The 57,209-nt window shown below is 72.1% G+C and carries 49 protein-coding genes; 19 read left to right on the forward strand and 30 right to left on the reverse strand.

Annotation, left to right across the window (positions count from 1 at the left end; all coding sequences use genetic code 11):
- Positions 1-21: 21 nt before the first annotated feature.
- Complete coding sequence (locus ACFV3E_RS37955; RefSeq protein ID WP_500539742.1) at positions 22-3,846, reverse strand: S8 family serine peptidase; 3,825 nt, start codon at positions 3,844-3,846, stop codon at positions 22-24.
- Between the two features lie 452 nt (positions 3,847-4,298).
- Between ACFV3E_RS37955 and ACFV3E_RS37960 the strand changes: the two genes are divergently transcribed.
- The 3 genes from ACFV3E_RS37960 (at position 4,299) to ACFV3E_RS37970 (ending at position 6,165) form a co-directional block, all read left to right on the forward strand.
- The gene (locus ACFV3E_RS37960; protein ID WP_500539744.1) at positions 4,299-4,847 is read left to right on the forward strand and encodes a GNAT family N-acetyltransferase; all 549 of its coding nucleotides are present in this window, start codon (positions 4,299-4,301) and stop codon (positions 4,845-4,847) included.
- A 267-nt stretch (positions 4,848-5,114) separates the two neighbouring features.
- Entirely contained in the window at positions 5,115-5,501 is a 387-nt protein-coding gene (locus tag ACFV3E_RS37965) for a nuclear transport factor 2 family protein (protein ID WP_500539746.1), read from the forward strand.
- 253 nt (positions 5,502-5,754) lie between these two features.
- Positions 5,755-6,165 carry a cupin domain-containing protein gene (locus tag ACFV3E_RS37970; RefSeq protein WP_500329215.1) on the forward strand — a complete coding sequence of 137 codons (411 nt, stop codon included), beginning with the start codon at positions 5,755-5,757 and terminating at the stop codon, positions 6,163-6,165.
- A 106-nt stretch (positions 6,166-6,271) separates the two neighbouring features.
- Here ACFV3E_RS37970 and ACFV3E_RS37975 read toward each other — a convergent pair whose 3' ends face one another.
- Entirely contained in the window at positions 6,272-6,778 is a 507-nt protein-coding gene (locus ACFV3E_RS37975; protein WP_500539748.1) for an MEKHLA domain-containing protein, read from the reverse strand.
- Entirely contained in the window at positions 6,771-7,769 is a 999-nt protein-coding gene (gene ilvC, locus ACFV3E_RS37980) for a ketol-acid reductoisomerase (protein WP_500539750.1), read from the reverse strand. The genes ACFV3E_RS37975 and ilvC overlap by 8 nt, the downstream gene beginning before the upstream one ends.
- A gap of 317 nt (positions 7,770-8,086) precedes the next feature.
- Here ilvC and ACFV3E_RS37985 point away from each other — a divergent pair, with 317 nt between their 5' ends.
- The gene (locus tag ACFV3E_RS37985; RefSeq protein WP_500539752.1) at positions 8,087-8,539 is read left to right on the forward strand and encodes a hypothetical protein; all 453 of its coding nucleotides are present in this window, start codon (positions 8,087-8,089) and stop codon (positions 8,537-8,539) included.
- 354 nt (positions 8,540-8,893) lie between these two features.
- Here ACFV3E_RS37985 and ACFV3E_RS37990 read toward each other — a convergent pair whose 3' ends face one another.
- From ACFV3E_RS37990 to ACFV3E_RS38020, 7 genes are all read right to left on the reverse strand, one after another.
- Positions 8,894-9,583, reverse strand: coding sequence for a type 1 glutamine amidotransferase domain-containing protein (locus tag ACFV3E_RS37990; protein WP_500539754.1), 690 nt, complete (start codon positions 9,581-9,583; stop codon positions 8,894-8,896).
- Between the two features lie 153 nt (positions 9,584-9,736).
- Positions 9,737-10,525, reverse strand: a complete 789-nt coding sequence (locus tag ACFV3E_RS37995) for an alpha/beta fold hydrolase (protein ID WP_500539756.1) — start codon at positions 10,523-10,525, stop codon at positions 9,737-9,739.
- Positions 10,526-10,605: 80 nt separating this feature from the next.
- Positions 10,606-12,882 carry an AAA family ATPase gene (locus ACFV3E_RS38000; protein WP_500539758.1) on the reverse strand — a complete coding sequence of 759 codons (2,277 nt, stop codon included), beginning with the start codon at positions 12,880-12,882 and terminating at the stop codon, positions 10,606-10,608.
- A gap of 92 nt (positions 12,883-12,974) precedes the next feature.
- Positions 12,975-14,876 carry an alkyl/aryl-sulfatase gene (locus tag ACFV3E_RS38005; RefSeq protein ID WP_500539760.1) on the reverse strand — a complete coding sequence of 634 codons (1,902 nt, stop codon included), beginning with the start codon at positions 14,874-14,876 and terminating at the stop codon, positions 12,975-12,977.
- Between the two features lie 118 nt (positions 14,877-14,994).
- Complete coding sequence (gene nhaA / locus ACFV3E_RS38010) at positions 14,995-16,311, reverse strand: Na+/H+ antiporter NhaA (protein WP_500539762.1); 1,317 nt, start codon at positions 16,309-16,311, stop codon at positions 14,995-14,997.
- A 176-nt stretch (positions 16,312-16,487) separates the two neighbouring features.
- Complete coding sequence (locus ACFV3E_RS38015) at positions 16,488-17,252, reverse strand: SDR family NAD(P)-dependent oxidoreductase (RefSeq protein WP_500539764.1); 765 nt, start codon at positions 17,250-17,252, stop codon at positions 16,488-16,490.
- A 201-nt stretch (positions 17,253-17,453) separates the two neighbouring features.
- Positions 17,454-18,752, reverse strand: coding sequence for an epoxide hydrolase family protein (locus ACFV3E_RS38020; RefSeq protein WP_500539766.1), 1,299 nt, complete (start codon positions 18,750-18,752; stop codon positions 17,454-17,456).
- A gap of 564 nt (positions 18,753-19,316) precedes the next feature.
- On the opposite strand from ACFV3E_RS38020, the gene ACFV3E_RS38025 reads away from it, so the two are divergent.
- Together ACFV3E_RS38025 and gnd are read left to right on the forward strand one after the other, a co-directional pair.
- Complete coding sequence (locus tag ACFV3E_RS38025) at positions 19,317-19,742, forward strand: hypothetical protein (RefSeq protein WP_500539768.1); 426 nt, start codon at positions 19,317-19,319, stop codon at positions 19,740-19,742.
- Between the two features lie 184 nt (positions 19,743-19,926).
- Positions 19,927-21,369 carry an NADP-dependent phosphogluconate dehydrogenase gene (gene gnd, locus ACFV3E_RS38030; RefSeq protein ID WP_500539770.1) on the forward strand — a complete coding sequence of 481 codons (1,443 nt, stop codon included), beginning with the start codon at positions 19,927-19,929 and terminating at the stop codon, positions 21,367-21,369.
- 38 nt (positions 21,370-21,407) lie between these two features.
- Here gnd and ACFV3E_RS38035 read toward each other — a convergent pair whose 3' ends face one another.
- From ACFV3E_RS38035 to ACFV3E_RS38050, 4 genes are read right to left on the reverse strand one after another with little or no spacing between them, the layout of a single operon-like run.
- Positions 21,408-22,862 (reverse strand): glycosyltransferase 87 family protein, encoded by a 1,455-nt coding sequence (locus ACFV3E_RS38035; RefSeq protein WP_500539772.1) that lies wholly within the window; start codon positions 22,860-22,862, stop codon positions 21,408-21,410.
- Entirely contained in the window at positions 22,859-23,710 is an 852-nt protein-coding gene (locus ACFV3E_RS38040; RefSeq protein ID WP_500539774.1) for a class I SAM-dependent DNA methyltransferase, read from the reverse strand. Before ACFV3E_RS38040 ends, ACFV3E_RS38035 begins: the two co-directional genes overlap by 4 nt.
- Positions 23,707-24,363 carry a TIGR04282 family arsenosugar biosynthesis glycosyltransferase gene (locus ACFV3E_RS38045; protein ID WP_500539776.1) on the reverse strand — a complete coding sequence of 219 codons (657 nt, stop codon included), beginning with the start codon at positions 24,361-24,363 and terminating at the stop codon, positions 23,707-23,709. The genes ACFV3E_RS38040 and ACFV3E_RS38045 overlap by 4 nt, the downstream gene beginning before the upstream one ends.
- Positions 24,360-25,088, reverse strand: a complete 729-nt coding sequence (locus ACFV3E_RS38050; protein ID WP_500539778.1) for a glycosyltransferase family 2 protein — start codon at positions 25,086-25,088, stop codon at positions 24,360-24,362. Before ACFV3E_RS38050 ends, ACFV3E_RS38045 begins: the two co-directional genes overlap by 4 nt.
- Positions 25,089-25,202: 114 nt before the next feature.
- On the opposite strand from ACFV3E_RS38050, the gene ACFV3E_RS38055 reads away from it, so the two are divergent.
- Together ACFV3E_RS38055 and ACFV3E_RS38060 are read left to right on the forward strand one after the other, a co-directional pair.
- A complete protein-coding gene (locus ACFV3E_RS38055; protein WP_500539780.1) occupies positions 25,203-25,922 on the forward strand; it encodes a response regulator transcription factor in 720 nt (239 codons plus the stop codon).
- Entirely contained in the window at positions 25,912-27,024 is a 1,113-nt protein-coding gene (locus ACFV3E_RS38060) for a sensor histidine kinase (RefSeq protein ID WP_500539782.1), read from the forward strand. Before ACFV3E_RS38055 ends, ACFV3E_RS38060 begins: the two co-directional genes overlap by 11 nt.
- Before the next feature lie 25 nt (positions 27,025-27,049).
- Here the strand turns inward: ACFV3E_RS38060 and ACFV3E_RS38065 are convergent, their stop codons facing one another.
- Genes ACFV3E_RS38065 through ACFV3E_RS38075 form a run of 3 tightly spaced genes read right to left on the reverse strand, consistent with a single transcriptional unit; the run spans position 27,050 to position 29,719 of the window.
- Positions 27,050-28,102: an NAD-dependent epimerase/dehydratase family protein gene (locus tag ACFV3E_RS38065; protein WP_500539784.1), complete on the reverse strand. Its 1,053-nt coding sequence runs from the start codon at positions 28,100-28,102 to the stop codon at positions 27,050-27,052.
- Between the two features lie 52 nt (positions 28,103-28,154).
- A complete protein-coding gene (locus ACFV3E_RS38070; protein WP_500539786.1) occupies positions 28,155-28,586 on the reverse strand; it encodes a hypothetical protein in 432 nt (143 codons plus the stop codon).
- Positions 28,583-29,719: a molybdopterin-dependent oxidoreductase gene (locus ACFV3E_RS38075; RefSeq protein WP_500539789.1), complete on the reverse strand. Its 1,137-nt coding sequence runs from the start codon at positions 29,717-29,719 to the stop codon at positions 28,583-28,585. Before ACFV3E_RS38075 ends, ACFV3E_RS38070 begins: the two co-directional genes overlap by 4 nt.
- Positions 29,720-29,979: 260 nt before the next feature.
- Here ACFV3E_RS38075 and ACFV3E_RS38080 point away from each other — a divergent pair, with 260 nt between their 5' ends.
- The 4 genes from ACFV3E_RS38080 to ACFV3E_RS38095 all read left to right on the forward strand — a co-directional run bounded on the left by ACFV3E_RS38080 (position 29,980) and on the right by ACFV3E_RS38095 (position 37,054).
- Positions 29,980-31,395, forward strand: coding sequence for a molybdopterin-dependent oxidoreductase (locus ACFV3E_RS38080; RefSeq protein WP_500539791.1), 1,416 nt, complete (start codon positions 29,980-29,982; stop codon positions 31,393-31,395).
- 2 nt (positions 31,396-31,397) lie between these two features.
- Positions 31,398-31,898 carry a hypothetical protein gene (locus ACFV3E_RS38085; RefSeq protein WP_500539841.1) on the forward strand — a complete coding sequence of 167 codons (501 nt, stop codon included), beginning with the start codon at positions 31,398-31,400 and terminating at the stop codon, positions 31,896-31,898.
- 464 nt (positions 31,899-32,362) lie between these two features.
- Positions 32,363-34,417: a SpoIIE family protein phosphatase gene (locus tag ACFV3E_RS38090; protein ID WP_500539793.1), complete on the forward strand. Its 2,055-nt coding sequence runs from the start codon at positions 32,363-32,365 to the stop codon at positions 34,415-34,417.
- 186 nt (positions 34,418-34,603) lie between these two features.
- Entirely contained in the window at positions 34,604-37,054 is a 2,451-nt protein-coding gene (locus tag ACFV3E_RS38095) for a SpoIIE family protein phosphatase (protein WP_500539795.1), read from the forward strand.
- Here ACFV3E_RS38095 and ACFV3E_RS38100 read toward each other — a convergent pair.
- The 9 genes from ACFV3E_RS38100 to ACFV3E_RS38140 form a co-directional block, all read right to left on the reverse strand.
- Positions 37,021-37,932 (reverse strand): endonuclease/exonuclease/phosphatase family protein, encoded by a 912-nt coding sequence (locus ACFV3E_RS38100; protein WP_500539797.1) that lies wholly within the window; start codon positions 37,930-37,932, stop codon positions 37,021-37,023. The genes ACFV3E_RS38095 and ACFV3E_RS38100 overlap by 34 nt on opposite strands.
- An 88-nt stretch (positions 37,933-38,020) precedes the next feature.
- Positions 38,021-39,094, reverse strand: a complete 1,074-nt coding sequence (locus ACFV3E_RS38105; RefSeq protein WP_500539799.1) for a D-alanyl-D-alanine carboxypeptidase family protein — start codon at positions 39,092-39,094, stop codon at positions 38,021-38,023.
- 148 nt (positions 39,095-39,242) lie between these two features.
- Complete coding sequence (locus ACFV3E_RS38110) at positions 39,243-40,505, reverse strand: ATP-binding protein (RefSeq protein ID WP_500539800.1); 1,263 nt, start codon at positions 40,503-40,505, stop codon at positions 39,243-39,245.
- 1 nt (position 40,506) lies between these two features.
- Entirely contained in the window at positions 40,507-41,292 is a 786-nt protein-coding gene (gene cseB / locus ACFV3E_RS38115; protein ID WP_500539843.1) for a two-component system response regulator CseB, read from the reverse strand.
- Between the two features lie 107 nt (positions 41,293-41,399).
- Positions 41,400-42,728 (reverse strand): ABC transporter permease, encoded by a 1,329-nt coding sequence (locus tag ACFV3E_RS38120; protein WP_500539802.1) that lies wholly within the window; start codon positions 42,726-42,728, stop codon positions 41,400-41,402.
- The gene (locus ACFV3E_RS38125) at positions 42,725-43,447 is read right to left on the reverse strand and encodes an ABC transporter ATP-binding protein (protein ID WP_500539804.1); all 723 of its coding nucleotides are present in this window, start codon (positions 43,445-43,447) and stop codon (positions 42,725-42,727) included. Before ACFV3E_RS38125 ends, ACFV3E_RS38120 begins: the two co-directional genes overlap by 4 nt.
- Entirely contained in the window at positions 43,444-44,805 is a 1,362-nt protein-coding gene (locus ACFV3E_RS38130) for a peptidoglycan-binding protein (protein WP_500539806.1), read from the reverse strand. Before ACFV3E_RS38130 ends, ACFV3E_RS38125 begins: the two co-directional genes overlap by 4 nt.
- A gap of 14 nt (positions 44,806-44,819) precedes the next feature.
- Entirely contained in the window at positions 44,820-45,767 is a 948-nt protein-coding gene (locus ACFV3E_RS38135; RefSeq protein ID WP_500539808.1) for a hypothetical protein, read from the reverse strand.
- 127 nt (positions 45,768-45,894) lie between these two features.
- Positions 45,895-46,740: a DUF3152 domain-containing protein gene (locus tag ACFV3E_RS38140; protein ID WP_500539810.1), complete on the reverse strand. Its 846-nt coding sequence runs from the start codon at positions 46,738-46,740 to the stop codon at positions 45,895-45,897.
- A 184-nt stretch (positions 46,741-46,924) separates the two neighbouring features.
- Between ACFV3E_RS38140 and ACFV3E_RS38145 the strand changes: the two genes are divergently transcribed.
- From ACFV3E_RS38145 to ACFV3E_RS38155, 3 genes are read left to right on the forward strand one after another with little or no spacing between them, the layout of a single operon-like run.
- Positions 46,925-47,614 (forward strand): MtrA family response regulator transcription factor, encoded by a 690-nt coding sequence (locus ACFV3E_RS38145; RefSeq protein WP_499509854.1) that lies wholly within the window; start codon positions 46,925-46,927, stop codon positions 47,612-47,614.
- Positions 47,611-49,218: a sensor histidine kinase gene (locus ACFV3E_RS38150; protein ID WP_500539811.1), complete on the forward strand. Its 1,608-nt coding sequence runs from the start codon at positions 47,611-47,613 to the stop codon at positions 49,216-49,218. The genes ACFV3E_RS38145 and ACFV3E_RS38150 overlap by 4 nt, the downstream gene beginning before the upstream one ends.
- Positions 49,215-49,805 carry a hypothetical protein gene (locus ACFV3E_RS38155; RefSeq protein ID WP_500539813.1) on the forward strand — a complete coding sequence of 197 codons (591 nt, stop codon included), beginning with the start codon at positions 49,215-49,217 and terminating at the stop codon, positions 49,803-49,805. Before ACFV3E_RS38150 ends, ACFV3E_RS38155 begins: the two co-directional genes overlap by 4 nt.
- Before the next feature lie 26 nt (positions 49,806-49,831).
- Here ACFV3E_RS38155 and ACFV3E_RS38160 read toward each other — a convergent pair whose 3' ends face one another.
- Positions 49,832-50,584: an SDR family NAD(P)-dependent oxidoreductase gene (locus ACFV3E_RS38160; protein WP_500539815.1), complete on the reverse strand. Its 753-nt coding sequence runs from the start codon at positions 50,582-50,584 to the stop codon at positions 49,832-49,834.
- A 52-nt stretch (positions 50,585-50,636) separates the two neighbouring features.
- Entirely contained in the window at positions 50,637-51,065 is a 429-nt protein-coding gene (locus ACFV3E_RS38165) for a TIGR03618 family F420-dependent PPOX class oxidoreductase (RefSeq protein ID WP_500539817.1), read from the reverse strand.
- A gap of 332 nt (positions 51,066-51,397) precedes the next feature.
- On the opposite strand from ACFV3E_RS38165, the gene ACFV3E_RS38170 reads away from it, so the two are divergent.
- The 4 genes from ACFV3E_RS38170 (at position 51,398) to ACFV3E_RS38185 (ending at position 55,523) form a co-directional block, all read left to right on the forward strand.
- Positions 51,398-52,720, forward strand: coding sequence for an epoxide hydrolase family protein (locus ACFV3E_RS38170; RefSeq protein WP_500539819.1), 1,323 nt, complete (start codon positions 51,398-51,400; stop codon positions 52,718-52,720).
- A gap of 424 nt (positions 52,721-53,144) precedes the next feature.
- A complete protein-coding gene (locus ACFV3E_RS38175) occupies positions 53,145-54,020 on the forward strand; it encodes a glycosyltransferase family 2 protein (RefSeq protein ID WP_500539821.1) in 876 nt (291 codons plus the stop codon).
- Positions 54,021-54,081: 61 nt separating this feature from the next.
- A complete protein-coding gene (locus ACFV3E_RS38180) occupies positions 54,082-54,903 on the forward strand; it encodes an MBL fold metallo-hydrolase (RefSeq protein WP_500539822.1) in 822 nt (273 codons plus the stop codon).
- A gap of 218 nt (positions 54,904-55,121) precedes the next feature.
- Positions 55,122-55,523 carry a YciI family protein gene (locus ACFV3E_RS38185; protein WP_500539824.1) on the forward strand — a complete coding sequence of 134 codons (402 nt, stop codon included), beginning with the start codon at positions 55,122-55,124 and terminating at the stop codon, positions 55,521-55,523.
- A gap of 55 nt (positions 55,524-55,578) precedes the next feature.
- Here the strand turns inward: ACFV3E_RS38185 and ACFV3E_RS38190 are convergent, their stop codons facing one another.
- Positions 55,579-55,923 (reverse strand): DUF6188 family protein, encoded by a 345-nt coding sequence (locus ACFV3E_RS38190; protein WP_500539826.1) that lies wholly within the window; start codon positions 55,921-55,923, stop codon positions 55,579-55,581.
- 256 nt (positions 55,924-56,179) lie between these two features.
- Positions 56,180-56,962: a DUF899 domain-containing protein gene (locus ACFV3E_RS38195; protein WP_500539828.1), complete on the reverse strand. Its 783-nt coding sequence runs from the start codon at positions 56,960-56,962 to the stop codon at positions 56,180-56,182.
- Between the last annotated feature and the right edge of the window lie 247 nt (positions 56,963-57,209).

Here is a 57,209-nt window from a genome sequence, read left to right on the forward strand (position 1 = left end):
CGTTGCCGCGGAGGCGCTTGCTCACGTACCGAGCAGGTAGGCCCGCTCCACGGTCTGCTGCACCGTGTTGCCCGCCTTGTCGGTGGCCGTGACCCGCAGGGTCACGTACGCACCCTTCCGCTGGTCGCCCGGCCGCTCGATGGTCGCGGTGAACCGGTTGCGGTCGCGGTCCTCGACGCGGACCCGCCCGTTCCAGCTCTTGCCCTCGTCGAAGGACGCCTCGACCTTGAGCTTGACCCCGGTGGGGGCGGCGAGGCCGTCCTGGTTGCGGACGGTCAGGGCGAGTTCGTGCCGCTTCCCGCCGTCGACGGTGTTCCGCACGTCGGCCGGGACGCCGTAGTCGACCTGGAGGAGGGGCAGCAGGGTCTCCTTGGCCGCGGTGTCCGAGCGGAAGCCCCAGGACGTGAAGGTCCTCGTACCGGTCCGCCAGTACTCGGTGTCCCGCCCGGTCGTCAGCTCCAGGCGGTAGCCGGCCTGACCCGCGGGGACGGAGAAGTTCCCCCAGGCGCCCGCGGACTCGCCCACCTTCTTGCCGTCGCGGTAGAGGACGGCCGTCACGCTGTCCCCCTGGGGGTAGGTCGGGTCGTCCAGCGTTCCGGGCGTGCCACCGACCCTCCCGATGCCTCCCCCGGTGGAGGGGTCCTGCTTGCGGGCCCAGTGGCCCGCCGCGTCGGTGTACTCCGGGATCGCCACGGTGAACAGGTCACCGGTGCGGACGGCCGGACGGCTCCAGCCGCGCGGGATGGACGGCCGCACCACGGCCTTGTACCACTCCTCCGAGGCCTTCTCACCGGTCCTGAAGGTGCGGGGGGTGTCCCGCAGGCCCGACTGCAGCGCACCGCTGTAGAACAGGTCGGGGCCGGCCATGAAGTCGACGTAGTGCATGAACTGCGTGTCCCCGGAGGTGACGTACTCGGTGCGGGTCTTGCCCGTCGGCGCCCAGCGCGAGGTCTCCCAGGCGACCTGCGCGTAGGAACGCCAGCTGAACCGCTGCTCGCTCGTCCAGTGCAATGTGCCGTTGTCCGCGTAGGAGGCCTTCACCTGCGCGGTGTTGCGGTCCGTGACGGTGTACGTCACGTTCTGCGGGATCTGCTGCTGCCAGTGCGCCGCGATGTCGTACAGGTACGGGCTCTCGACCGTCCCGGAGATGTCGACGACGGCCTTGTGCTTCTTGATGTACTGCAGCAGCTTGGCGCCGTCGTCCCCGGTCATCCGGATGAGGGGCACGGCGGAGCGCGTGTCCATCGGCTTCCAGGCGGTCCAGGCGAGGAATCCCTGGGGCAGGACGATCGCGACGCCCTTCGCGCCCGCCTTCGCGGCCGTCTCCGCCAGGTCGGACCCGTCCATCGCGTAGTCGTCGCGGATCACCGCGAGCTTGCCCCGCACGGTGGCGGGCCGCAGGTCCGGCTCGTCCCTCGTCCCGGCGTCCACCGCGACGAGCCGCTCACCGTCGGGGTCGAACGGCGTGGACTGCTTGGCGTAGAACGGCTCGAGGTCGAAGTCCGCGCCGCGGACCTCGGTGATGAGGTCGGGAGCCGTCATCTCCCAGCGGGAGTTGAACTCGAACTCGCCCTCGGTGACCTTGGACGTGGGGTTCACCCACAGGTCGACGTCACCGCCGCCGTCCTCGTAGTAGATGCCCATGGTCTGCTCGACGCCGTCGATCTTCCGGTACATCTGGTAGGTCAGGTTGTTGCGCCGCTCGGCGGGCTTGGGGGTGCGCACCTGCACCGGCTTGGCCTTGCGCGCGTCCAGGGTGACGGTGGTGTCCTTGGTGACCTTCACCTCGGGATCGATGACCTGGATCACCCGGACGCCGTCGCCGCCGTCCTCCACCAGCGTGCCGCCGATCAGGTAGGTGCCCTCCTCGACCTGGGCGACCCCCGAGTCGGTGAACTGGACCTCCGTGTCCCCTCCGAAGACGTCCAGCAGGGCCCACGCGGTGGGCTCTCCCTCCAGTCCGAGGGAGTCGATGGTCAGCTTGTGCATCGGAGCGCGCACCCACAGGCTGAGCGTGGTGTGCACCGAGACGCCACTGGTGGACGTGGCGGTGACGTAGCCGTAGTAGGAGCCGCGGCCCGCCTTCGCCGGGTCGACGCCGACCGGCACCTCGACGGTCGCGCCGGGAGCGATGCGGACGGTGTCCGAACCCAGCGTCAGCGCCTGCGCGGGGAGTTCCTTGCCGCCCTTGGCCGTCAGTGCCGCACGCAGGCTCAGCGAGACCTCGTCGCCGGAGTTGTTGGTGTAGCGGAGCACCCCGGCCCGCTGCACGGGCGATGCGTCCCGGTCGAACGGACCCAGGATGATCGTGCCGGTGGCGGTGACGGGGGAGGTGAACGCCGCCTTGACGTCGACGCGGCCGCCGCCCTGCTCGGTCGGCACCTGGCCGGACACCGTGTGGGAGGTGCTGATCAGCGCGTCCTTGAGCTGCTCACCCGTCCAGTCGGGGTGCTGCCCGGCGATCAGGGCCGCCGCACCGGCCACGTGGGGCGTGGCCATGGACGTACCGCTTGCCGCGACGTACCGGTCGTCGACCGGGTCGCCCATGGTCGTACCGGCGGCGCGGGCGGCGACGATCCCGACGCCCGGAGCGGTGATGTCCGGCTTGGCCGCCTTGTCGCCAACGCGCGGGCCACGGCTGGAGAAGGAGGCCAGCGAGTCGTCGCGGTCGACGGCGCCGACGGTGAGGGCGGCGTCGGCCGCGCCGGGCGAGCCCACCGTCATCTCACCGAGCTCGCCGGTGTTGCCCGCGGCGACGACGAAGAGCGCGCCGCTGCTGCGGGAGATCTCGTTCACCGCCTGGCTCATGGGGTCGGTGCCGTCGGTCTGCATGTCCGCGCCGAGGCTCATGTTGACGACCCTGGCGCCCTGCGCCGCGGCCCACTCCATGCCCGCGATGACCTGGGACTCGCTGCCGGAGCCGTTGTCCCCGAGCACCTTGCCGATCAGCAGGTCGGCGCTGGGCGCGACGCCCTTGCGCAGGCCCGCGGAGGCGGCGCCGCTGCCGGCGGCGGTGGCGGCGACGTGCGTACCGTGGCCGAAGTGGTCCTGGGTCGAACCGCTGTCGCTGAAGTCCTTCGCCTCGCTGACGCGGCCCGCGAGGTCCGGGTGCGTCTGGTCGGCGCCGGTGTCGAGGACCGCGACCTTGACGCCCTCGCCGTGGAGGCCGGCCGCCCATGCGGCGGGCGCGTTGATCTGCGCGGTGCTGCGGTCCAGCGTGGGACGCACCTTGTGGTCCAGCCAGACCTTCGGGGTCGCCGCGGCGACGCTCGCCACGGACGCGCCGGCCGCGGGGGCGAGTTGCTTCCAGAACGCGGCCAGGTCCTCGTCGGGCACGCGCAGCGTCTGGGCGTCGATGCTCGGCAGTCGCCGCGGCTCGGCCGAGTCGTCCTGGAACTTCGCGAGGGCGTCCACCCGCTTGGCCGCCGCACGCGCCGAGCCCTTGGGCGCGGACACGATCAGGGGCAGGGCGTCGGCGTGCGCCTCGTCGTACCCCTGGGCCACCAGGCCCGCGACGTCGAACAGCCCCTCGTCCAGCTGCCCCGTGCGGACCAGCATCGCCGCGTCGGAGGGCAGCACCGTCAGGGCGCCCCCCTTCTCGGTCATCTGGAAGAAGACGTTCCCCCGGCCCGGCGCGCGCTGCACCGACGCCGTCTTCTTGCCGTTCGGCGCGTCGCTGAGGGTGACCCGGTCGCCGGTGATCAGGCGGACGGTGGTCGTGCGGTCGTGGGTCGCCGGCGTACCTGCACCGGTCTCCGACGAGGACTGGGCTGCAACGGGCGCGATCGCACCCGTCGCCACCGTCGCCGACATCGCCATCACCGCCCAGAGGCGGATGCGTCTCATTGGTGTCTACGGCCTTTCTGTCATCCCGGCATCCGGGTGGGGCGCCTGAGAGTGCGCGTCGTGACGCGTCGTGGTGAACCCGGCCGTGTTCGACGGCGTCGCAGGTTCGGGCCGGGATCGCCGTCGCTGGGCACACTCCCGTCGGGAGCAAACCCCCTGTACAACTGCGGTTCACCGGACCTTCGGAATCATGCGTCGCACTCACCGGGCCTGTCACCGATCCCGCCTGGCACAACTGGGCCATGTCCCAACGGCGACACGGAGCCTTCTCCGACATGTCCCGGAAACGGCGGAGGTTCCCCTCGGGGCGCCACCCCGCCTCAGATGCGAGCGGACCGCCCCGGCGTGGTTCCAGGCCGTCCGACCCGACAACGTACCCGGGGAACCAGGGAGTGCGTCGGAAAAGGATCACTCTCGTGACCTTCCGTTCCGAAGAGGCCTAGCATTGCCGCATGCCCCACATGCCGTCACGAGTCGAACTGCGCCCGCTCACCCTCGCCGACCAGGATGAGTTCTGCTCGCTCGTGAGGGCGAGCACCGAGCTCTACGGGCCGTGGATGCAACTGCCCGCGTCCGCGGAGGCGTTCCAGGACTGGATGCACCGCTTCGACGACGGCACCAACCGGGGCTTCATGATCCGCGTTCTGGAGACCGGCGCGACCGCCGGCACGGTCAACATCAACTCGATCATCCGGGGCCGCTACCAGGGCGCGTCCCTCGGCTATGCGGCTTTCGCCCCGTCTGCGGGTCGGGGTTACATGACCGAAGGGGTCGCCGCAGCGATGCGGTACGCCTTCGAGGACCTGCGCCTCCACCGGCTGGAGGCCAGCATCCAGCCGGCGAACAAGGCGTCTTTGGCCTTGGTCCAGCGCCTGGGCTTTCGCTACGAGGGTCTGTCCCCCGACTACCTCTACATCAACGGGGCCTGGCGCGACCACGAACGGTGGTCCGTCACCGCACCGTCCCCGTGGACGCCCGATCCTTCGCTTCCCGAGGTCTAGGCACCATCGGACCGGGACCGTCCACGAACACGCCGACGGCGGCCCCGCCGTCGGGGCCCGGAGCGGGCACTCGAAGCGAAGCCGCCGTGGGCCACCCGGACAAAGGGGGTCAGTCGCCGATGCGGGGCGGGGTGCCGGTGCTGTGCACGCGCTCGGCGGCGTCAGCGCGTCCCCTCCTGAAACGGCTTCTTCGGCACGTGCCCGGGTGCCGGCACGGCGGTAGGTGTCAGTGCCGGTCTCCATGATGGTTCCGTTGAGGATGGCTGCATGAAAAGAGAGACGGACGAGGTAAGTGAAGCGATCGCGGGCGAACTGCGGCTGATGGACCCCAGCGTGCGCGTCTCCCGGGCGCTGACCCGACAACTCCTTGATCCGGAGTTCGTGGAGGTCGGCGCCTCGGGCCGACGCTGGACGTACGAAGAGATGCTCGCCGAGCTGCCCGAGATGGACGGTGGGGCAGCAGACGGTCCACGTTATGAGCCCTCGGAGCTGAACGCGGTCATGTTGGGCCCTGGGCTGGTGCACCTCACCTACGTGACCACGATCGGTGGGGTTCAGGCGCGGCGTAGTTCACTCTGGCGCAGGCAGAGCACGAGTACGAGGTGGCAGATGTACTACCACCAGGCCACGCCCATGCCGCCCGAGGGTCCGTGAACGCAGCCTCCCCGCCTGATGGCTGTCGGAGAGCCTTCACAGGGTTGCTCCGTACCGCCGGTGCGGCCGCGGGGTAGGGCCAGCGGAAGCACGATGACCTGGCAGCAGCTTCCGCCGGTGCGAGACGCCTTATGGCAGACAGTGCACACCGCCCTCCGCCGCGACGTCACCGTCGATCGAAGCCGGGCCTCTGTCACAGCCGGGGACGCCGTCTTGTCCTCACTGCGGACAGTCCACGTTGCTGGAGGAACACATGAGCGCAGACCACGCACACCTGCCGCCGGGCGTCGAGGTGATCGCGACCCTGCCGGATGCGCAGCCCCGGATCCCGCAGGGCTCCGAGGCCAGGACCATCCGGGTCACCCTGCAGCCCGGCGACGCCGGGGCCCCGCCGCACCGGCACCCCGGGCCGCTCTTCGGCTACGTCACCCAGGGCGAGATCCTCTTCGAGCTCGAAGGCCAGCCGCCCCGGGTGCTCAAGGCCGGGGACGCCCTGTTCGAGCCTGGCGGCGACGTCATCCACTACCAAGGCGCCAACAACCTCCAGGACGCACAGTCCCAGCTGGTGGTGACCATGTTCGCGCCTCCCGGCACGCCCGTACTGACCGTGGTCGGCGCGGACGAGCTGGCCGAGCGGCGGCACCTGCGGTACAGCCCGTCCTGACGTCCGGGAGGGCGACGACCTCGCCACTCCGTGCACGTACGTGAGCGCAGCGGACTGTGCCCATCGGGACGTCCCGATGGGCACAGTTGCCGCCGTCACACGTGAGCTAGTCCGCGGACGGTCCAGGCCCGGCCGGCGGGCGGAACACGGCGGCCTGTCCGTGGTGGGTTCCGTCGGAGTCCTCGAGGTTCCACATGCAGACGTCCTCGATCCGGAATGTCCGGCCGTCCTTGTGCTGCCGCAGACCCTGGTATCCGTCGGCGTAGCCGCGTTCGTTCACCGATGCGAGCAGCGCGTCGCGGTCCTGCTGTGCGTCCGGCGCGGCCGACCGGCGCGACGGGAGGCCGATGAACTCCTCCCAGGTGTAGCCGAAGGACCGCTGCGCGGTGCGGTTGGCGTAGACGAACAGCGGGTCGGCCGACACGTCATGCGCCAGCAGCCCGAAGGGCGCCTCCTCGTACAGCCATTGGGCCGCCTCGGCGTCCGACGCCCACACCGGCGGGCACAGGTGGACACCCACCAGGCGGCGGTAGCTGTCGAGGAGGAGCGTGGCGAAGCGCGGATCCCCGCGCCGGTCTGACGGCGCGGGGATCCGCGGGGACGGGTCAGTCACCGTTCTCGACCCAGCTCATGAGCTTGCGGAGCTTCTTGCCGGTGGTCTCCAGCAGGTGGTTCTCGTCGGCCTTCTTGTACTCGTTGTACCGGGGCAGGCCCGCGTTGTACTCGGCGATCCAGTCGTCGGCGAAGGAGCCGTCCTGGATCTCACCGAGGATCTTCTTCATCTCCGCCTTGGTGGCGTCGGTGATGATGCGCGGACCGGTGACGTAGTCACCCCACTCGGCGGTCTCCGAGATCGACCAGCGCATCTTCTCCAGGCCGCCCTCGTACATCAGGTCCACGATGAGCTTCAGCTCGTGCAGGCACTCGAAGTACGCGATCTCCGGCTGGTAACCCGCCTCGGTCAGCGTCTCGAAACCGGCCTTGACCAGCGCCGCCGTACCACCGCACAGCACCGCCTGCTCACCGAACAGGTCGGTCTCGGTCTCCTCGGTGAACGTCGTCTTGATGACGCCCGCACGGGTGCCGCCGATCGCCTTGGCGTAGGACAGCGCCAGCGCGAAGCCGTTCCCGGTCGCGTCCTGCTCGACGGCCGCGATGCACGGCACGCCGCGGCCCTCCTCGTACTGACGGCGCACCAGGTGACCCGGGCCCTTGGGCGCGACCATGCACACGTCGACACCGGCCGGGGGCTTGATGAAGCCGTAACGGATGTTCAGGCCGTGACCGAAGAACAGCGCGTCGCCGTCCTTCAGGTTGTCCTTCACGGACTCCTCGTAGACCCGCGCCTGGATCGGGTCCGGGACCAGGATCATGATGACGTCGGCCTCGGCCGCGGCCTCGGCGGGGGTCACCACGCGCAGGCCCTGCTCCTCGGCCTTCGCCTTGGACTTGGAGCCCTCGTGCAGGCCGACCCGCACGTCCACACCCGAGTCGCGCAGCGACAGCGCGTGCGCGTGCCCCTGGCTCCCGTAGCCGATGACCGCGACCTTGCGGCCCTGGATGACGGACAGGTCCGCATCGTCGTCGTAGAACAGCTCAGCCACAGGTGAAGCCTTTCCATGCCGCAAGCCTCCTCGTCGCGTCGAGGAGACTCGCTCAAAGGGTGTTGATGCCGTCCGCTCGCGGCGGGCTCGCATGTCGAATCTACGGGGAGAGCCTGCCGCCCTCGGTGACGGGGCGGCGGCCACAGGATGGCGGCAGCGCGACGAAGGTGTGTCCGCCGGCCGCCCTGCTCCCCGGCGACCCGGCTCGCGGAGAGCTGCGTCGTCTGGTCAGTCCGATCGGGACTCCAGACGACCGGTCGCCTTCAATGCATGGAGTATACATATTCATCGAGCACGCGGGCTGCCATCATGCTCAGATGGCCCACGACATAGCGTTCTTCCTCGCCCCGGACGACGAGACCGCCGCTGCGACGCGCCTGCGCGGACCTGGTGTGGCCTTTGAGTCTGTGACCTGCCATTTCATTGAGCCGGACAGCGCCATCGCCGAGTGGGACATGTACTTCGAGGAGCCTTCGGCCGAGGTCCCTCCGGTTGAGCGGCTCCTCGGGTGGGCATGGCCGGAGTGGGTCACCGCCCCCATGAACGATGGCATTGAGGTGTTCGCTCTGCCGAAGCGGCTGACCCGGGCGCTGGCCGGCGCGAGCCCCGCCGAACTCGAAGAGCTCGCAGGTCGCTGGACCGCGCGGCTCCGGTCTGAGGACAGGGACGACATGACCGACGATGACCTGCTGGCGGTCCTGCAGGGAGTTGCCCGGCTCGCGGCGTCCGCGGTGAACACGGGTGGCAGCCTCTACAGCTGGAGCTACTGACCGTCCTCCTGCGAAGAAGGACCGTCTCAGCCTTGTCGCAGCGACGCCGGCGACCATCCAGCGGGGCACCTCGTTGTCCCAGACCACCACCTTGCCGCCGGCGGCGATGGCGTCGCGTGCTGCCTTTCGGGCGCAGGTCTGGCCGTGAGCATCGCGGAGATGTCGGGCCGCCTTGGGTTGCCGTCCTCGGCGGCCATGCGGTGACCGTAGGGAGCGAACGCGGGCGTTGCCACAGGATTCGGCGTGGCCTGCGCGGGGCGCTGGGCCCACACCCGGACCGGCAGCGACCGCCGGTCCGGGCCCCGTTGGGCTCCGCGTCCGAATGGCCCGGCTGAGGGCCCTCGCATGCACCCGCTAGAGGACCTTGAGCAGGCGTTCCGCCAGGGCGGCCGCGGAGGCGGGGTTCTGGCCGGTGAACAGGTTCCGGTCCACCACCGTGTAGGGCTTCCACATCTCGCCCTTGGTGAAGTCGACGCCCATGTCGATGAGTTCGGACTCCACCAGCCACCGCGCGCGCTTGGCGAGGCCGACCGCGTCCTCCTCCTCATTGGTGAACGCCGTGACCCGGTAGCCCGCGAACGGGGACTGACCGTGGATCCTGGTCGCCAGCATCGCCGCGGGGGCGTGGCAGACGACCGCGAGGGGCTTGCCGGAGGCGAGCGCCGCGGTCAGCAGCCGGCCGGCGTCGGGGTCGACGCACAGGTCCTCCATGGGCCCGTGGCCGCCGGGGAAGTAGATGGCGTCGTAGTCCTCCACGCGGGCGTTCGCCAGGTGGATGGGCCGCCGCATCACCTCCGCGGAGCGGATGATCTCCTCCAGGTCGAGGGCGATCTGCGCGCTGCCGGCCATGTCGGGACGCAGGCTCATCATGTCCACGGTCGGGACCACCGCGTGGGGAGTGGCGACCGTGATCTCGTGGCCGGCCTCGCTGAGCGCCTTGTACGGGGCCGCGAACTCCTCGGCCCAATAACCCGTCGCGTGCCTGGTGCCGTCCTTGAGCGTCCAGTAGGTCGCCCCGGTCAGAACGAAGAGCAGCTTCGCCATCGGACCATCGCCTCCCTGTCGGTATCCGACACGGTTAGGGGCCATGTGTTACTTAAAGCATGATGCGCCCCGAGGAGGTCCGCCAGGTATGGCCCGCGCGCGGCGCCGGGTGTCCGGCTGACCTGCGCCTTCGGTGGGCTCCGCGCTCCACCCTCACGTCAGGAGCCGGGCGACCTCCGCAGGGTGGGCGAGGTGCGGGAAATGACCGCTGCCGGGGAGGACGGTGACCGTGACGCCGGGAAGGGCCTTGCGGAGCCAGGTGAGGTAGTCCGGGTCGGGTTCGGCGCCGGTGATGTAGTGGTACGGCGTGTCCTGGGACGCGATGCGCTCCAGGCGGGCGGCGTTCCGCTCCTCCAGCAGCGCGGGCGCGGTGGTCAGCAACTCGTCCCAGTAGGCCAGCAGTAGGTCACGCGCGGGCGTCGCGTCGGGCCGGGCGAGGGCGCGGGCCTCCGGCGGCAGGCCGTCGATGCCCATGCGGCCGAGCAGGCCGTTCCAGATCGTGCCGTGGTCCGGGCCGCGCAGCACGTCCGCGTTGCGCTGCAGCAGGTCGGCGAAGCCGCCCACGCGCAGCGGCTGGTCGATGTTGACCACGCCCCGCACCGGGTGGGCCGCGGCGTAGGCGGTCGCGATGGCGCCACCGATGGAGTGCCCCACCACGACCGGCCGGGTCAGGCCCGCCTCGGTGACCGCCTGGTGCACCACGGCGGCGACGTCGTCCAGCCCGTGGCGGTCCAGCGGCGGCGACTGCCCGTGTCCCGGCAGGTCCACGGCGAGGACGCTCCGCCCCGGGTCGGCGGTCTCCAGCTCCCGCAGGAGCGGGCCCCACCGGTGACGGTCGTAGCTCAGGCCGTGCAGCAGGACGAGCGGCGGTCGGCCGTCCGGCTCGCCGCGGCGCTCCGCCCGCAGACCCGCGTACGTCAAGGGGGCTTCGCCCGTACTCATGTGGTGTGTCCTTCCTGTGGTGCGTGCCGTGCACAACAGGAGGCGTAACCCCGCGGGGAACGATCCGTTCGTGACCGGCGTCACACCTCCCAGCGTCCGGGGCCGCCGAGGGCCGGCTGGTACCGCATGAGGCGGCCCGTGCGCAGGGACGCCCGCAAATGGGCGCCGGCGAGCGGCGCGGCGGCCTCGATGCGCCGGACGGTCCCCCACAGCGCCCGCGTGGCACCGACCCGGGCCCGTTCCGCCGCGTCGCCGTGGGCGCGGGGGCGGCCGCCGAGGCCGGTCGCGCGCCGGAGTTCCGCCAGGAGCGCTGCGCGCTCGGCCTGCACGGCCGCGGCGGCGTCCACGTCACCGGCCCGGTCGGCGGCGTCGAGCCGGTCGTCGAGCACGGCGAGCCGTCGGCGGTAGGAGGCGCGTGCCGTGTCGTCCAGCAGGGGATCGGCCGCCGGGGCCGCGAGCCCGGCGCCGCCGGCCACGAGATCGAGCGCGGGGATCTCCTGGCCGGGCGCCGCCAGCAGCGTGCGCAGGTAACGGGGTCCGCGCCCGTCGGGCACCCGGGCCGTCTCGCCACCGGCCTCCAGCCGCCAGTCGCGCCCGTCGAGCACCCAGCGCCACCGGCCGTCCGGCGGACCGGCCGCGGGAAGGGTGGACAGGCGGCCGTCCATGCCGAGCCGCTCCGCGATCGACCGGGCCTGCGCCACGTCCTCCGCCGCCCTTTCCCGGTCCCCTGGGCCGTCCCGCCGGGTGCGGACCTCCGCGCGTGCCGCCAGGGCGCGCGCGAGCCAGGGGAGGGCGCCGGTAGCGCGGGACAGCTCGGCTGCCGCGTCCAGGTGGCCGAGGGCGGCGTCCGGCCGGTCCAGGCGCGCCGCCAGGCGGCCCAGGTAGTCGTCGACGGGTCCCGTGACGGTGTTGGCGCCGCCCCACACCACCAGCCGTCCCTCGTAGGGCACCAGCGCGTCGTACAGTCCGGCGGCCGCCGCCGGGCTACCGGTCCGCGAGGCGACGACCGCGAGGTCGGCCAGGGCGCCGATCCACCGCGGGCCGGTGCCCGCGAGCACCGAGGGCAGCAGCCGTTCCAGTTCCAGACCGGCCTCGACCTCGCGTCCCGACTCCAGCATCGCCCGGGCCGCCGTGGCCTCGAAGAAGTGCCCGGGCAGTCGGCGCGCCATCCGCTGCCAGGGCTCGACCGGGGTCTCGGTGCCGCCCCGCACGACGGCCAGCTGGTGGCGCACCGAACCGGCCAGCCGCTCGGTGTCGCTCACCCCCGCCTTGTGCCCCGCGACGAGGATCCGGTCCGCGAGTTCCCCGGCCTCCTCGAACCGGCCCCGGACCGTGGCGAGCATCGCCCGCCGGGCGAGCGCCACCACGTGGGCGTCGGTGTGACCGGCCTGTTCCGCGGCGCCGACGTACACGGCGAGCGCGCCCTCGGCGGCCGTCAGGTCCCCGGTCTCGGTGTACGCCATGAAGCGCCAGAACAGGCCGCGGCACTCGGCCGCCGCGTCTCCCGCCCGGCGGGCCTGCGCGACGATCTCCCCGGCTGTGGCCAGGCGTTCGGCGGTGGCGGCCGGGTCCCACAGCGCGTGCAGCCGGTTGTCGAGGACCTCGGCGACCGTGCCCGGGTCGCCGGATGCGCGGGCCAGGCCGAGCGCCGTGTCCGCCAGGCCGCGGCGGCGCGCCAGGGCTGTGGTGTCGGCCAGCAGCTCGCGCGCGAGCCGGGCCAGCACCCGGGCGCGGACCGCAGGGGCGACCGGTCGCTCGGCGGCCGCCTCAAGCAACCGGACGAGCCCGAGGTCGAGTTCGAGGAACTGGGCCCGCGACGGGGCGACCAGCGCGAGGTGCACGGCCGGGTCGGCGTCCCCGGGCAGGCCCTTCAGCCGTTCGGCCAGGGAGAGCGCGGGACCGGGCAGCCCGCCGGAGACCAGCCACAGGGCGTGGACGGCGTCGGGCGGCAGCCCGGGCACCAGCGCGGCGAACCGCGCGCCCGACAGTCCGCCCAGCCGCATCTCGGTCCCGTCCCCGGTGTACTCCCGGGCGGCGGCCAGCAGTGCCCGCGGACCCGGGGGCGCGCCGGATCCGGGCAGGTCCTCGGCCGTGCCCTCGTCGGCCAGCAGCAGAAGGGGCTCCCCCGGTGGCCCCGGTGGGTGCGGCGGAACGGCGGGCGCGGGCAGGGCGCGGTCCCCGGTGTGCTCGACCCGGATGCCGCGCTCGGCGGCCAGCTCCGCCGCGGCGGCCAGCAGCGCGGTCTTGCCCGCCCCCGGCGGCCCGGTGACGACCAGGCGTTCGCCGACGCCGGCACGCAGTCGGTCGAGGAGGGCCCCGATCGCGGAAAGCTCCTGGTCACGGCCGATGAGGGACACGCCCCAGCCTAACCGGCACCCGACCTGTGCCTCTTCCTCCTGGACGCGCTCAGCGGGTAGGACCCGGCCGGTCCCGTGCAGCCTGGGGGCGTCTACGGAGTGACGATCGCGAAGTTCGGGTCGGGTTCGACGAGGTGCGCGAGGAGTTCGGCGAGCTTGCCGGGGTCGCCCGACACCTGGATGCCCGCTCGGGCCGCCAGGTCTGCTGCCGGCAGGGTTCCCAGGAGGACGGCCCGCAGATCGGCTTCGGGGAGGGTGACCGCCAGGTCGGGTTCGGTGGCGGCGGGGCCCTCGCCCGGCACGTGGGTGAGCACGCCGTTGTGCAGGCGCCAGGTGATGGGCTCCGAACCGTGGACGTTCCAGCGGATCGTGATGTCCGCGTCCCAGCCGGCGGGGCCGTCGACGCGGATGGCGAGGGAGTCGAAGAGCTGGTCGAGGGAGAGCGCGGAGATCACGTCGGGCGACGCGGTGACGGTGGGCGTGCCGACCGTGCCGTGGCGCAGTTCGAGGGCGCCGGTGAGGAAGAAGTTGCGCCATGTGCCGTTCTCGCTGCCGTAGCCGAGCTGGGTGAGGGCGTCCGCCTGCAGCTCTCGTGCCTCGGTGTTGCCGGGGTCGGCGAACAGCACGTGGTTGACGACCTGGGCCACCCAGCGGAAGTCGCCGTCCGCGTAGGACCGGCGGGCGCGCCGCAGGACCTCGTCGGCGCCTCCCATGAAGTCCACGTAGCGGGTGCCGGCTTCGGTGGGCGGGTGTTCCCACAGGTGGGCGGGGTTGCCGTCGAACCAGCCCAGGTACCGCTGGTAGATCGCCTTGACGTTGTGGCTGACGGAGCCGTAGTAGCCGTGGGTGTGCCAGACGTGTTCCAGGGCCGGCGGCAGGTGCATCCGTTCGGCGATCTCCAGGGCCGTGAGCCCCTGGTTGATCAGGCGCAGGGTCTGGTCGTGCAGGTACGCGTACAGGTCGCGCTGGTCGGACAGGAAGGTCAGCACCCGTTCGCGGCCCCAGGTCGGCCAGTGGTGCGAGGCGAACGCGACGTCGGAGGAGGCGCCGAAGAGCTGGATGGTCTGGGTGAGGTACTGCGCCCAGACGCGTGGGTCCCGGACCTCGGCGCCGCGCAGGGTGAGCAGGTTGTGGAGGTTGTGGGTGGCGTTCTCGGCCATGCAGAGCGCCGCGCGGCCGGGGAAGTGGATGTTCAGCTCGGCCGGCGCCTCGGTCTCGGGGGTGAGCTGGAAGACCATGCGGATGCCGTCGACGGTGTGCGTCTGGCCGGTGCGCATGATCTCGACGCTGGGCGCGATGAGGCTGACCGTGCCCGTGGAGGTCGTCTGCCCCAGACCTGCCCCGATCTGGCCGTGCGTTCCCTTGGGCAGTGCGGCGCCGTACATGTAGGCGGCGCGGCGTGCCATCGCCGTGCCCGCGTACACGTTCTCGCTGACGGCGTGGGCCAGGAAACCCTGGGGGGCGATGACGGGCAGTCCGGCTCCGGCCTCTTCGGCGGTCACGACGCCCTTGACGCCGCCGAAGTGGTCGACGTGGCTGTGGGTGTAGAGCACGCCGCTGACGGGGCGGTCCCCGCGGTGGTGCCGGTACAGGGCCAGGGCGGCCGCGGCGGTCTCGACGGACAGGAGGGGGTCGATGACCAGGATGCCCCGCTCGCCCTCGACGACCGTCATGTTGGACAGGTCGAAGCCACGTACCTGGTAGATGCCTTCGGCCACCTCGAACAGCCCGTGCCGGGCGACGAGAGCGCTCTGCCGCCACAGGCTCGGGTGCGCGGTGTTCGGGCAGTCGGCGTCGAGGAAGCCGTACGCGTCCAGGGACCACACCACGCGACCGTCGCGGTCCGTGATCTCCCGCTGGGCGACGGTGCCGAGGAAACCACGGCCGGCGTCGTCCAGGTCGCGGCTGTCCTCGAACGGCAGAAGGCTTCGTGCGGCCTGGTTGGCGGCGACGATCGCCGGTTCGGGGCCCTTCAGCGCGGAATCGGCGGACATCGTGTTCTCCTTCGAGACCGGTACCGGCATCACGCCCACACGGGATGAACCCTCTGCCAGCCTCGTCAGGACGGCGTCCGCATGCCAGCGGGAGTACGCCGCCCGGACGAATCCGCGATCAGTCCGCCTGTTCGGCCGTCGCCGGGCTCGCGCCGCCGCGCCGGTAGATGTCGGGGATGCCGTCCCCGTCGGCGTCGGCGTCCTCCTCGGCGCACAGCCGCCGGTACAGCCGGTTGCGGCGGTGCAGGAGCAGCGAGGCAAGGCAGGCCGAGATCACCGAGGCCACCAGGACCGCGGCTTTGACGTGCTCACCTTGCGCGGTCGCGGGGAAGGCGAGTTCGCCGATCAGCAGGGCGACGGTGAAGCCGATGCCACCCAGGGTGGCGAGGCCGAACACGTCGGCCCAGGCGAGGTCCGGATTCAACCGGGCCCGCGTGAAACGGGCGGCGAGGTAGGTTCCGGCGAAGATGCCGGCGATCTTGCCGAGCACCAGGCCCACGACGACGCCGAGCGGTTCGGGGCTGGTGAACACCTCCCCCAGGGCGCCCGCGGAGACGCCGACCCCGGCCGCGAACAGGGCGAACAGCGGGACGACGACACCGGCGGACAAGGGGTGCAGCAGGTAGCCGGTGCGCTCGGCGGGCGAGGTCACCTCGTCGTCATCGCGATTGGTCCGCAGGATCAGGCCCATGGCCACCCCGGCCACGGTGGCGTGCACGCCGCCGTTGTACATCAGCGCCCAGATCACCAGGCCGAGCGGCACGTACCACCACCAGCCGGTGATCCGCAGCCGCTGCAGTGTGTGGAACACCGCGAGCCCGGCCGCCGCGCCGAGCAGCGCCCAAAGGTTGAGGTCGGAGGTGAAGAACACCGCGATGACCAGGATCGCGCCCAGGTCGTCGACCACCGCGAGGGTGAGGAGGAACGCCCTCAGCGCAGCGGGGAGGTGGGTGGAGACGACGGCCAGGACCGCCAGCGCGAAGGCGATGTCGGTGGCCATGGGCACCGCCCAGCCGCTGGGGCTGCCGCCCCCGAGCGCCGCGACCACGGCGTACATCCCGGCGGGCACGACCATGCCGCACACGGCCGCGATGACCGGCAGCGCGGCGGTCGCCGGGGTGCGCAGTTCACCGACGACGAGTTCGCGTTTCAGCTCGATCCCGGCGACCAGGAAGAACACCGCCAGAAGTCCGTCCGCCGTCCAGTGCCCCACCGACAGGTCCAGCCCCAGGGCGGGGATGCCGCAGCGGAAGTCGCGTATCGCCTCGTACGCGCCGCTGAACGGACTGTTCGCCCACACCAGGGCCACCACCGCCGCGGCCAGCAGGACCAGGCCGCCGACCGTCTCCGTCCGCAGGGCGTGGGCGACGGCCCGCCGCTCAGGCCACGGGAGCACGCCGAGGAACGGGGGGCGGGAACGGGGGGCGGTGGCCATGGGTGGGAAACCTCCGGGGCGTCGACGAGAGCGGGCACGCAGCCCCTCACAACGCCGACCAGACTTCCCGGCACACCGGGCGCCTCTTCTTGACGCCTTACTGACACCCTAACGGCGGCACATCGGTGGCCCAACCGTTCCTGGTACCTCCCGCACCCGGTGCCCGCGTCGTGACGTCAGATGAGTTCCAGGCCGCCGTCGACGGTGATGACCTGCCCGGTGGCCTGGCGTCCGGCCGGCTCGGCCATGCGCAGGATCCAGTGGGCGATGTCCTCGACGTCCCCGATGCGGTGCGTGGGGATGCGGTCGCGCTCGTAGGCGTACATGTCGTTGATCGCCTCGGGGGTCAGGCCCGCGGCGACCATGACGTCGGTCCGGGTGGGGCCGGGAGCGACGGAGTTGACGCGGATGCCCTCCGCCGCGAGTTCGAGGGCCCAGCTGCGGGTCATCTGCTCCATCGCGGCCTTGGTGGCCGCGTAGTGGGATCCGCCGGACATGGGGCGGTGTCCGTAGGTGCTCGACACGTTGACGATGCTGCCGGAGGACTTGCGCAGATGGGGCAGGGCTTCGTGCGCCAGCATGCTCGGGGCCACCACGTTGAGGGCGAACAGGTCGACGATGACCTGCTTGTCCGCCTCGGCCAGGGGCATGACGGCCGTGGCACCGGCGTTGTTCACCAGCAGGTCGAGCCGTCCCCAGCGCGCCACGGCGGTGTTGACGACCTGAGCGGGCGCGCCGTCGTCGACGAGGTTCACGGACAGGGCCTCGATGTTCGGGTGGGCCTTGGCTGTTTCCTCGAGGGCGTCCATGCGGCGGCCGACACCGAGCACGTTCGCCCCGGCCTGCGCCAAAGCGTGTGCCGTCGCGCGGCCGATGCCGGACCCCGCGCCGGTGACGATGGCGACGTGACCGGAGAAGGGCAGGTGGGATGTGGTGATCACGGAATCTCCTTTGTTCGATGTTCGGCGAACTACGAACAAGGTACACACGTGTGAAACGCTTTGGTGGGAAAGGTGAGGCATGACACGCGCCGCAGGTCGCTCCCGCCGACCGCTACACGACGCCGCGCCCGTGCCCGTGCCGGAAAAGCGCAAGCGGCCCACCGCGTTCGACAGTGGGCCGCCTCTGGGCGCAGCAGGATGTCAGCGGAACAGCCGACCGAAATTGCGCACCTCCTCCGCGAAGATCTTCGGCTGCTCGAACGCCGCGAAGTGGCCGCCCCTGCTTGCCCGATTCCAGTAGACGAGGTTCGAGAACGCCTTCTCGGCCCATGCACGAGGCGGCGTGTAGAACTCCTTGGGGAACAGTGTCACACCCATCGGCACGTCGATCTTGACTGCATTCATGGTGATGTCCGAGTTCTCCCAGTAGAAGCGTGCGGCGGACTCCGCCGTATTCGTCAGCCAGTACAGAGTGATGTCGTCCAGCATCTCGTCCAGGGTGAGGACCGACTCGGGGTTCTTGTCACTGTCGGTCCAGACACCGAATTTCTCGTAGATCCAGGCGGCCTGCCCGACCGGGGAGTCCGCCAGGGAGTAGGACACGGTCTGGGGCCTGGTCATCATCTGGAGCTGATAGCCGATCTCGTTCTGCTGTTGTGCGTTCAGTTGATTCATCGCGACCCGCTCCTCCGGAGTGAGGCGCTTGGGGTCGAGATCAGGGGGAACGATCTGAGGGAAATTCAGGTGGATGCCCAGCAACCCCTTGGGACGCAGGACACCCAGCTGGACATTGACGGCAGCGCCCCAGTCCCCTCCCTGGGAGAGGTAGTGGTCGTAGCCAAGGCGAGGCATGATCTTCGCCCAGGCCTTCGCCGTCCTCACGCGCCCCCATCCCACAGCGTCCGGCTGATCGGAGAAGCCGAATCCCGGGAGGGACGGGGTGACCACATGGAATGCGTCACGCGCGGATCCACCGAACTCGGTCGGGTGGGTCAGGCGCCGGATCACCTTGCGGAATTCCAGGATCGAGCCCGGCCAGCCGTGCGTGAGCATGATGGGCATGGCGTCGCGGTGCGGTGACCTGGCATGCAGGAAGTGGATGCTCACACCGTCGATCACGGTGCGGTACTGCCCGAATCCGTTGAGCAGCGCCTCCACCCTCCGCCAGTCGTAGTGTCGCTGCCAGTGGTCCACGAGTCGCTTGACCCGCCACAGCGGAGCCCCCTGGGACCAGTCGTCCACGAGCTCTTCGGTCGGCCATCGAGTCATGGCCAGGCGCCGCCGCAGATCGTCCAGCATGCGCTCCGGCACGTGCAGCCTCATGGGCACGACCGCGCCGTCGCCTGGAGGCGGCGTGAACAAGCCCGCAGTCGTGGCGCCCGTTCCCGTGACGGCCTCGGCGACCCCGGACGTCATCGCCGCCGCGGCGGTTCCCGCGCCCAGCGCCCCCATGGCGTACAGCAACCGTCGACGGCTGAGATTGCTCGCTCGACTCGTCATGCGTTACTCACTCCAGTCAGTCTTCTCGATACCGCAGGACATGCCCGGCGCGGACCCAAGGGGAGTGCGGCGGCCCATTTCGCGCAGGAAAACGGCCACCCCTGCAAGGCGGTAGCCATGTTGCGTTGATTTCGTGCGGGCACAGTGTCACGCCGCTCAATGGCGGGTGAGGGCCCATTCGCGCACGACAACAAGCGGGACACAAAGCATGTTCGCCAGTCGTCGAACTTCGCTTGCGACCGTACACCGGCCTTTCGCCGGCCGGGGATGTCGTGAAGGTGGCATAGGTCACGGACTTTGTTCCAACGCATGGGCGACACGGTGTGCTCCGGCAATGAGAGCGCCGTCACGCCGATCACAACGTTCTGGGCGAAGCCGGTCATGTTAGGTTGTTCGGCATACGTCGAACGATCATTTCCCGGCGTACACGCAGGGCCGGATGCAGGTGTCGGCCAGAGTCCGAGTGAATCCTTGCCCTGCCATTTCGCGATGCCGCCGCAGGCCGGCCGTTGACCGGACTGACCGCCGGCGTACCTCAACACCCCCAGCAGAAGGAGAAAGACCATGAGCGCCATCACCACCGAGATGCAGGAGTTCATCTCCCGCGTCGTGCACGACGGCAGCAACTACCGCATGGACGCGATGGAGAAGCTCTACACCGACGACATGGCGATCCTCTTCCCGACCCGGGAGGGAGCTATCGCGGCAGCTCCCCGCAAGGAGGTCTTCGCGGAGTTCGCCGCCCGGGGACAGGCGGGTGAGACGCCCCTGTCCACCGAGTACAAGGTCCTGCACGCCGAGGACCAGGGCGAATACGCGACCGCGCTTCTCTACCGTCGCATGAGCGACACCGCCGCCCCCTTCCTCTACGAGCTGCGCCTGAAGCGGGGCGGTGCCTACGGCTGGCTCGTCGCCGGGGAGACGGTCACGCCGTGGCCCGACCCGGAGACCGCCGGCGCCTTCCTCCCGCCGCGACAGGCCGCCGCCTGACGTCACCGAAACGATAGGCCCCGGATTCGGTACCCGCGCCGTTGGGCGGGAGTGCGCGTGCACCAAAGGGTCCGCGTCATGGCCACCGCCGGCAGCCGGCCCGAGCCGGCGGTGGCCTGCCCGCCCAGAGACGACTTCGCGCGTCGCACCGCAGACAGCCCGTCAGAAACTCGAAGGACGACTCATGTTCCCCACCGCACAGATCGGCGTCACCGGCCTCGCAGTGATGGGCCGCAACCTCGCCCGCAATCTGGCCCGTCACGGCTACACCGTGGCCGTACACAACCGCACCTCAGCCCGGACCCGGGCCCTGGTCGACGGCTTCGGTCACGAGGGCACCTTCATCGCGGCGGACTCCGCCGAGGAGATGGTCGCCGCACTGCAACGCCCCCGGCGGCTGATCATCATGGTGCAGGCCGGCAAGCCCACCGACGACGTCATCGCCGAATACGCACCGCTGCTCGAGCCCGGTGACGTCATCGTCGACGGCGGCAACGCCCACTTCGCCGACACCCGCCGCCGCGAAGCCACCCTGCAAGAGCGCGGCATCCACTTCCTGGGCACCGGCATCTCCGGCGGCGAGGAAGGCGCCCTGAACGGCCCCAGCATCATGCCCGGCGGCTCACCGCAGGCCTACCGGCTCCTGGCCCCCGTCCTGACCGACATCGCAGCCACCACCCCCGACGGCACCCCAGCCGTTGCCCACCTCGGCCCCGACGGCGCCGGCCACTTCGTCAAAATGGTCCACAACGGCATCGAGTACGCCGACATGCAACTCATCGCCGAGGCCTACCACCTGCTGCGCCACACCACCGGATGGGAACCCGCTCGGATCGCCGACGTCTTCCGCCAGTGGAACACCGGCCGCCTGAACTCCTACCTCATCGAGATCACCGCCGACATCCTCGCCCACCACGACACCGACACCGGCCTCCCCTTCATCGACGTCATCGCCGACGCCGCCGAGCAGAAGGGGACCGGACGCTGGACCGTGCAGAGCGCCCTCGACCTCGGCATCCCCGTCTCCGGCATCGCCCAGGCCGTCTTCGCCCGCTCCCTGTCCGGCCACACCGCCCTACGCGCCACCGGCCCCACCCTGCCCGGCCCCACCCCCACCGTCCTCGGCGCACGCGACGCCGCCCGCTTCACCGACCAGGTCGAACAGGCCCTGTACGCCTCCAAGGTCATCTCCTACGCCCAGGGCCTCCACCAGATCCAGGCCGCGAGCCGCGCCTACGGCTGGAACACCGACCTCGCCACCGTCGCCTCAGTGTGGCGCGCCGGGTGCATCATCCGCGCCGCCTTCCTCGACCGCGTCCGCGACGCCTACACCACCGACCCCGCCCTGCCCAGCCTCCTCGCCGACCCCGGCTTCGCCAGGGAGGTCGGCGACGCCCAACTCCCCTGGCGCCTGGCCGTCGCCCACGCCACCCGCGACGGCCTCCCCGCCCCCGCCTTCGCCGCCGCCCTCGCCCACTACGACACCCTGCGCACCCCCCGCCTGCCCGCCGCCCTCACCCAGGCACAACGCGACTACTTCGGCGCCCACACCTACCACCGCACCGACCGCCCCGGCAGCCACCACACCCGCTGGGACACCGACCGCACCGAAGAAGCGGTCAGCTGACCGAGCGGGCAGTCGCACGCGCCCCGGGGCGAGGCACATCAGGTGCTCGGCCGACGCCTGTCCAGGAGTCGCTCTGCCGGGGCCGCGCGCAGGCAGGCCCCGCACGCGACGCACACGGCGGCCGTGCCGTAGGCCCACGCCTGGAGAGGGACGCCCGGCAGCAACCGGCCCCCGAGGTAGAGGACGGTGCCGGCGAGGGTGACGGCCAGCCACTCCCAGCGGCCGTCGAGCGCGACGAGGCCGACGACGAGCAGCGCGTACCAGGGGTAGTTGGGCGAGACCAGCAGCAGCGCCGTACCGGTCAGCAGCAGCGCCCCGCGCCAGGGGCGGGTCGGGTCGCCGCGCCACCATACGTACAGGGCCAGCAGTGCGAGCAGCACGAGGACGACCACTCCTGCGGCGGCGTCCGGGAGCAGCAGACGCAGCAGGGCGAAGCGGTGCACGTCACCGGGTTCGTATCCCTCCTCCTGCAGGTAGCCGGGCAGGTAGCCCAGGACGCCCGTGCCTGACGCGGCGACGTACGGCAGGTAGGCGAGCGCGACCACGGCGACCGCCGCCGACACCGTGCGCAGGATGCGGGCCGGACTGCGCTCCCCGGACAGTGCGCCGGGCAGCGTCAGGAGCGGCAGCAGTTTCACGGCGACGGCGGCGCCGAGCAGTCCTCCTCGGCGGGCGCCCGCGCCGGCGGTACCGAGGGCGAGCACGGTCAGCAGGACACCGAGGGTGTCGACGTGGGCGTTGTCGACCGCCTCGAAGGGGACGGCCGGGCACCACGCCCACAGAGCGGTGCGGGCCGGGGCCCCGTGCGGGTCGCCGCGCCGGCGCAGCACCGCGAGCAGTGCCACGGTGGTGGCGAACGCCACGACGGCGCCGCCTACTTGGAGCGGCTTGTGGCGGGTGCCGGGCGGAGACAGGACGTGGACGGTGACGAACCAGCCTTCGGCGACGGGCGGGTAGATGGTCGGGACGGTCGGGCGGTTGATGCGGGCGCACAGACCACTGCCCGTTCGGGTCAGTCCCCAGCCCCGGCAGGAACCCCTGGCGGGGAAAAGCCAGTCGTCGCGCAGCTTGGCGAGTTCCGCTGCGGCGGGGGGATGGGCGTAGGGGGAGATCCCCGCTGCCTGGACGCGGCCGTCCCAGGCGTAGCGGTACATGTCGGTGCTGGTGCGGGGTGGTGCGGCGAGTCCGGCCAGCGCCACGGCGGCCGCCCCGGCCAGGACCAGTGCGGTGGCGGCGCGTGCCGGCACCTTGCGAACGGCCCATGCCGAGGCGGCGAACAGCGTCCATGCGGCGGCGTATCCGGCCAACAGGCGGCCCGGTTCGTTCTGGCTGTCGCCCGCGCGGAGGGTGCCGATGACGACGACGGTCAGTGCGGCGAGGAGAACCGCGACGGCGACGGTGCGGGCACGGGCCGGTGCGCGGTTGACGGGCGCCTCGGTCGGACGGGACGGCGGCTGCGGCGACTGGTCCTGTGCGGCGGTCGTGTCGCTCATGGTCGTCCGGGCCCTCCGGTGGCCGTGGGGGGCTCGGCGCGATGGCCGGACCGCGGGCGGTGGAGTTCCACGAACGCGCGGCCTTCGGCGGTCCACCGGCCGGCCGGGATCCAGCCCGCGGCCTCGGCGGTGCGCAGCAGGACGGTGGTGCCGAGGCGGGCCCAGGGGAACGGGCGGCCGTACCGGCCGTGGCCGTCCTCGACCCGAACGGTCAGGCGCTCGTCCTCGTCGTGCGGCGCGGCCTCCGCCAGGAGGCGTCCACCCGGCGCAACCAGGGCGCGCAGGCGGGTGAGGAGGGCGAACGGGTCGCCGCCGATGCCGACGTTGCCGTCCATCAGCAGGACGCTGCCCCAACGCCCCTCCCCCGGCAGGCGGTCGAAGACGGACCGGCGCACGGCGGAACCCCCGTGTTGCCGGGTCCGGGCCACCGCGGCCGGGCTCACGTCCACGCCGAGTGCCCGCACGCCCCGGACGGCGAGGGCGGCGACCAGACGTCCCGGTCCGCAACCCACGTCGAGGACGGGGCCGGTGCAGCGGTTCAGGACGGCGGCGTCGGCGGCGTCGGGAGCGGCGCACCAGCGTTCGACGTCCAGCGGCAGCAGGTCTCCTTCCCCTCCGGCGCCGTCCGGTGGCGCCGGAGGGGCCGGTGGCGACAGGCGGCGCAGGAAGAGCGGGCCTCGACCCGTGCGCAGGGCGTGGGCGTAGGGGTCGTCCGTCCACGGTTCGCCTGGCTGCGCCTGTGCGGGGAGACCGGCGGGCCGGGCCACCGTCCGGGTGTTCCAGCCGGCCGCGGTCCGCGGCGTCCGCTCGGCGAGCGCGGGATCCGAACCGGCTGCCGTGCCGCTCACCGGCCCGTCTCCGCGAGCGAGTTCAGCGTGGTGGCGAAGCGTGAGCCGGGCGGGCAGCACGCGGCGACCGCGGCGGCGTCGGCGGCGGTGTCCACATCGCGCAGCACCGGCAGGTCGCCCACGCTGAGCCCCGCCTCGACGAGCCGGCGCCGCTGCGTCGCACCGGTGTGCTCGGTGGACATCGGAACGCCCCGTACGAGGGCTGCGGCGCGCCTCGGCTCGGCGAGTCCCAGCGCCCAGAAGCCGCCGTCCTCGGCCGGGCCGAACCAGGCGTCGTGGCCGTCGCGTCCGGCCTCCGTGAGGTGTTCCACGGTCAGTTGCGGGGTGTCCATGCCGACCAGGAGAGCCGGTCCGCGATCGCAGCGGGCGAAGGCTGCCGCGATCCGCTCGTCCAGGCCGCCGGTCTCCTGGCGCACGACGTCGAAGCCGGGCGGCAGCCAGGGCCCGGGAGCGCCGTCGAGAACGAGGACGCGACGCCGAGCGGGAGCCTTGAGCACCGTGTGCAGCGTGTCGGCGAGGGCGGCCTCCGCGAGGGTGGCCGCCTCCAGGGGCGTGTAGGGCGGGGTGAGCCGTGTCTTGACCCGCCCCGGCACGGGTTCCTTGGCGATGACCAGCAGCGTGGCCGGGCTCCCGGCCGGGTGGCGGGGGCTCATCGTCCGGTTCCCCGGGCGGTCGCCGCGGGCGCCGGGTCGGCGGCGGGGGGTTCGGCGAGGACCGAACGCATGTCCCGTACCGCGTGCCAGGTACCGCGCCAGGTGCCGGTGACCTTGGAGCGGCCCGTGCGCAGGTGGTACGGCACATCCGTCTCCTCCACCCGCCAGCCCGCGTCGGCGGCGCGGACCACCATCTGCAACGGGTAGCCGGACCGACGGTCGGTCAGGCCCAGGGCGAGCAGGGGCTCGCGGCGGGCGGCGCGCATCGGTCCGAGGTCGTGGAGGCGCAGGCCGGTGCGCCGGCGGACCAGTCGGGCCAGCTCCAGGTTGGCCAGCCGGGCGTGCAGGGGCCAGGCGCCGCGCGTGACGGGCCTGCGCCGGCCGAGGGCGAGGTCGGCCACGCCGTCCAGGACGGGTCCGGCGAGGGCGGGCAGCAGCGCGGGGTCGAGGGAGGCGTCGCAGTCGCAGAAGCAGACGACGTCGGCCGTCGCGGCGGTGAGCCCCGCGTGGCAGGCGGCACCGAAACCACGCCGCGGTTCATGGACCACGTGCGCCCCGAGGGCGCGGGCGATGTCCGCCGAGCCGTCGGTGGACCCGTTGTCGACGACGATCGCGCGCCAGCCGGAAGGGACGCGTTCCAGCACCCACGGCAGGGCCTCGGCCTCGTCGAGGCAGGGCAGCACCACGTCCACCGGGGCGGAAGGAGAAGGGGTTGTCTCGATCACCCCACTCACCCTACGGAGACAAAAGGCCCAAAAGGGATATGGCCACCTTACAGATCCCTGACGTCCGCCCCCGCTCCCACCGTCGGCCGAAGGCCGGGTGCCACACTCGGTGACGTGAAACACGTACTCGTCGTGGACGACGACGCCACCGTCTCCGAAGTCGTCGTCGGCTACCTGAACCGGGCCGGCTTCGACGTCGACGTGGCCGTCGACGGACCCGCCGCCGTGGCCCTGGCCGCCGTCCGGGCCCCTGACCTGGTCGTCCTGGACCTGATGCTTCCCGGAATGGACGGTCTCGAGGTCTGCCGCCGCATCCGCGACAACGGGCCGATCCCCGTGATCATGCTGACGGCGCGCGGCGACGAGGAGGACCGCATCCTCGGCCTGGAGGTCGGGGCGGACGACTACGTCACCAAGCCCTTCAGCCCCCGCGAACTCGTGCTCAGGGTGGAGTCGGTGCTGCGCCGTACGGGAGACCAGGCCACCCGGGCAGCCCCGGCCGGATCCGGGCTGCGGGCCGGCGCCCTCGCCCTGGACCCCGGCGCTCGCCGTGTCACGCGGCACGGCTCCGAACTCGCCCTGACGATCCGCGAGTTCGATCTGCTGGAGTTCTTCCTGCGCAATCCCGGGCGGGCCGCCGGCCGGGAGGAGTTGATGCGCCGGGTGTGGGGCTGGGAGTTCGGCGACCTGTCGACGGTCACCGTCCACGTCCGGCGGCTGCGCGAGAAGGTCGAGGACGACCCGGCACACCCTCGCCTGATCAGCACCGTGTGGGGCGTGGGTTACCGGTTCGACCCTCCGACCCCGGACGAGGGAGCCCCCGATGGTGCATGACACCCTCCTCATCGTGGCCTACGCGGCCATCGGTGCGGCCTGTGCCGGCCTGCTCGGCACGGGTGTTCTGCGGCTGCTGCGCAACCGCTCGGTCGCGGTGTCCCTGGCGGTGGTCGCCGCCGTCACGGTCGCGGCGATGCTCGGCGGAACCATGCTGGTGTCCTGGGCCATGTTCCTGTCCGACCACGACCTGTGGGTCGTGACCATGGTCTGCTCCATCGCCGCGGTCGTCTCACTCGCGGTGGCGCTCGCGCTCGGCCGCGGCGTGGTCCGCGGCAGCCGGGCCCTCGCCGAGGCCACCCGCGCCCTCGGCGACGGTGGCGGTTTCACTGCGCCCGCCGCCGCACCCACCGCCGAACTCGCCGAACTAGGTCGTGAACTGGCCGCCACCAGCGCCAAGCTCGCCGCGTCCAGGGAGCGGGAGAGGGCCCTGGAGGAATCCCGCCGCGAACTGGTCGCATGGATCTCCCACGACCTGCGCACCCCGCTCGCCGGACTGCAGGCCATGACCGAGGCCCTGGAGGACGGCATGGTCGACGACCCGAGCCTGTACCACGCCCGCATCCGCGCGGAGGTCGAGCGCATGAGCGGTATGGTCGGCGACCTCTTCGAGCTCTCCCGAATCCAGGCCGGCGTCCTCGCCCTGAACACCACCCGCATGTCGGTCTACGACCTCGTCGGCGACGCGCTCGCGGGCACGGCCACCCTCGCGAAGCAGCACGGTGTGCGGATCGTCGGGGACGGGGTCGAGCGGGTCCCGGTCGAGGTCGATGGACGCGAGATGTCCCGTGTACTGGCCAACCTGCTCGTCAACGCCATCCACCGGACTCCGGCCGACGGCACGATCGCGGTCTCCGCCCGCCGGGAGGCGAACAGCGTCGTCGTGTCGGTGACGGACGGCTGCGGCGGCATCCCCGCGGAGGACCTGCCCCGTGTCTTCGACACCGGCTGGCGCGGCACCGACGCACGGACCCCGCCCGCCGGAGCGGGTCTGGGCCTGGCGATCGTCCGGGGGATCGTGGAGGCCCACAAGGGCCGGGCGGCGGTGCGCAACGTCCCCGGCGGTTGCCGCTTCGAGGTCCGGCTGCCCGCCGCGGCCTGAGGCGACCGGCGGCCGGGCTGACAGGTCAGCCGCTTCGCAGCGGGGCCGTCGCGAACTCCGCCATCCCATCCGCGAAGGCCACCCGGGGCTTCCAGCCCAGTTCTTCACGCAGCCTGCGCGAGGAGGCGGTGATGTGGCGGACGTCGCCGAGCCGGTACTCGCCCGTGACCACCGGCACCCGCGTACCGTGCGCCCCGGCCAGGGCAGCGGCCATCTCCCCCACCGTGTGGGGCTCACCGCTACCGACGTTGTACGGCCTCGCGGTCCCCTCCGGCAGACCGGGCAGTCCGTCCAGGGCCGCGAGGTTGGCCCCGGCCACGTCCCGTACGTGGACGAAGTCACGACGCTGGCCACCGTCCTCGAACACACGTGGCGCCTCACCGCGCTCCAGCGCGGACCGGAACAGCGACGCGACCCCGGCGTACGGGGTGTCCCGCGGCATCCCCGGCCCGTACACGTTGTGGTACCGCAACGCGATCACCCGTCCGCCCACCGCGCGCGCCCAGGCGGAGGCGAGGTGCTCCTGCGTCAGCTTCGTGGCGGCGTACACGTTGCGCGGGTCGAGCGGGGCGTCCTCGTCCACCAGCCCGGACGCCAGCGGTTCGCCGCACTTCGGACAGGGTGGTTCGAAGCGTCCCGCCCGCAAGTCGGCCACCTCGCGCGGTCCCGGACCCACGACACCGTGCGACGGGCACTCGTACCGTCCCTCGCCGTAGACCACCATCGAACTCGCGAGCAGCAAAGACCTCACTCCCGCCCCGGCCATGCCGGCCAGGAGCACCGCGGTGCCCAGATCGTTGCAGCCCACGTAGGCGGGTGCGTCGGCGAAGTCCTTGCCGAGGCCGACCATCGCCGCCTGATGGCAGACGGCATCGACACCCCGCAGGGCCTCCGACACCGCCGCCGCGTCACGGACGTCCGCGTGCCTCCAGTCCACCCCGTCGGGGACCGGCGGGGGCGTACGGTGCGCGGCGGGCAGCAGGGCGTCGAGCACGCGCACCTCGTGCCCGGAGCCGGTGAAGACGCTGACGACGTGCGAGCCGATGAAGCCCGCACCTCCGGTGACCAGGATCAACATGTGCCGACCGTACGGCCACCGACCCCGTCGGGGACCGTACGGCGCCGACACGTCAGCGGTTCGTAAGCCTTCCCACCGCGCGCCGTGGCCGACGGCCACGGGAGACACCCCGCGCAACCAGCACGAGGGCCGTGACCACCGTCACCGCCGCCAGCGTGAGCAGCCAGTTGCGCGGGTAGTCCAGCGGCAGGACCGAGGAGTTGGCCGGCTTCCCCGGGCGCAGCGCCACCGGCAGGGCGACCGCCGTCACAGCGCCCGCGACGAGCAGTGCCCCGCGGAGGGGGCCGCGCCCGCCCCCACGGACCAGCACCGAGCCGATGAGCAGCACCAGTGGCGCGATGAGCACGTCGTGCAGCACCACCGCGCCGCCGAGCCAGATCAGAACGCCCGTCAGGTCGCCCATACCCAGCAGCTGGTAGGCGCCCACTCCCGCCAGCACCAGACCGGCCGCGCCCGTGAGCCGCCGCGTCACGCCCACCTTCATGACACCACCTCCAGTCGGCCGACCCATTTGGTCTGCAGCACACCGGGCCGGTTCGGGGCGATGAGACGCGCCGGGTAGCCGTGGTCGGGGCTGAGTTCCTCGCCGTTGAGGCGCAGGGCGAGCAGGGTCAGCGGGTCGCGGGCGTACTCGTGCCCCATCTCGGAGACCCGGTAGCCGCCCCGCGTCTGCAGGGACACCACCCGCACCCGGGCGTGGGGTGGAGCCTCCACGAGGTCCAGGAGGTCCATGACCCGCACCCCCGTCCAGTGCGCCGTCTTGCTCCAGCCCTCCACACAGGCGATCGGCAACTCCGCCTCGTACTGCGGGAGGTCCCTCAGCTCATCCAGTGTCAGCGTGCGCGGCCGCGGCCCGGCAACCATCAGCCGATAGCGGCCGGCCACGATCAGCCCGACTCCGGCCGCGGCAGCGGTGCGGTTGACCGGCAGGCCGTTCGGCCCGTGGTCCGGATGGCGCGGAGCCAGCAGGATGAGGCCCTTGAGCGGGGTGAAGGACTGTCCCACCGTGGTCACGGTGACCACGCCGACCGCCGCCGCCACGGCAGTGAGCAGCGAGCGCCGGTCGGCCCCGTCCTCCTGGGGCAGCGCCAGGGTTCCCCGCGACCGCCACGTCCAGTGGGCGCGGATCTCCGGGGCCTTGACCGCGACGTGCAGCACGAGCGATCCGGTGAGCAGCCAGGCCACGGCGTAGTGCACCGGCACGAACGAGAACGGCCACGGATACCACTGCGCGGTGTTCAGCAGGCCGGTGGCGACTTCGAACACGGCCGCCGCCACCAGCGCCGCCACCGACAGCCGCTCCAGCGCGTGCCGCACCGACCGCACCGGCGGCCAGGAGAACAGCCGCGGGTAGACCGTCCACAACTTCGCCAGCAACAGCGGAACCGCCGCGACACCCGAGGCGACGTGCAGCCCCTGCGTCAGCCGGTACCCCCACACCGGGCGGGTCGGCAGACCACCGGCCGACCACGTGGGCGGATGCTGCAGCACGTGGCTGATCAGGCCGGTGACGAAGCACACCGTGAAGGCGAGTCCGAGCCACCGTCCGATCGAGGTCGCCGTGCGGGGATCATGGAGCCTGCCGGTGAACACCGGCGGAAACAAGCGCGATCTCATGCCTCCCATCACAGCCGCCGCAAGGCCGCCGCGGAACGCCCCGACCCCTTACGGAACAGGGACATCCACTCCCGGTTGCCGGGCCCCGCCGACGCGAGGCGCCCCGACGCTCACCTGCGCCGTGGGCACGCCTCTTCGGCTGGTATTTCACGGTCCCCGGTGGTGGCGGGACGACAGACGGCCGAGGTCAGGCTATGTGTGGGTGCGAGATCACGGCCGTTGCCCCCCCGGCACGCGCCCTGGCAGCGGAGGGTCAGTCGATGCGCGACCACGATCAGCCGTCACCGTCCGGCTCGGGCGCACCTCAAGGTCGTCCCAAGGAGCGCCAGGCACCTCCACGACGGCCGCTGAGGGAGTTCACCGCATCGGCGGTCGAACGCGCGAGGGACGTCGCACGGCGCGTGGCGGCGGCCGCCGGACCTCCGGGTCCCTTCCGTCCGGAATTCTGGCGCAGCCCGATCCGGGGGCCGTGGCTGACCTCGGTCTTCGGTCTGGTGCTGCTGTTCGGCATCCCGGTGGTGTTCGTGACCGGCGCGCTCTCCTACGCCGCGTACAACCCGGATCTGGGCCCGCTCAACGACCAGACCCCGGACAAGGGACTGCTGGGCTTCTACCTCTTCGACTGGCCCACCCACCCCTACTGGCTCTACCGGCTGACCCAGGGCGTTCACGTGACGCTCGGCGTCGCTCTCGTGCCGGTCGTGCTGGCCAAGTTGTGGTCGGTCATCCCCAAGCTCTTCGCATGGCCGCCGCTGCGATCGGTCGCCCAGGCGCTCGAACGGCTGTCGCTGCTCCTCTTGGTGGGCGGCGTCATCTTCGAGTTCGTGACCGGGATCTTCAACGTCCAGTTGTTCTACGTCTTCCCCGGCTCCTTCTACACCCTGCACTTCTACGGCGCCTGGGTGTTCATCGCCGCGTTCGCCGTCCACGTGAGCCTGAGGCTCCGCCGGATGACGCGCGCCCTGCGCAGTCGCGATCCCCTCCGGGAACTGCGCATCGGCGTCGCCGGCACCCGGCCCGAACCTCCCGATGCCGACGGCCTGGTGCCGGTCGCACCGGTCGCCGCCACCATGAGCCGGCGGGGCGCCGTGGGAATGGTCGGCGCCGGATCGCTCCTGCTGCTGGCGGTCACGGCAGGGCAGAGCACCGGCGGCCGGCTGCGCGGCACGGCGCTGCTCGCCCCGCACGATCGGGACCCGGGCAGCGGACCCAACGCCTTCCAGATCAACAAGACGGCCGCGTCCGTCGGCGTGACCCCGGAGCTCGTCGGCCCCTCCTGGCGGCTCGAGGTGCACGGCGTCGGACGGCCCCTGGTCCTCTCCCGCGAGCAGTTGGGCGCGATGCCACGGCACAGCGCGGCCCTGCCGATCGCCTGCGTGGAGGGCTGGTCCACCACCGACCAGCGCTGGGAGGGCCTGCGGCTCGCCGACCTCGCGGCGTTGAGCGGTCTGCCCGGCGCCGGGAGCGTGCTGGTCGAGTCCGTCCAGCCCTCGGGACCGTACCGCTCGGTGATGCTCCGCGGGAACCAGATCCACGACCCGAGGGCCCTGCTCGCCCTGCGGGTCAACGGAGCGGACCTGTCCATGGACCACGGCTACCCGGCGCGCGTCATCGTGCCGGCCAACCCCGGGGTCAACAACACCAAGTGGGTGCACCGACTCACCTTCCGGACCTGACCATGGCCCGCTGCCTGCGCTGGTACGGCGCCACCCCCCTGCACCTGCTCGTCCTGCTCTGCTCCCTGGCCGTCACCGGCTACGCCTGCCTACGCCTGTTCACCGGCCGGCCCGTCGAGGTCGCGATCTGGCTGGTGGGTGCGGCGGTCCTGCACGACCTGATCCTGCTGCCGCTGTACTCCCTCGCCGACCTCTCGGCCCGCTCGGTACTGCGGCACCGTGCCCGGGTCATGCCGGCACGGGCGTGGATCAACCACCTCCGCGTGCCCGCCTTCCTGTCCGGCGTACTCCTCCTGGTCTGGTTCCCCCTGATCCTCCGCCTGCCCGCCCCCTACCCGGGCGCCACAGGACTCACCGACGCCGTCTACCTCGGCCGGTGGCTGGCCGTCACCGCCGTCCTGTTCGGCGTTTCGGCCCTGCTCCTCGCCCTCCGGCTGCGCAGGATGCGGCGATCACGGGGCAAGCAGCGACGGCGCCCACGGAGGGACGCGCCGGACCCGTGACCCCTCTGGGCTTGGGGGCTCAGAAGCCATTGCGCCGCCAACCGGGTTCGTCCCCACCGCCGGCGGCGAGAGCCGCGCCCACGCGGGTGCCGTCTACGCCACTCGGACCCAGACCGGCGCCCCGCCGTGCAGGCGGAAGGGACACAATTGCATGCCTTTGCACCAAATGGGTATCCGAGGCGAGAACGGGCCGGTACATCAGAGGTGCCGAAGAGAGTCCGGGCGTCCGTTCATCAGGCCGGCACGGACCCGGCAGATGAGGGGCCGACCCGGCGCGGCACATGCCGGCGCTCGTCCAGCCGGACACAGTCGGGTGAGGGCCCGGGCGAGGGAGAAGCGCCTCGTGCTCGCCCCGAACACGGCCGGCCCACTCGTGGGACCACCGGAGGGAAGTGAGTGCCGTGCGGATGCCTGCTTCTTTCGCCGCCCAATGCTGGGAAGACCTGAAAGGGTCCTTCGGCCGCATGGTGCATGACACCGGAGGGTCGGTCGGGTTGCTGTACCTGTCGCTTCCGGGCGGGCAGGCACAGCAACTGGCCGTGATCACGGGTGCGTCCCGGCGGATCGCCGCCCCGTGGACCCGTGTCGCCACCGACATGCACTCGCCGGTGACGGACGCCATCCGCGAACGCCGCCTCGTCTGGCTGGCCAGTCGACAGGAGATGGCTCGCCGTTATCCCAATGTCGGGCTGGTGGTGCCCTACGACTTCATGCTGGCCGCCGTTCCCATCATCCATCACGCCAGCGCCTGGGGCGGCAGCGCCCTGCTGTGGCCACTGTGGCATTCGCCGGACCTTCAGCCGCGGGAAAGGGAGGTGATCAACGCCTTCTGCCACCACGCCGGTCAGCTGCTGCAGCAAGCCGCCGACCAAGGCGAGCCCGTGCTGCCCGATGACGACCCCGAGGTCCTGGCGCCGATGCGCACCGGTACCCCGGGATGGGCGGAGGCCCTGGCGGCAGTGGAGTTCTCCGAGCGCCTGCCCATCGGCTGCTGCGCACTGGACCTGGACGGCCGGATCACCTTCATCAACGCCGCCGCAACCGATCTCCTGGGCACCGGCGCCACGGGTTTGATGGGCACCCGGCCCTGGGAATCGCTGCCATGGCTGCACCAGCCGGCCTTCGGGGACCGTTACCGCGCCGCGGTGCTCAGCCGGCAGCCCACGACGTTCACCGCGCTGCGCCCCCCGGACCTCTGGCTGTCTTTCCAGCTCTATCCGGACGCCTGCGGGCTCAGCGTCCACATCCTCCCTGCCCAGACCGCCCCGGAGAACACCACCCGATCCGCCGGGGCGCCGTCGGCGGAATATGCCGCGTCCCCGGGGCACCACCAGCTGATGCACCTCGCGGCGACCCTCACACAGGCGGTCGGCACCCAAGACGTGGTCGACCTGGTCTGCGATCAGTTGGTGCCCGCGTTCGGCGCGCGGGGTCTGGTCCTGATGACGATCGAGGAAGGCCGCCTCTCCATCATCGGCCACCGCGGTTACACCGCCGACTTCATCGACCGGTACGACGGTGCCGCCCTCGCTTCCCTCACCCCGCCCGCGCAGGCTCTGACCAGCGGTGTGCCCAGTTTCTTCGTCAGCTTCGACGACTTCCAGCGGGCCTATCCCGAGGCCGTCCGCTACGGTTCCCGCGATGCCTGGGCGTTCCTGCCGCTGATCACGAGCGGACGCCCTGTCGGCACCCTCGTGCTGTCCTACGACCAGCCCCGCGCCTTCCCCCAAGCCGAACGGGCCGCCTTGACCGCCTTGGCCGGCCTCATCGGCCAGGCCCTGGACCGCGCCCGGCTCTACGACACCAAGCACCACCTCGCGCACAGTCTCCAGCACTGCCTGCTCCCCCGTGCGCTGCCCCGCATCCCCGGACTGGAGGTCGCCGCCCGCTACCGGCAAGCCGGCCGCGGCATGGAAGTCGGTGGCGACTTCTACGACCTCATCCGCTGCAATTCCAGGGGTGCGGCTGCCGTCATCGGCGACGTACAGGGCCACAGCGTCAGCGCCGCCGCCCTCATGGGGCAGATCCGTGCCGCCATCCACTCCCATGCCACCGCCGGTCCCCTGCCGGATGAGGTCCTGGTCTGCGCCAACCGCCTCATCGCCGACCTGGACCCAGGTCTGTTCACCAGTTGCCTGTACGTCCACCTCGACCTGGACCACCACCGCGCCCACCTGTCCACCGCAGGCCACCCGCCACCCCTGGTGCGGCACCCGGACGGCCACACCGACGTCCTGCGCCTGCCCGCCGGGCTCCTCCTGGGCATCGATCCCGACGCCGATTACGCCTCCACCGACATCCCCTTCCCCCCCGGCACACTCCTCGCCCTGTACACCGACGGACTCGTCGAGTCTCCGGGAACCGACATCGGCGATGCCATCGACGACCTCGCCGACCACCTCACACGGTCCGGGGACCAAGCCGCCGAGAGCCTCGCGGACACACTCATGCGGCACTCCGCGGAAAACACCGCCGGAACCGATGACGTGGCCCTGCTCTTGGTCCGCGCGACAGCGTGAGGGTCACGGCACCAGGCGCGAGAGCGAAAAATCCGCAGGTCATGGCGCTGCCCGCAGGGGGCTGTCACAAAACGGATGCTTTCCCGGTCAACTGTTGAAAACGGGGCAAAAAAGCTCCGCGCCCCTGTCGTACCCATCCCCCATCCATCCGAGGGCAGCCACTTGGCGACCACATTCAGCCCCGACATGTCTCTTGGCAAACAGCTGAACACGGCCGAGATATCCGACACCGCCATCGCCCTGCTCGACGAGCGGGGGACCGTGGTCGGATGGACGCAGGCCGCCCGGCAGCTCGTCGGACTCTCCGCGGGCGACATGGTGGGCCGGTCGGCCGCCCACGTGCTGCCGTCGTACGGGTCGGCGCCGTCGATGTCGGCCTTCGTCGAGCAGTGCCGCGCCCGGAACGGCTGGCCGGGCGTGACGGCGGTGCGCCACCGGGACGGCCGCGTGGTCGACACCACGCTGCGGATCTCCAGGGTGCAGGGGCATGACGGCGAGACGCAGTGGCTCGCCTCCCTGATCAATGGCGGCACCTCGTCCGCCGGCTCCATCAGCGAGTCGGTGCGGGGATCGCTGCTGACCCGCGCGCCGATCGGCGTCATCATCCGTGATCGGCAACTGCGGTGCACCGGCGTGAACGACACGATGGAGAGCCACGACGCCCTTCCCCGGGACCGGCGCCTCGGGCGCCGGTTCCCCGACATCCGGTCCGGCGCCGAGGCGCGGGCCATCGAGGCGCTGATGCGGCAGGTGCTGCGGAGCGGTACGTCCAGGGTCCACGAGTACCGCACCTGGCTCCCGACGGCTCCGGGCCGGGAGCGGCCGTTCGCGGTGTCCTGTCAGTGCCTCCTGGACGCGGACGACCAGGCACTGGGAGTGTGCGTCATCAGCGCGGACGTCGTCGAGGGCCGACGGGCTCACGAGCGCCTCGCCGTCCTCGGCGAGGCCGGTGCGCGGCTCGGGAGCACCCTGGACGTGATGCAGGCCGCCCAGGAGCTGGCCGACCTCGCCGTGCCCCTGCTCGCCGACTACGTCGCCGTGGACCTGGAGCTGTCGGTCTCGTTCGGTGAGGGCCCTCCCGTCCGTGTCGGCGCCGAGGGCAGGCGCCTGCCCGGTTTCCGGCGTGCCGGGCTCGCCTCGATCCACCCCGGGGTCCCCGAGTCCCCCTGGCTGCGCGGTGAACCGATCGGTGTGCCCCTGGTCTCGCCCCTCACCGACGTGCTGCGTACCGGCAGGTCCCGCCTGGAGCCGACGCTCGACACCGCTCCCGGCACGTGGCTCGACACCGCGCCGGAGCTGGCGCACCGGCTCCGCGGCAATGGCGTGCACTCGATCATGATCGTGCCCATCCGGGCGCGGCGCACGCTGCTGGGAACGGCGTTGTTCGTCCGCACGGAGAATCAGACGCCGTTCCAGGACGTCGACCTGCTGCTGGCCGAAGAGCTCGTCGGCCGCGCCGCCCTGTCGCTGGACAACGCACGCCAGTACGCCCGCGAGCACACCGCGGCCCTCACCCTGCAACGCACGCTGTTGCCCCGCCAGTTGAAGGGCGGAGCAGCGGTCGAGACGGCATCGCGCTACCTGCCCGCCGATGTGGACCACTGCGTCGGCGGCGACTGGTTCGACGTGATCCCCCTGTCGGGCGCCCGGGTCGCCCTCGTCGTCGGCGACGTCGTCGGGCACGGCCTGCACGCCGCAGCGACCATGGGCAGGCTCCGCACCGCCGTCCACACGCTGGCCGACATGGAGCTGCCCCCCGACGAACTGCTGACCCGCCTCGACGACACCCTCCAGCGGCTGGCGGAGGGCGACGACCACGCGACCCCGGCGGTCATGGGCGCCACCTGCCTGTACGCCGTCTACGACCCCGCCACCCGCCGCTGCACCATGGCGGGGGCCGGTCACCCTCCGCCCGTCATCGTCGACCCGCAGGGCCGGGTCACCTTCCCCGACCTGCCCACCGGGGCACCGCTGGGCATCGGGCTGGGAGACCCGTTCGAGGCCGTGGAGGTGGAGCTGCCCGAGGGGAGCCTCATCGCCCTGTACACCGACGGCCTGGTCGAGAACCGGGACCACGACATCGAGGAAGGCATGCGCCGCCTGGGCACCGCCCTCGCCCGGCCGGGCCGGTCCCTGGAGGACCTCTGTGGCCTCGCGACGGAGGCCCTCCGGGGCCAGGCCGGGTCCGACGACGTCTCCCTGCTCCTGGTCCGGACCCGCTCCCTCGCCCCGGAACAGGTCGCCTCCTTCACTCTGCCTGGTGACCGGACCGCCGCCCGCCAGGCCCGGGACATGACGGCCCGTCAACTGGCGGAGTGGGGTCTGGACGGGCTCGAGGACCCGGCGAGGCTCATCGTCAGCGAACTGGTCACCAACGCCGTCCGCCACGGCACCGGCCCGGTCGTGCTGCGTCTGATCCGGCACCAGGTCCTCACCTGCGAGGTGTCCGACGCCGACGGGTGCTTCCCGCGGCGGCGTCGCGCACGGTCCCTGGACGACCACGGCCGTGGCCTCTACCTGGTGGCCCAGTTGTCCCGCCGATGGGGCTGCAGGCCGGTGCCGGGCGGCGGCAAGGTCGTGTGGGCGGAGGTGGACCTGCCCGCCTACAGACGGACCGATGCCGCCACCGGCAGGTGATCGCTGCCCGTGGCCGGGAGGGTCCAGGCAGACCGCGGTTCCATACCGCGCACCAGGATGTGGTCGATCCGGGCCACGGGGAAGGACGCGGGCCAGGTCAGCCCGAACCCGGCACCCGACTCGGCCTGAACCGAACGTAGTCGGGACGTGACCGCGGACAGGGCCCGGTCGTCCGTGGTGCCGTTGAAATCGCCCATGAGCAGGGTGCGGGGCAGGGGTTCGGCGCGCAGGGCGCCGGCCAGAGCGCGCGCGGCGGCGTCGCGTCCGGACGTACCGAAGCCGTACACGGGGGTGAACCGGACGGACAGCAGGTGGGCGACGTAGACGGCGACGGGCCCCTTGGGGGTGCGGACGGTGGCACGCAGGGCACGCGGCCAGGGCGCGATGTCGACCGTCCGGGTGTCGGTGAGCGGGTAGCGGCTCCACAGGCCGACCGTGCCCTGCACCGAGCGGAAGGGGTACGCGGCGCCCAGCGCGGTGCCGTACGCCTGCGCGTTGTCGCCCACTTCCTCGATGGCCACCAGGTCGGCGCCGGAGGCCGCCAGGGCACGGGCGGTGCGCGCCGGGTCCGGGTTCTGCTCGTTCGCGTTGTGCGAGACGACTGTCAGGTCCCCGCCGGCCGCCCGCTTGTCGGCCAGTGCCCCGCCGAAGAGCGAGCACCAGACGACGGCGGGCAGCAGGACGGCCACGGCGGCGGTCGCGGAGCGCCGCAGCAGCGCGCACAGCAGCAGGAGCGGTACGGCCAGGCCGGTCCACGGCAGGAAGGTCTCGACGAGGCTGCCGAGGTGGCCGGGCCCGTTGGGGACGTGGGTGTGGCCGGTCATGACGAGGGCGGCCGACGCCGCGAGGGCGGCGGCGACGCGTCCTCGTCGCCACATGCCGGGGCACCTTCCCGGCCGTCGTCCGCGAGCGGGTTCGGGTTCCGGCGGGGCGCCGGGTACGCGGAGGAGAGTGGTCACGGCCGGCTCACCGGTCCCCGGACCGGGCACCGGCCGCGGAGGCGGGGTCCGTCCCGGCGACCCATCGCCGTACGCCCTCCACCAGGGTGTGGCTGGTGCCCAGGACGGCGTTCAGGCCCTCCTGCGGGCTGGTGCCGGGACGCTGGTGGAGGACGACGCCGAGGGCGAGATGGCCGCGTCCGCGGCGGTCGGGTGCGGTGGCCGCCCACATCAGGGCGCCGCCCGCGGGGGTGCTGGAGCCGGTCTTGAGCCCGATCACGCCGGACGTGCCGAGCAGGGTGTTGGTGTTGAGGATGGTGCCGGGCACTCCGGGGACGGTGGTGCCGGGCAGGGCGACGACGGCGGCGAACACCGGGTCGCGCATGACCTGCCGGGCCAGCTTCAGCTGGTCGCCGGAGGTACTGGTGGTGGTGGCCTCGATGCCGCTGGCCCCGGTGTAGGTGGTCCGGTCCATGCCGAGGTGGTCGGCGGCCCGGTTCATCTTGGCGACGAAGGCCTCCTGCGAGCCAGCGTCCCAACGGGCCAGTAGCCGGGCGACGTTGTTGCCGGAGGGGATCAGCATCAGCTCCAGCAGCTGTCGTTCGCCCAGCCGCTGCCCCTGCCTGAGCGGCACGCTGGACTCCACACCGGACACGGACTCGTCCGCGGCCTGCCGGTCGACGGTGACACGGGGGCCGGTCGCGCCCTCGCGCAACGGATGGTCGCGCAGGATCACGTACGCGGTCATCACCTTGGCGACACTGGCGATGGGCACCGGGTTCTGCGCGCCACGGTCCCCCAGGTCACCTCCGTCACCGAGCCCCTCGACCAGCACGCTCGCCTGCCCCTCGTGCGGCCAGGGCAACGGGACCGTGAGGCGGTGCTCCGGCCGCCGGCCGAGGAGACCGCCCGTCCGGGACCCGTCGCCTCCGTCACCGTCGTCGCCCGTGGCGACGACCAGCGCGCCCAGCACGATCAGGGTGACCAGGGCGGCCGCGCCTGCCACGACGGGCACGGGGATACGCCGTGCACGGAGCGGCCGGCCCGCCGTGGACCGCGGTCCACCGGTGTCACGTTCGCGGCGTTCGGGGACTGGGCGCACGGGGCACCTCCACGGGATCACGGCGTGGCTCTCACGCACACCGCCCACCGTGGGGCGCGCCGGTGTCGGCGCGGCCGTGACCGTGCCTCCGCCACCGCTCGACCGGTCATCCGTCGTGTATCAACGCCGTCCGGCCGGGCGCGGCGCCTCAGTCGGCCGCGGGCAACCGGAGGGTGGCGAGGGCGCCACCGCCGGGCGCGTCGGCGAAGGACAGCGACGCGCCGATGACGCGGGCCTGCCCGAGCGCGATGGTCAGCCCGAGGCCGTGGCCCCGTCCGCGCTCCGACGCCCCGGTGCGGAACCGCTGGGGTCCGTCCGCGAGCAGCTCGCGCGGGAATCCGGGGCCGTGGTCCCGTACGGTCACCGTGGTCCCCGCGACCGCAACCTCGACGGGCGCGCCGCCGTGCCGGTGGGCGTTGACGACGAGGTTGGCCACGATCCGGTCGACCCGGCGCGGGTCGGTCCGTGCGTACACGGTGCCGTCGCAGGTGAACCGTGTACGCAGTCCGGTGCGGGCCAGCGCGTCCTCGACGACCTCGGTGAGCGGGACGGGCCTGAGTTCGGCCCGCTCGGCGCCGGCGTCGAGCCGGGAGATCTCCAGCAGGTCCTCCACCAGGTCGCGCAACACCCCCACCCGGTCCCGGACCAGGTCGGTGGCCTCCCCTTCGGGCAGCAGCCCGCTCGCGGTGACCAGGCCCATCAGCGGGGTGCGCAGTTCGTGGGCGACGTCGGCGGTGAAGCGCTGCTCGGCCGTCAGCCGCCCGAGCAGGCTGTCGGCCATCGAGTCGACGGTGGCCGAGATCTCGGTGATCTCGTCGCCGCTGCGGGCGCCGCGGCCGTCCGTGGTCCTGGCGGCCAGGTCACCGGCCGCGATCCGGCGCGCGGTCCGTGCCACGCGCCGCAGCCTGCGGTTGGGCAGCTCGGCCGCGAGCGCCGTCAGCGGTACGACGACGGCCAGCGCGGCCAGGGAGTACTTCCACATGTGCCGGTCCAGGGCGCGCCGAGTGAGCAGGTCTGATGTCATGTCGGTGCTCATCGCCACCGGGCCGCCCCGGTACATTCCCGCCGCCCACATCTCCGGGTGGTCCCCGGGGCTGTCACCGTCGTACCAGGTGGCGTGCCCGGTGCTCGGCCCCTGCCCGTGCCGCAGCCGGTCCAGCAGTCCGGCGGGCATCGCGGCGGGCGACGTCTCCAGCCCGTCGGGCGGCACGCCGTCGCGCCGGTACTCCGCCACGGCCCGGTCCAGCTGCTCCGTGGCCTTCGCGCCGCCGTCGTTCATCGACCGCTCCAGGGTGCTGCGGTGGACCAGCACCCCCACGGTCAGCGCGATCGCGCAGCAGGCCACGGCCACGAGGAGGGCGATCCTCCAGCGCAGCGAACGCCAGTTGAGCAGGTCCCGTACGGTGTCCACCTCAGCGCCGCAACTTGTAGCCGAAGCCGCGGACGGTCTCGATCCGCTCGGCTCCGATCTTCTTCCGCAGCCGCTGGACGCAGAGGTCCACCACGCGGCTGTCGCCGTCCCAGCCGTAGTCCCACACGTTGCGCAGCAGGGTGTTCCGGTCCAGCACGACGCCGGGGTTCGCGGCGAACTCCAGGAGCAGCCGCAGTTCGGTGGGGGCGAGCGCGACGGGTGCGCCCGCCCGGAACACCTCCAGACCGGCGGTGTCGATCGTCAGGTCACCGAAGACGAGCCGGGCGGGGTCCTCCGGCCGCCCCACCGGGTCCGCCGGGGGCGGGACCGCGGCGGGGGCGGAGACGGGGGTGAAGGTCGCCCGGCGCAGCAGCGAGCGGATCCGGGCCACCAGCACCGCGGTGTCCACGGGTTTGACCACGTAGTCGTCGGCGCCCGCCTCCAGGCCGGAGACGACGTCCAGGGCGTCGCCGCGCGCGGACATCATCAGGATCGGATCCATGCTGGTCTCCCTGACCCTGCGGCACAGCCCGATCCCGTCCAGGCCCGGCAGCATCACGTCGAGCAGCAGCAGGTCGTGGCGGCCCTCCCGGAACAGTTCGAGCCCGGTCAGGCCGTCACCGGCCGACGTGACGCGGTAGCCGTAGCGCTCCAGTGCCATGGTGACCGATCTGCGGATCACCTCGTCGTCCTCGACGAGCAGGACCGCCACGGGCGCCGGGGCGGCCCCCTCTGTCACCAAAGCAGGCACTCTCTTCCCATCGGACGCAGGTACGGGGACTCCCATCATGCGCGAGGCGGATGCCCCGCCGGGTGTCCGCTGGTGCTCGGTCACGCATCAACCGTGTATCAGCGCGCGCTCACGCCACGGCCGCCCCACCACGACCACCCGTCTCAGGACCGCAGGGCGTCGACGGGTTCCATGCGGGAGGCCCGCAGGGAGGGGTAGAGGCCGGCCAGGAGTCCGACGAGGGCTCCGGCGACCGGGGCGCCGAAGGCGAGCCGGACGTCGAGGACCGGGGTCCAGTCCCGGACGGCGGAGACGGCCACCACGACGACCATGCCCAGGGCGGCGCCGACGACGCCGCCGAGGAGTCCGATGGTGGTCGACTCCAGCAGGAACTGGCCGGCGACCTGGCGTCGCGAGGCACCGAGGGCGCGGCGCAGGCCGATCTCCCCGATCCGCTCGATGACCGTCACCAGTGTCACGTTGGCGATGCCGATGGCCCCGACCACCAGCGAGACCAGTCCGAGGACCAGGAACAGGCCGTTGACGTCGCCCTGTACACCCTTGCGTGCCTTGGCCGGGTCGGGCGGTGCCGTGACGGCGAGGGCGTCCTGCGCTCCGGGGGCCAGCGCGATGGGTGCCTGGTGGGCCACCTGGTTCGCCGCGCCGAGCGCGGTGTTGATCAGTACCCGGGTGACCACTCCGAGGCCGAGCTGGTCCTGTGCGGTCGTGGGCGGCAGGATCACGGCGGCAGAGAGCTGCTGTTCCCGTTCGGCTCCGCCGAGGATCCCGATGACGGTGTAGGCCTGGCCCTTGAGGAAGACGGCCGGCGAGTCCTTGACCGAGGCGATGCCGAGCAGCCGTGCGGCCTGGTCGCCGATCACGGCCACCCGGCCGTGCCGGGCGACGTCCCCGTCGTCGAAGAAGCGTCCGGCGGTCATCGTGCCGCGCACCGCTGCGGGCAGCGTCGGGGACGCCGCGACGACCGCCATGGTCTGGCCGGTGACCTCCCCGGGTGCCACCACGTCGTTCGCCCGTACCTGGACGCTCGCGGTCGCCTGGGATTCGGCGATGGCAGCCGCCGAGTCGACCCCGGCCAGCCGCCGGACGGCGTCGACGCCCGACCAGTCCACGAGCGGGACGGGGTCGGCCGACGGCGGTGGCGCGGGCACCACCACCGTGACCGAGGTGGCGGTGAGTGCGTCGAACCGGCCGACGATCTGGTTGCCCGCCGTGGACGAGACCCCGATGGTGATGACCAGGGTGGTGATGCCGAGGACGGTGCCCAGTGTGGTCAGGGCGGAGCGCGTGGGACGGGCCAGCACCCCTGCCAGCGCCTCGGTCCACAGGTCCCGGAAGTCCATCCAGGGGTGCTCGACGCCCCTGGCCCTGCCGCGGCGCCGGGATCGTCCCCGGCGGGCGGTGTTCCGTCCGCCGGTGGGCGGCCCGGCGATCGGCGGAGCGGCCGGGGCCGGGACGCGTACCCGGGTCCTCATCGGTCCTCCTCGGTGAGGCGTCCGTCGCTGATCCGCACCCGGCGGTCGGCCCGCGCGCTGACCGTCTCCTCGTGGGTGATCACGACCAGGGTCATGCCCTGCTCGCTGAGCTGGTCGAAGAGGTCCAGCACCGACGCGGTGTTCTCACTGTCGAGGTTGCCGGTGGGTTCGTCGCAAAGCAGCAGCGCGGGCTCGCTCATCAGCGCCCGGGCGATCGCCACGCGCTGCCTCTCGCCACCGGAGAGCCGGTCCGGCCGGAAGCCGGTGCGGTGTGCCAGGCCCACCCGTCCCAGCGCCTCCTCGGCCCTGGCGCGGCGGCCGGCCCGGCCGCGCCCGGGGCGCGGCCGGCGGTAGGCCTCGGCGAGCATGACGTTCTCGTCCACCGTCCGGTAGGGCAGCAGGTGGAAGGACTGGAAGACGAAGCCGATCCGGCTGCCGCGCAGCGAGGTGCGCTGGAGGTCGCCGAGCGTGTTGGTCTCCACGCCGTCGAGCCAGTACGTGCCCGAGGTGGGGCGGTCCAGCAGCCCCAGGGTGTTGAGCAGCGTCGACTTGCCGGAACCGGACGGGCCGACGATCGACAGGTGCTCGCCGCGCCGGACGGCCAGGTTCACGTCCCGCAGGGCGTGCACCGGCGGTTCGGAGTCGAAGGTCCGGTCGACGGAGACCAGTTGGATGACGGTGTCCGCGTCGGGCACCACCGAAAGCGCCGGGCCGGTCATCGTCCGACCACCACCGGATCGCCCGCCGCGAGGTCGTCACCGGACGGGGTGACCTCCACCTGGCCGTCCGCGGACAGGCCCGCCTTCACGGGGACGTCCACGACCTTGCCGCCCCGTACGACCTGCACCCTGGCCTGTCCGCCGGCCGATGTGTGGAGCGCGGCGATGGGCACCGTCAGCACGTCGCCGTCCGAGGAGCCCACCTCGATGGTCACCATCGCGGACCCGTTGGCGTTCTTGGCCAGCTTCCCCGACGGGACGGAGATCTGCACCGGTACCGGAGCCGCCGCGTCGCCGCTGCCGCCCTCCGACGTCCCCGGCGCGTCCTTGCCGTCGCCGTCGTCCTTCGGGACCTCGTCACCGAGCGCCACCAGCCGCCCCCGCACCTTCGTGCCGTCCGGGGTCTCCACCTGGGCCGTCATCCCCTTGTGGAGCAGCTTGGCGTCGCTGCCCGGCACGACGGCCTGCACCACGACCTTGGAGCTGGTCACGGTGCCGATCGTTCCGGACGGGGTGTCGCCGGTCTTCAAGGACACCTTGTCCAGCCGGGCCGGCAGGTCCGGCAGGAAGACCACCTCGCCCGCGGGGATCTTGGTGCCGTAGCCGGCCTGGAAGGCGGAGAGCGCGGCGTTGGCCGCGTCCAGCTGCTGTTGTGCCGCCTTGAGCCGCAGCTTTCCGGATTCGCCACCGGCGCCGGAGCCGCTGCCGGGGTCCTGTGCGTCCAGAAGTGCCTGCTGCGCCGTGGTCACGGCCGCTTCCAGCGTCCCCAGCTGCTGCTTGTCCGCGAATCCGGGCTCCTCGGCGCGGAAGCCCTTGCTCTTGTACCAGCGGCTCACCGCCGCGGCGTCGGACTGCCCGTACGTCCCGGTGGTTCCGCCCGGGTCGAACCCGAGGCGGGCCAGGGCCCGTTCGAGCTGCTCGACGTCGTCGCCGGTGGCGCCGGGACCGAGCGTGCGGTACATCGGGACGGATCCCCTGAGCACCAGCACCGGCCGGCCGCTCACCTGCATGAGCACGTCGCCCTCCGCCACCTCCGATCCGGCGACCGGTGCCTTGGTGACGCGCTGGACGGCGGCATCGCCTGCCCCGGAGTCCCCGGCGCCGGAGTCCGGGGCCCCGACCGGCCCGGCCAGCGCCAGGCTCTGCGGTGAGGCGAACTCCACCGAGCCCTGGGCCACCACGCTGGCGGTCAGCGACCGCCGTTCCACCGCGACGGTCACGGGTCCTGCCTTCGGCGGGCGGTGGGCGGCGGCCGCGTCGGCCGGCGACTGCATCTGCGATCCGGCGAACCAGCCGCCCGCGCCCACCAGCCCCACCCCGGCGACGATGACGCCCAGTTGCCTGGGCCGTCTGCTCACCTTGCGGCGCTGCCTCACCCGGCACCGCCGCCGCTGGTCGGGGCCTTGAAGAACTTCGGGAAGTAGGCGGCCCGGAAGGCCTTGCCGCATTCCAGGTCCTGCATCGCCAGGTCGATGTCCTTGGTGAGCAGGGGCATGGCCTCGTCCTTGCTCATGGGCTTCGTGGAGGTGCCGTCGGCGTTGGCCTCGGCGACACCGGCCATGGCGCCGGGGGCGGCGGAGGTCATCGCCTGCAACTTCACCATCTCGCCGATGCCGGTCGGCTGCGTCGTCGTGACGGGAATGCCGTGGTCCTTCAGGCACGAGGCGTAGGACTGCGCCAGGGTGACCAGCCGGGAATCGCCGTTGAGCGCCTGCGCGTTCGCCTGGTTCCGCTGCGCGGTCGTGACGCTCCGCTCCTGGGCCGAGGCGTTGCCGTAGACCTGCCTGTTGGCCTCCCCGTCGCATCCGGTCCACTGCTTCTCACCGGTCTTCGGGTCCGGGGGGCCTCCCATGGCCTTGTCCCAGGCGGCCTTCTGCGCGGACGTGAGGGTGGCGACGTAGTCCGCGTTGGGCGAGAGGTTCGCGTCGTCCCGGGCGGCCTCGCTGCCCGGCGCCTGGGGGTCGTCGGGGTAGACGACGCCCGCGTAGACGCCGAAGCCGTACTTCTGCCGGTACTTCTTCGTCAGCCCGTAGTCCGCCCCGTCGGTGGCCCAGGAGGCCGCGGGGTCCTCGGGGGCGACGGGAGTGTAGGGGAAGCCCTTCTTCTTCATGCAGGCCGCGATGGCGTTCTGCAGGCGGTACTGCTCCTTGAGCTCCGCGCCGGCGTCCGCGGGGACGTCGAGCTGTCCCCGTGCTCCGGCCGGGTCCTTGCCGCCGTCCGCCGGGTGCGATGCCGCCTGCGCGCCGCAGGCCGCCAGCAGCGGCAGGAGGCTCACCGCCGCGGCCAGTCTCCGGACAGTGCGGGATCCAGACATGCTCATCCATCCGATCGAGGGAGAAGGGAGGTTGCCGCCCCTGAGGCGGGGCGTCACCGGGTTCGTGCGTCCAAGGCTGGCGTCCGCAGGTGATGGCCCCTGGCCCGGATCATGACCGAGCTGTAACGCCGGTTCACTGCACGTGCGGGCCGGTGACGAAGTGACCGTTCCTGTCGTAGGGCCAGGCGTTGGCGACGCATCCGTGCAGGCCCTTGATCTGCTGCATCATCACCGGGGCCAGTTGTCCGGGGCCCGCGCAGGTGGTGTGCGTGTAGTTCAGGAAGTGCCCCATCTCGTGGTTGATGATCAGCGCCCGGTAGTCGTGGATGGGGCCGTTGAACGTCGGCGAGCCCTCGACCCAGCGCTTGAGGTTCACCACGACCCCGCCGGGGACCTCGCAGTTGTACTCGCCCTGGGTGTCCTGCTTGATGCCCGTCCAGCACAAGGCGTCCGCCGTGCCCGGAGTCGCGATCCGCACCGTGAGGTCGTGGGGTTGTCCCGCGCTCACGAGCTGGAACGCGTAGGCGGGGTTGTGGGTCCAGCCCCGGGGGGCGGCGAGGATGTCGGCGATCTCGTTGGCCGCCTGGTCCGGCGAGATGTCGAGGCCGGTCTCGACCTTCACCACGTAGCGGAGCGGACGGGGACCGCGACCGACCTTCTCGCCGCCGGCCTGCGCGGTGACGAAGGTGCCGCTGCCCGTCGCGGGGACGTCGATCTCGGTGGGGGTCGGCGTCGGCGTCGGGGTGGGGGTCGGAGTGGGGGTGGGCGTCGGAGTGGGCGTGGGGGTGACGTGCACCACGCTCCGCGGGCGCGGGGCGCCGCTCGACGCGTCACTTCGCCCGTCGTCCAGGAAGAACGCGACGGAGCCGAGCAGCCCTGCGACCACCAGCGTGGCGACCAGATAGCCCCGGCCCCGGCGGCGCGGACGGCGCCTGCGACGGGAGGACCGGTGGCGTCCGGCACGGTGCGATGAATGCATGGCAGCTCAAACTGGTCATTTCAGATGATCGCCATGAGCCCGCACCATCACGAAACGATAACGAGCGACCTTCCGGTGACCCACCGGCCGGCCTCGCACCCCACGTATGACCCTTCTGTAACAGCTCCCGGGAGGGCCCCTTCCCCGGCCCGGTCACCGATCGCGATCTGCTTACACTGTCGGCGTGCCACGAGTCCTTATTGTCGAAGACGACCCGGATGTCCGGAAGGCCGTCCAGCTGGGGCTGCGCCACCAGGGACACGAGGTCTTCGCCGCCGGAACGGGTGAAGAGGGATTGGAACAGCTCCGCCCCTTCCACCCGGACGTCGTCGTGCTCGACCTCATGCTGCCGGGGATGTCCGGTCTCGACGTGTGCCGCCGAATACGCGACCGCGACCAGGTGCCGATCATCATGGTCACCGCCAAGGGCGACGACATCGACGTGGTCGTGGGGCTCGAGGCCGGCGCGGACGACTACGTCGTCAAGCCCGTGCAGGCCCGGGTGCTCGACGCGCGCATACGGGCCGTGCTGCGCCGGCAGGACGCGTCGGTCTCCGACGCCGTCCGCCCCAGGGCGGAGTCCCACGGCGAGCTGGCCATCGACCGGGCCGGACTCGTGGTGACGCACCGAGGTGAACCCGTCGCGCTCGCCCCCTCCGAACTCCGGCTGCTGCTGACCCTGTCGGCCTCGCCCGGACAGGTCTTCAGCCGCCAGCAACTGCTGGAAGCGGTCTGGGAGCACAGCTACTACGGCGACATACGGCTCGTGGACGCCTGCGTGAAACGACTGCGCGGCAAGCTCGGCGAGCTCGGCGGCGCTCCCCGGTACATCCAGACCGTACGCGGCTTCGGTTACCGCTTCGGTACCGCGTGAGCCGCCGGGGATCCGCACGGCCGCGCAAGGCCGTGCGGCAGCGCGAGGCCGCGGCGACCGGTCAGGGCCCCGGGTGGACGCGCTTCCACCGCGCGGCGCTGGCGAAGCTCCCGCTCCCGCTGCGGGGCCTGCGTTCCCGGCTCGTCGTGGCCTTCGTCCTGGTGACCATGGCCGGAGCGCTGAGCACCGGAGCCGTCACCTTCCGGGAGGCCCGCACCGGCGTGCTGCAGCAGAGCCAGGACGCCGTCATCCAGCAGTTCCGGGCCAGCGTCGACGCCGTGGCCCAATACACCCCCGCGCATCCGGACCAGTCGGACCTGCAGACGGCGGTGAACCAGGTGCTCCGCGCCAACCAGTCCCAGGGCTGGCGGGTCATGGCCACGTACGGCGACCTCCGCGCCTGGGCGGTGGGCGCCCAGTTCGACATGCTCAGCCCGGAACTGCGCCGGAGCGTGGCGACCAAACGCGCCGCGGTGTTCCAGCGGGTGACCGTCGACGGGACTCCCTGGCTCGTCGTCGGGCTGCCGGTCACCTCCACCAACGGCGAGGACAAGGAGCCCGAGCTGTCGGGGCTCGTGATGTACCTGACGGTGCCGCAGGAGACCGAGCAGGCCTACGTCAAGGCGATGGTGAGCGCCATCGAGCACGCCACCCTGGTCGCGCTGGGCCTCGCCGTCGTCCTGGCGCTGCTGGCAGCGCGAGGGGTCCTCCGTCCCGTACGGGCGTTGCGCGGGGCGACGCGCCGGATGGCCGAAGGCCACCTCGACGTCCGACTGGCCGTCAACGGTTCCGACGAACTGGCCGACCTCTCACAGTCCTTCAACCACACGGCGGCCGAACTGGAGCGTTCGGTCACGGAGTTGCGTCGCCTGGAGGCGCAGGCGCGCCGCTTCGTCGCGGACGTCTCCCATGAACTGCGGACGCCGCTGGCGGCGATGACGGCGGTCACCGACGTGCTGGACGAGAACGCCCTGCGGCTGGACCTGGAGACCGGCGAGGCACTGCGGCTGATCAGCGAGGGGACCAGCCGGCTGAGCGGGCTGGTGAACGACCTGATGGAGATCTCCCGCTTCGACGCGGGCGCGGCCGAACTCAACGTCGACGAGATCGATCTGGCCGACTTCGCGCACCACTCCCTCTCCGCCCGGGGCTGGCAGGGCCAGGTGGAGACCCACCTGCCACCGCCCGGCGTGCTCCGGACCCGCGTGGATCCGCGCCGGCTCGACGTGGTGCTGGCCAACCTGGTCGGCAACGCGCTGCGGCACGGGGCGCCGCCGGTGCGGCTGACCATGAGCGTGCGCGAGGAGGGGGCGGACGTGGCGTGGGCCGTCATCGAGGTGACCGACAACGGGAAGGGCATCGCCGAGGAAGCCATGCCGCACATCTTCGAACGCTTCTACAAGGCGAACAGCACACGGACCAGGAGCGAGAGCAGCGGTCTGGGCCTCGCCATCACGGCGGAGAACGTGCACCTGCACGGAGGGCGGATCACCGCGGCCAACCTGCCCTGGGGCGGTACGGCGTTCACCGTCGAACTCCCCCTGCACCGCGAGTCGGCGGCCGACGGCGACGACACCGACGACGTGATCGAAGGTGCCCGGTGAAGGGCGCGCGCGTCGCGGCGCTGACGACCGGGCTCGCCGCCGGGCTCACGCTGGCGGGCTGCGGAGTCCCCCCGTCCGACGTCATCGAGGCCGGCGCACCGGCGAGCGGCATCTTCTCCGCAGCCCCCGAGCCCGCGGCGCCGGCCCTCGTCTCCTTGTATTTCCTGCTCAACGGCGAACCGGCGCCCGTCGGCCGGAAGCTCGCCGACCCCTCCGACGTGGGGGCCGCCGTGCGCTCGCTGTTCGCCGGACCGGCCGGGAGCGAGGCCGACAAGGTCACCACGCAGCTGCCGCACCTCGCGGTCGCACCGGAGGTGACGGTCGGCAAGACCGGCCTCGTCTCCGTCCGGCTCCCCGAGGGCATCACTCCCCTCAGCCACCCGGCCATGCTGCAGCTGGCGTGCACCGTGTCCCACGTGGGTGGTGCCTCCGCCACGCTGCCCTCGGTCTCGGGCGGTGGCGGCGCCCCCACGTCCCCTTCCGTCTCCGTGCCGGGCTCCCCGGCGTACAAGGGCGTCGAGGCGCGCGGGGACGGATGGACGATGACGCAGTCGGCCGGCGCCTGCCCCGACGCCGACCGCTCGTAGGCAGGGCCTGCGCTCCCCGGCCCTGGTCAGACCTGGACGGTGCCGCCGTCGACGAACAGTTCCGTGCCCGTGACGAAGCGGCTCTGGTCGGACGCGAGGAAGAGGACCACGTCGGCGACGTCGTCCGGGACGCCGATGCGGCCGAGCGGGATCCGGGAGACCAGGAGCTCCTTCATGCGTCGCCCCTCCTCCGTGCCCGCCCCGAGCGCCTGATCGAGCTGGGGCGTGTCGATCGTGCCCGGGCTGATGGCGTTGACGCGGACGGCCCGGTCCTTGAGCTCGTTGGCCCAGGTGCGCGCGAAGGACCGGATCGCCGCCTTCGTGGCCGAGTAGACGCCGAAGCCCTCGGGTCCCTCGACCGTCCAGATCGAGGCCGTGAGGATGACGGACGCACCGTCGTTCAGCAGCGGCAGGACCTTCTGCACGGTGAAGACCGTGCCCTTCACGTTCACACCGAGGAGGAGGTCGAGGTGCTCCTCCGTGACCTCCGCGAGCGGAGCCCGCTCCCCCACCCCGGCGTTCGCGTGCAGCACGTCGACCCGGCGGCCGTCCGCGGCGATGCGCTCGCAGAGCCGGTCCAGGTCGGCGGGGACGGCGACGTCGCCACGGACGCCGGTCGCCGCGGGCCCGATGAGCGCCACGGCGGCGTCTAGCTCCATCTGCCGCCGGCCCATGACGTAGACGTGGGCCCCCTCCTCGGCGAAACGACGGGCACCGGCGAGACCGATCCCCGTCGAACCGCCGGTCACCACGGCCGTCTTCCCCTCGAGTTGTCCCATCAGGTCCTCCTCAGCCGGCTCGAGGTGTCACCGCGCTCCTGGCGGCACGCGTTCAGACGCCGTAGATCCGTTCGGGCCGCACCAGCACGGCCGCCCGGCGTTCGGCCGCCATGACCTCGTCGTACGCGTCCCAGTCGTCATGGGTGCCGCCCGCAGCGGTGAAGATCTCCCGCAGCAGCAGGCGCCTGCCGTCCTCGTCGACCGCCGGATGCGGGTCGTCGGGACCGATGATCTCGGCGTCGCCTTCCACCGTCAGCCAGTGCCATCCGGAGCGCACGCACGCGGCGAGCCGGGGACGCCCCCTGAGGTTGCCGAGCTTGACCTTGCCGTAGGTCACGAACGCCACCACGTCCAGGCCGGACACCGGATGCCTCATGACCCCGATGTTGACCACGGAGGACTGGATGCTCTGGTCGGCGCGCAGCGTCGACACCACACCGAGGCCCTGCTCGGCGCGGGCCAGCTCCGCGAAGTCGTTCAACGTCGCCACTGTCGTCCCCTGCCTGTTCCGGTGCGCTCGGGGGAAGGTTCCGGCGCACGCCGGAACAACGATGACACGCGATCGCGACGCGGACCTGCCGACGTACGTCGGCGCCGCCCCGGGCCGGGCCTGATCCTGAGTTGCGGAGCCATAGGGCGCCACATAGCGTCTCGTTTCATTGCAATACCCTCATATCGGATATCGGCTCGGCTCCGCCGCCCCGCACCCTGTGGTCAACGCGCATTCCGTGCGGCATTTCCCGCCGTCTCCGACGAGGTACGTCTACGCCCACGACGCTTCCCTCAAGGGAAACGGACGACCGGAGATCCGCCATGCCCGACATTGCCCGCCTGCTTTCACGGCGAAAGCTCCTGCTCACCTCCGCCGGTGCGATGACCGCGGCGACCACGGGGGCCGTCGGCATGGCCTCGCGGACGCCGGACGCGGTGCGGGAGCGGGCGCCGGAGGGCACGGGCATCCGGCCCTTCCACGTCGACATCCCGGAGGCGGATCTAGCCGAGCTCCGCCGACGCGTCAACGGGACCCGGTGGCCCGACCGCGAGACCGTCCCCGACCAGTCGCAGGGCGTCCAGCTGGCGACGATGCGCGACCTCACGCGCTACTGGGGAAGCGACTACGACTGGCGGAAGATCGAGGCGAAGCTCAATTCCCTGCCGCAGTTCAAGACCAGGATCGACGGGCTCGACATCCACTTCATCCACGTCCGGTCCCGTCACCAGGACGCGCTCCCGATGATCCTGACCCACGGCTGGCCGGGCTCGGTCCTGGAGTTCCTCAAGGTCATCGACCCCCTGACCAACCCCACCGCCCACGGCGGCCGCGCGCAGGACGCGTTCCACGTCGTCATCCCCTCGATGCCCGGGTACGGCTTCTCCGAGCGGCCCACGACCACCGGCTGGAACCCCGGTCGCATCGCCCGCGCCTGGGCCGTGCTGATGCAGCGGCTGGGGTACACGCGCTACGTCTCCCAGGGCGGTGACTGGGGCGCGGTGGTGTCGGACAAGATGGCGGCGCAGAAGCCTCCCGGGCTGATCGGCATCCACGTCAACATGCCGGCCACCGTGCCGCCGGACATCGCGAAGAAGCTCGCCTGCGGCGACCCGGCCCCGTCCGGCCTGTCCGCCGACGAGAAGGCCGCCTACGACAAGCTCAACGCCTTCTACAAGACCGGCTCGGGCTACTCCGCGATGATGGTCACCCGCCCGCAGACCGAGGGGTACGGCCTGACGGACTCCCCCGCCGGGCTGGCCGCCTGGATGTACGACAAGATCGCCGCCTGGACCGACAGCGACGGCGACCCGCAGCGGGTGCTCACCAAGGACGAGATCCTCAACGACATCAGCCTCTACTGGCTCACCAACACCGCGGTCTCCTCCTCCCGCCTCTACTGGGAGAACAACGCCAACAACTTCAACGCCGTGTCGATCTCGATCCCCGCCGCCATCACCGTGTTCCCCGGAGAGATCTACCAGGCACCGCTCAGCTGGGCGGAAGACGCCTACCACGACCTCATCTACTACAACAAGGCTCCGCGGGGCGGCCACTTCGCGGCCTGGGAGGTCCCGGACATCTTCACCAGGGAACTCCGCGCCGCGTTCTCGGCACTGCGCAACCCCGGAACGCCGGGCAAGTAGCCGTCACGGCCTCGCGGTGGCTCATCACCGCGAGGCCGCATCCCCATGTCCCGAGCAAGGGGGTCCCCACCCGCAGTGCTTGCTCGGTCAAATAATTAGAACAGCAAGGCACAAATACGTTCAAGTAGCTTGACCCGCCATCAACTCGTGCGGCTCACGCCGGAGGCTCGGCCTCCAGGAACGCGCGCGGTTCCACGGCGAGGCCGCGCATGCCCTCTCCAGGGGCGCGCGACAGCCCGCACCAGCGAGCCGTCGTAGCCGGTGGGCAGGGGTGCGCTGGAGCGTACGCCGCGCCCAACGCCGGGCGCCGGGATTTTCGGCGACGCCCTGTGGCGCCGGTGGTGGCCGGCACCGCACGAGGGGTGTGCCGAGCGCGGGGCGGTTAGCATCGCGAGGACCACTCCCGGACGAATGGAGTTCACCCGTGGGCCACCTGCGCATCGGGGTTGCCGTCCTCACCATGGGCAACCGGCCCGCCGAACTCGATGCGTTGCTGGCCTCGGTCACCGCGCAGGATCTGCCGCCGGCGCGGGTCGTCGTGGTGGGCAACGGGTCCCCGCTGCCGGCGCTGCCGGACGGGGTGACCGGGGTGGTCCTCCCGGAGAACCTGGGGGTGGCGGGTGGTCGCAACGTGGCCCTGCAACGGTTGCGGCAGTTCGCGGATGTCGACGTGGTGGTCGACCTGGACGACGACGGGCTGCTGATCGCGCCCGACGTCTTCCGCCGTTTGGCGGAGCTGTACCGCCGGGACGCGCGGCTGGGCATCGTGTCGTTCCGGATCGCGGACGAACTCGGCCGCACCCAGCGGCGGCACGTGCCGCGGCTCCGGGCGTCGGACCCGATGCGCGGTGGTCTGGTGACGACGTTCCTCGGCGGAGGGCACGCGTTGTCGATGCGGATGCTGGAGGAGGTCGGCGGCTGGCCGGACGCGTTCTTCTACGCCCACGAGGAGACGGATCTGGCGTGGCGGGCGCTGGATGCGGACTGGCGGATCCGGTACGCGCCGGAGCTGGTGCTGCAGCACCCATGGACGTCGCCGACACGGCATGCGGTGTTCTACCGGATGGTTGCCCGGAACCGGGTGTGGCTGGCCAGACGGCGCCTCCCGACCGCCTTGGTGCCGGCGTACCTGGGGGTGTGGGCGGTGCTCACGGTGCTCAAGCGGCCGTCCCCGGAGGGGCTTCGGGCCTGGTGGGGCGGCTTCATGGAGGGTGTCCGCACGCCGTGCGGCGCCCGGAGGCCCATGCGGTGGCGCACCGTCGCGCGGATGACCGCCCTGGGCCGCCCCCCGGTGGTGTGATGTGATCACACAGGGCCCGGCGACGGGCCCCGGTGACAGGTACGACAGGAGAGGTGCCCTCATGAACGATCGGGTCAGCCCCGCCCGCCGCCCCGGCGCGGTGAGCGTCCTCGGGGGGCCCACCACGGTGATCGACATCGGCGGGCTGCGCCTGGTGTCGGACCCCACCTTCGACGACCCGGGCGACCACGGGTACCTCACCAAGACGGCGGGGCCCGCCGTGGGCGAGGACGCCCTGGGGCCGGTGGACGCGGTCCTCGTCAGCCACGACCTCCACCCCGACAACCTGGACACCCGCGGCCGTGCCTTCGCCCTGGGTTCGCCGCTGGTGCTGACCGGGCCCGCCGCCGCGCGGCGTCTGGGCGCCCCGGCCCAGGGGCTGTCGGCCTGGGACCGCGTGGAGCTCCCCCGCCCGGTCGGCGGCACCGTCACCGTGCACGCCGTCCCCGCCCAGCACGGTCCCGACGACGGTGAACGCGACGAGCAGGGCCATGTGAACTGCGAGGTCACCGGCTTCGTCCTGACGGGTGACGAGCTGCCGACCGTCTACGTCAGCGGCGACAACGCCTCGCTCGCGGTGGTGGCCGAGATCGCCCGCCGCATGCCGCCCGTCGATGTGGCCGTCCTGTTCGTGGGCGCGGCGCGCGTCCCGTCGAAGATGCGCGGCCGGCCCCTGACGCTGACCGCGCAGCGGGCCGGTGCCGCCGCCTCCGTACTGGGGTCCCCGGTGGTCGTCGCCGCCCACTGCGACGGATGGGCGCACTTCAGTGAGACCCGCGCCGACATCGAGCGGGCCTTCGACGACGCCGGGCTCGCCGGGCGGCTGCGTACCGCGGGCAACGGCGAATGGATCGACCTGGGTCAGCCGGTCGCCCCGCGCTGACCGGTCGGCACGCGCACCGCCCATGGCGACCCGGCTTCAATTTGCGCATTTAGCCGTGATGGCTCAGCCGCCGCGGGCAACGCGGCAGTCGGCGGCCTGTTCCGCTGTCGACGAGCCCCGGAAGAATCTTGGGCGGTGATGTCGAGAACCCGCGGCCGGCTCCGTCCCCGGGGTGGAGGCGGCCACAATGGGTCGCACCGGCACCAGGGAGAACCACGATGGCCAAGTACCTGCTCCTCAAGCACTACCGCGGCGCACCGGCCGCCGTGAACGACGTGTGCATGGACCAGTGGACGCCCCAGGAGATCTCCGACCACGTCCAGTACATGCAGGACTTCGCCGCCCGCCTGGAGAAGACCGGCGAGTTCGTCGACGGCCAGGCCCTCGCCCCCGAAGGCACCTGGGTCCGCTACGACGGCGAAGGCCGCCCGCCCGTCACCGACGGCCCCTTCGCCGAGACCAAGGACCTCATCGCCGGCTGGATGGTCATCGACGCCGACACCTACGACCGCGCCGTCGAACTCGCCGGAGAACTCTCCGCCGCCCCCGGCGCCGGCGGCAGGCCCATCCACGAATGGCTCGAACTCCGCCCCTTCCACGCCGCACCGCCGGCCCCTTAACCCAACGACCCCGAGCCGGGGCCGGGGCCGGGGCCGGCGCACCGAAGGATCCGCTTCACGCGCCGGACACGTGCCGCACGTCGAACTGAGCGTCCGCGACGATCCACAGGAGCGAACCGGCGTCGAAGGCGATGAGGAACGAGCCGTCGGCGACCACCTCGACGTCCGTGACGGACTGGCCGAACAGGTCGAGCACCGGGGCGAGGGCCGCACCCGTTCCGGGGTGCATGTCGTGGTACTGGCCGTCGTCGCCCCGCAGACGGAACCCCGTCTCCAGGACCAGTTCCCTGGTGCCGCCTGACGTCTCACCTCCGTCCGCAGGGGCGAGACGCAGGCGCACCCGGTCGTCGCACGACGTGTCCCGCACCCGACTGCCGACCAGCGCTTTGAGGCTCTTCACCGCATGACTTCCACATCGCTCTGATGGCCCGGCAGGTGCTCCTGTCGAGCAGGGCACCCCCGCGGTATGCCGCTCGGACAGGCCGCCGGGCTCGGGGAACCGCCACAGATCCGGGGCTGGTGCCGCCACCCAGGGCTGACAACGTTGTCCACCCTACCTCCAACCCCCAACCCGCTCGTGGATGATAACGATCATCCAGTCGCCTCATCAAGCTGACGTTCCGTGGCCCTCCGGCCACGCCGCCGACGACGGCGCGTCAGTGGTGGTGGCCGTGCCGGCCGAGGGTCTCCACAGGGGTCGCGCCCGGGCGGGTCCACTGCGGCACCGGTCGGCTGGTCGGGCCCCAGGTGGCGTGCCCGTCCGCGTCCGAGCGCCAGGACCAGCAGGCGTCGCCGCCCTTGGGCCAGCCCTCGGGCTTGTCCTCCCACGCCTCGCCGCGACCGTAGGGCGTCATGTCGAGCAGGGCCATGGACCCGTTGACCGCTTCGTTGCCGCGCCCCGTCGTGGAGTAGGTGAGGAACACCCGGTCGCCGTCGCGCAGGAAGCAGGTGAGGTACCCCATGCCGCCGCCGGCCGGCCCGTCCACGTCGCGCACCGAGTACCAGGGCTGGGTGTAGCCCATGAACGCGACGTACGAGGCCACCTCGTCCCACCGGCCCGTGGTCACGACGGCGAACGAGACGCCGCGGGCGTTGAGGTAGACGGCGTCCTTCAGGTGCCAGGCCGTGGTGGTGCAGCCCTCGCACTGCCCCTGGTGCGGCGCGCCGTCGTGCCACATGTGCTTGTAGACCACGAGCTCGTCGCGGCCCTGGAACAGGTCCAGGAACGGGACCGGGCCGTCGGGTCCGACGACCTCGACCGTCCCGTCGAACTCCACCATCGGCAGCCGGCGGCGCGCCGCGGCAAGGGCGTCGCCCTCGCGGGTGTGGGCCTTCTCGCGGACCAGGAGCTCGTCACGGGCGGCCTGCCAGGTGGCCAGGTCCACGACCGGCGGGCGGCCGGGCAGTGCGGTGGTCGGGTCGTCCGGTGTGGTCGTCATGGTGTCCTCCGTGGTGTCTGGTGCCGGGCAGCGCCGTACGGCCGTCGTACGGCGTCCTGCGACGGTCACCGGAACAGACTCCCGCCGCGGCCGGAACTCATCGCGCCGGGCGCGAACGGTGGCTCCCGGCATGCGGGTGATCCAGCCCACGACAGTTCGGGACACGCGGCAGGCACTTCGGGCCGCCGGGCTCCCCAGCGCCTTTTCGTGCCGATCGGAACCGTAACTTCGATATCAGCAGTCGCGC

Origin of the sequence: Streptomyces sp. NPDC059718 (genome assembly GCF_042733315.1) — a bacterium.
In the GTDB taxonomy this organism is placed as follows: domain Bacteria; phylum Actinomycetota; class Actinomycetes; order Streptomycetales; family Streptomycetaceae; genus Actinacidiphila.

Bases quoted from the DNA above. Each gene is read 5' to 3' on its own strand.
- ACFV3E_RS37955 (WP_500539742.1), bottom strand. From the start codon at position 3,846: ATGAGACGCATCCGCCTCTGGGCGGTGATGGCGATGTCGGCGACGGTG.
- ACFV3E_RS37960 (WP_500539744.1), top strand. From the start codon at position 4,299: ATGCCCCACATGCCGTCACGAGTCGAACTGCGCCCGCTCACCCTCGCC.
- ACFV3E_RS37965 (WP_500539746.1), top strand. From the start codon at position 5,115: ATGAAAAGAGAGACGGACGAGGTAAGTGAAGCGATCGCGGGCGAACTG.
- ACFV3E_RS37970 (WP_500329215.1), top strand. From the start codon at position 5,755: ATGAGCGCAGACCACGCACACCTGCCGCCGGGCGTCGAGGTGATCGCG.
- ACFV3E_RS37985 (WP_500539752.1), top strand. From the start codon at position 8,087: ATGGCCCACGACATAGCGTTCTTCCTCGCCCCGGACGACGAGACCGCC.
- ACFV3E_RS37990 (WP_500539754.1), bottom strand. From the start codon at position 9,583: ATGGCGAAGCTGCTCTTCGTTCTGACCGGGGCGACCTACTGGACGCTC.
- ACFV3E_RS37995 (WP_500539756.1), bottom strand. From the start codon at position 10,525: ATGAGTACGGGCGAAGCCCCCTTGACGTACGCGGGTCTGCGGGCGGAG.
- ACFV3E_RS38005 (WP_500539760.1), bottom strand. From the start codon at position 14,876: ATGTCCGCCGATTCCGCGCTGAAGGGCCCCGAACCGGCGATCGTCGCC.
- nhaA (WP_500539762.1), bottom strand. From the start codon at position 16,311: ATGGCCACCGCCCCCCGTTCCCGCCCCCCGTTCCTCGGCGTGCTCCCG.
- ACFV3E_RS38020 (WP_500539766.1), bottom strand. From the start codon at position 18,752: ATGACGAGTCGAGCGAGCAATCTCAGCCGTCGACGGTTGCTGTACGCC.
- ACFV3E_RS38025 (WP_500539768.1), top strand. From the start codon at position 19,317: ATGAGCGCCATCACCACCGAGATGCAGGAGTTCATCTCCCGCGTCGTG.
- gnd (WP_500539770.1), top strand. From the start codon at position 19,927: ATGTTCCCCACCGCACAGATCGGCGTCACCGGCCTCGCAGTGATGGGC.
- ACFV3E_RS38035 (WP_500539772.1), bottom strand. From the start codon at position 22,862: ATGAGCGACACGACCGCCGCACAGGACCAGTCGCCGCAGCCGCCGTCC.
- ACFV3E_RS38045 (WP_500539776.1), bottom strand. From the start codon at position 24,363: ATGAGCCCCCGCCACCCGGCCGGGAGCCCGGCCACGCTGCTGGTCATC.
- ACFV3E_RS38060 (WP_500539782.1), top strand. From the start codon at position 25,912: ATGGTGCATGACACCCTCCTCATCGTGGCCTACGCGGCCATCGGTGCG.
- ACFV3E_RS38065 (WP_500539784.1), bottom strand. From the start codon at position 28,102: ATGTTGATCCTGGTCACCGGAGGTGCGGGCTTCATCGGCTCGCACGTC.
- ACFV3E_RS38070 (WP_500539786.1), bottom strand. From the start codon at position 28,586: ATGAAGGTGGGCGTGACGCGGCGGCTCACGGGCGCGGCCGGTCTGGTG.
- ACFV3E_RS38075 (WP_500539789.1), bottom strand. From the start codon at position 29,719: ATGAGATCGCGCTTGTTTCCGCCGGTGTTCACCGGCAGGCTCCATGAT.
- ACFV3E_RS38080 (WP_500539791.1), top strand. From the start codon at position 29,980: ATGCGCGACCACGATCAGCCGTCACCGTCCGGCTCGGGCGCACCTCAA.
- ACFV3E_RS38085 (WP_500539841.1), top strand. From the start codon at position 31,398: ATGGCCCGCTGCCTGCGCTGGTACGGCGCCACCCCCCTGCACCTGCTC.
- ACFV3E_RS38090 (WP_500539793.1), top strand. From the start codon at position 32,363: ATGGTGCATGACACCGGAGGGTCGGTCGGGTTGCTGTACCTGTCGCTT.
- ACFV3E_RS38095 (WP_500539795.1), top strand. From the start codon at position 34,604: ATGTCTCTTGGCAAACAGCTGAACACGGCCGAGATATCCGACACCGCC.
- ACFV3E_RS38100 (WP_500539797.1), bottom strand. From the start codon at position 37,932: ATGTGGCGACGAGGACGCGTCGCCGCCGCCCTCGCGGCGTCGGCCGCC.
- cseB (WP_500539843.1), bottom strand. From the start codon at position 41,292: ATGGGAGTCCCCGTACCTGCGTCCGATGGGAAGAGAGTGCCTGCTTTG.
- ACFV3E_RS38120 (WP_500539802.1), bottom strand. From the start codon at position 42,728: ATGAGGACCCGGGTACGCGTCCCGGCCCCGGCCGCTCCGCCGATCGCC.
- ACFV3E_RS38125 (WP_500539804.1), bottom strand. From the start codon at position 43,447: ATGACCGGCCCGGCGCTTTCGGTGGTGCCCGACGCGGACACCGTCATC.
- ACFV3E_RS38135 (WP_500539808.1), bottom strand. From the start codon at position 45,767: ATGAGCATGTCTGGATCCCGCACTGTCCGGAGACTGGCCGCGGCGGTG.
- ACFV3E_RS38140 (WP_500539810.1), bottom strand. From the start codon at position 46,740: ATGCATTCATCGCACCGTGCCGGACGCCACCGGTCCTCCCGTCGCAGG.
- ACFV3E_RS38160 (WP_500539815.1), bottom strand. From the start codon at position 50,584: ATGGGACAACTCGAGGGGAAGACGGCCGTGGTGACCGGCGGTTCGACG.
- ACFV3E_RS38170 (WP_500539819.1), top strand. From the start codon at position 51,398: ATGCCCGACATTGCCCGCCTGCTTTCACGGCGAAAGCTCCTGCTCACC.
- ACFV3E_RS38180 (WP_500539822.1), top strand. From the start codon at position 54,082: ATGAACGATCGGGTCAGCCCCGCCCGCCGCCCCGGCGCGGTGAGCGTC.
- ACFV3E_RS38185 (WP_500539824.1), top strand. From the start codon at position 55,122: ATGGCCAAGTACCTGCTCCTCAAGCACTACCGCGGCGCACCGGCCGCC.
- ACFV3E_RS38195 (WP_500539828.1), bottom strand. From the start codon at position 56,962: ATGACGACCACACCGGACGACCCGACCACCGCACTGCCCGGCCGCCCG.